Origin of the sequence: Pseudoxanthomonas sp. SE1 (assembly GCF_029542205.1) — a bacterium.
Lineage (GTDB): Bacteria > Pseudomonadota > Gammaproteobacteria > Xanthomonadales > Xanthomonadaceae > Pseudoxanthomonas_A.
In genome coordinates this window covers 4,174,759-4,229,371 of record NZ_CP113783.1, presented here as the reverse complement: position 1 = coordinate 4,229,371, position 54,613 = coordinate 4,174,759, and the positions used below count along the sequence as shown (strand labels likewise).

Here is a 54,613-nt window from a genome sequence, read left to right as displayed (position 1 = left end):
CAGGTGGAACAACTCGCGTGTGGGGTAGAACAGGCCATCCCGCGTTGCCGGGCGGCAGCACGGGGCGGAGTCAATGGGGTCAGCCAGACTACCACCGGCGCCCGGACCCGCCAACGATCCTGTGCATAAGATGTGGATGAAGCGCGCGAACGGCACCGTGTTCAGCCACTTGCGGAGGAGCATCGGGGAGAAAACACCGAGGGAGTTGACCGTAACCCGGCGGTTCCTATAGAATTTCCGGTTCTTTCCACCCGAACACGCCCGAGGGCCCCATGGCCACCAAGCGCACTTACCAACCCAGCAACCTGAAGCGCAAGCGCGACCATGGTTTTCGTGCCCGCATGAAGACCGCCGACGGCCGCAAGATCCTGGCCCGTCGTCGTGCCAAGGGCCGCAAGCGCCTGACCGCCTGATGGCTTGGCCGCACATCGCGGCCAATGCATCCATGCGTTCACTGCATCACCAGGAGCCCGCCCGGTCACGAGCGGGCTTCTTGCTGAGATGAGCACCACTTTCCCGCGCGCAGCGCGCGTCCGCGCGCGCGCCGACTATGCGCGCGTGTTCGACCAGGCGCGCCGCACCTCCGATCCGATGCTGAGCCTGCACTGGTTGCCGGGCGAGGGGTCCGCGCGCCTGGGGTTGGCGGTATCGCGCAAAGTCGATACGCGCGCCGTCATGCGCAACCGGATCAAGCGCCAGTTGCGCGAACACTTCCGTCGTCTGCGGGCGGACCTGCCCGGCGGCGACTATGTGGTGGTCGCCCGTGCGCCCGCTGCGAAGGCGGGTGCGGGCCAGCTGCGGGCGACGTTCGAACGCGTCCTCGTGCGCGCTGGCGCATTGCCGCCGCCGGCACCGGGCGGCACAATGCCGCCGGGCTTGAATTCCCCTTCGCCGCCACCCACTCCTTCTTCTTCGACCAAACCGGTTTCCGACGCCGGTTGAGACTGCCTGCCTGATGAACCAGACCCGTGTATTCCTGATCTTCGCCTGGCTCATGGTGGCGACCTTGTTGTGGATGCAGTGGGGCCAACAGAAGGCGGCCCCGGTGACACCCGCTGCGGCTCCGCTCGCGACGACCGCTCCCGCCGGCAGCACCGTGCCGACCGCGGCCCCCGGCACGAGCACGCCCTCCAATGCCAGCGGTACCGTGCCGACGGCCCCCACGGTGCCCACCATCCCCGCTGCGACGGCCGCCGCGGACACGAAGGCTGCACGGGTGACGGTATCCACCGACGTACTGCGCCTGGTCGTGGACGGCGGCAGCGTGCTGCAGGCGGACCTGCTGCATTACCCGCAGAGCAAGACGCCAGGCAGTGGACCGGTGCGCCTGCTCAGTGAAGACCCGCAACATTTCTACGTGGCCGAAAGCGGCTGGGTGAGCGGGCAGTCGAAAGCCCCCGACCACCATGCCTTCGTGCCCGAGACCGGCGCCGGCAACGTCGCCCTCGCTCAAGGCGCCGACAGCGTCAGCGTACCGTTCCTGTGGCAGGGTCCGGATGGCGTGAGCATCCGCCGCACCTATACCTTCAAGCGCGCCAGCTATGAGGTGGAAGTACGCGACGAGGTCGTCAACGCGGGCACCGGCACGTGGCAAGGCACGGTCTACCGCCAGCTGCTGCGCACGCCGCCGGAGGTCAAGAGCGGCATGACCAATCCGGAGTCCTTCAGCTTCAGCGGCGCCACCTGGTGGGATGGCGGTTATCAGCGGCGCAAGTTCAATGAAGACTATCTGGAAGACGGTCGCGTCGATGCGCAGGTGAAGGGCGGCTGGATCGCGATCCTGCAACACCACTTCTTCACCGCGTGGATTCCGCACACCGACGACACCACCACCATCTCGCTGGACAATCCCAATGCCGGCACGCGTGCATTGATCCGCGAGATGGGGCCGGGCGTGAATGTCGGCCCGGGCCAGCAGGCCACCACCACAGCGCGCCTGTGGGTAGGTCCGAAGCTGGTCGACAAGATCCATGCGATCAACGCGCCGGGCATCGATCGCGTGGTCGACTACAGCCAGTTCGCGATCCTCGCCCTGCTGGGCCAGGGCCTGTTCTGGGTGCTGAACTTCCTGCACGGCTTCATCGGCAACTGGGGCTGGTCGATCATCGGCCTGGTGATCCTGGTGAAGCTGGCGCTGTATCCGCTGTCGGCGGCGCAGTACAAGAGCTTCGCCAAGATGCGCAAGTTCCAGCCGCGCATCCAGCAGCTGAAGGAACGCTACGGCGACGACAAGCAGAAGTTCCAGGTCGCCATGATGGAGCTGTACAAGAAGGAGAAGATCAACCCGATGGGTGGCTGCCTGCCGATCCTCGTGCAGATGCCGGTGTTCCTGGCGCTGTACTGGGTGCTGGTGGAAACCGTCGAGCTGCGCCAGGCACCGTGGTTCGCCTGGATCCAGGACCTGACCGCGCGCGACCCCTACTTCATCCTGCCGGTGCTCAACATGCTGGTGATGTGGCTGACGCAGAAGCTGACGCCGGCGCCGGGCATGGACCCGATGCAGCAGAAGATGATGCAGTTCATGCCGCTGGTGTTCGGCGTGATGATGGCGTTCTTCCCGTCCGGCCTGGTGCTGTACTGGGTCACCAACGGTGCGCTGGGCCTGCTGCAGCAATGGTGGATGACCAAGCGCCACGGCGAGTCGGCCACGCCGCCGAAGGCCGCGACGGCGAAGTAACTGTCGCCCGCCGCCGTGCCACGAAGCCCGCCCTCCGGCGGGCTTCGTGTTTCCGCTACGCTGAAAGCTCACCCGCCGGCATTTCCCCATGAACAATGCACAGGACACCATCGTCGCCATTGCCAGCGCTCCGGGCGCAGGCGGTGTCGGCATCGTGCGTCTGTCCGGGCCTGCCGCGCAGGCCATCGCGAAGGACATGTGCGCGCGTACGCTGACCCCACGACACGCACACCACGTGCGCTTCCTCGATGAAGAACGCCACATCATCGACGACGGCATCGCACTGTCGTTTCCCGGCCCTGCCAGTTTCACTGGCGAGGATGTGGTCGAACTGCAGGCGCATGGCAGTCCGGTCGTGCTGCAGCAACTGGTCGCCCGCGCGTGCGCGCTGGGGGGCCGCATGGCGCGTCCAGGAGAATTCTCCGAGCGCGCCTTCCTCAACCACAAGCTCGATCTTGCTCAAGCGGAGGCGATCGCCGATCTGATTACCGCCGCGGATACCCGCGCGGCGCGTGCGGCGCGGCGTTCGCTCGACGGTGTGTTCTCCACGCGCGTGGACGGCGTCGGCCAGTCGCTGCTCGCCCTGCGCGTGCATGTGGAAGCCGCGATCGACTTCGCCGACGAACCGATCGACACGCTTGGAGGCGAGCAAGTGCGCGCCCGTCTGGCGGATACCCGCGATTCGCTTGCGGGTCTGATCGCCGATGCGGAGCGCGGGCGCAAGCTGCGCGACGGCATGCATGCCGTCATCGTCGGTCCGCCCAACGCCGGCAAGAGCTCGCTGCTCAACGCGCTGGCGGGCACCGACCGCGCCATCGTCACCGACGTCGCCGGCACCACGCGCGATACGTTGCGCGAGACCATCCGGCTGGATGGCCTGGAACTGCATCTGGTGGACACCGCCGGCCTCCGCGATGGTGGCGACGCGATCGAGCGCGAAGGCATGCGCCGCGCGCGCGCAGAGCTCATGCGTGCCGATGTCGCCCTGGCGGTGGTCGATGCGCGCGATCCCGATGCCGGCCGCGATGCGATCGCCGACAGCATTGCCGCCGTGCCCACGGTGCTCTGGATCCACAACAAGGCCGACCTGCTCGCCGAGGTGCCCCCGGACGACGACGCCAGCGTGCATGTCTCCGCCGCGACGGGCAGCGGCCTGGCGCACCTTCACGAGCGCCTGCGCGCGCTGGCCGGAGAGCCGGCTGCCGCGGCGGGCGATGGCGAGTTCTCGGCGCGAGCCCGCCATGTGGAAGCGCTGCACCGCGCCTCCCTGCATGCGGCGTGCGCGGCGGAGCAACTGCAGCACGAACAACTGGAACTGGCCGCCGAGGAACTGCGGCTGGCCCATGACGCGCTGGGCGAAATCACAGGCCGCCTGAGCGCGGACGACATGCTGGGCCACATCTTCTCCACGTTCTGCATCGGCAAGTGATGGCCTCCGCACGGGTCTGGCCAAAACTGTGACGCGCGTCAAGTGTAGATGATGATGAGGCGACGTACCCTGACCACCGGGTAGGGGTACCCGGAAGGCATCGCGCCGTTTCCCGCCTGACCAAGTGTCGGCGTGCGGCGACGGGCCCACGTTGACAACCAACGTCCGATCGCGCGTCCTATGCGGGTCGGGGCTGTGTCGCCATCATTAGAAACGCACTTGGGGGAGTAGAAACTGATGTCCTTGATCAAAACGACCGGGCGCCTGCGCTACATCGCGCCGTTGCTGTTGATCGTCGCGGTGGCGGCGTGCTCGAAGAAGGAAGAACCCGCGGCACCCGCCGCCGGCGCAGCGGCCACGCCCGCCGCACCGCCGCCGCCGGCCGTGTCCGCCGAGGTCCAGGCCATGGACGCAGATACCCTGCGTGATGCCGCCACCAAGGCGCTGCGCGAGAACCGGATCTACGCACCGGGTGGCGACAACGCGATGGAGTACTACCTCGCCCTGCGCGACAAACTGCCTAACGATCCCGGCGTCAGCAGTGCGCTGACCGACCTGATGCCGTACACGCTGATCGCCGCCGAACAGAGCATCGCGCGCGAAGAGTTCACGGAGGCGCAGCGCCTGTCCGCCATCATCGAGAAGGCCGACCCCAAGGCACCCGCGCTGCCGCGTCTGCAGCAGAGCATCGCCGCCGCGCAGCAGGCAGTGGCGCAACGCACGGTCACCGACGAAGCCAAGACCAAGGCCGACGAGGAAGCACGCCTGAGGGAGCAGCAGCGTCTCACCCAGCAGGCCGAGCAGCAGCGCGCCAACGAGGCCGCCGCGGCGCAGCAGTTGGCCCAGCAACAGGAAGCCGCCCGGGCTGAAGCCGCCCGCCAGGAAGCCGAACGCCAGGCCGCCGCCCAGCGTGAAGCCGCCGAACGCCAGGCTGCCGCGACCCGTGCCGCCGTTCCTGCCGCGGCCCCGGCGCAAACGCTGCGTGCGGTCAGCACGCCCGCGCCGCGCTATCCGCCCGAAGCCCTGCGCTCGGGCACCAGCGGTGAAGTACTGGTGGAACTCACCGTGGGCATCGATGGATCGGTGACCAACGCGCGCGTCGTGCGTGCCACGCCTGCACGCGTGTTCGACCGCGAAGCGCTCAATGCGGTGCGACGCTGGCGTTTCGAACCGCTGGATGCCCCGGTCACCACGCGCCGCACGATTGGTTTCAGCCCCGGTTGAAGCTCGCTTCGGCGACAGGCGAGAGAAGAGCCGGCCATGTGCCGGCTCTTTCTTTTTTGTGAAACGAATGGCAATGCGCAATGGATGGCGCGCGCGGCGCAGCGATCGAATGTGATGTGATTGCATGGAGTGGACAATCGCCTTCCAGGTGCTTAAGGTGCGCCGCCCGCATTGCGGGCGACACATCACACTCAAGGAAGGATTCCATGAAGCATCTACTTGTTCCCTGCGCACTGTTCTTTGCGACCCTGTCTGCCCCGACCATGGCCACCGAAGCCGGCCAGTGGTACGGCCGTATCGAGATCGGCCACAGCGACCTCAAGCTGAGCGTCGATGACCTCAGCGCCGACGACACCGACACCGCCTATGGCCTGCGTGTCGGCCACTACTTCCACCCCGGTTTCGCGGTGGAGGGTTTCTATTCCGTTCTCGGGGATCGCTCGCTGGAAGGCGTGTCGTTCGACGTGGACGCGGTTGGCGCGGGCGTCGTGGGCAAGAAGAACTTCGGTGGCGACAACACCGGCTTCTTCATCGCCGGGCGCGCGGGTGTACAGAGCGTCAACACTAAGCTCAGCGGGGATGGTTTCAGCTTGCGCGAACGGTCGACCAAACCCTACGTGGGCGTTGGTCTGGGCTACGACTTCGATCACCACAACGGTCTCAGCCTCAACTACGACTACAACAAGGCTGACCTGTTCAATGCCGATGTGAAGGCGCAGACGCTGACGCTGGGTTACGAATACCGCTTCTGAAGCAACCCAAGGCACGCTTGAAGAAAAACGGCCACCTGTAGGTGGCCGTTCTCGTTTGCGGCATCCGTGCAGTGGGGATCAACCGGCGACCGCCAGTTTCTCCTGGTGGTAACGACGCACGGCCGCGAACCACAACAGCGCCGCCACGCTGAACGCCGCGGCCACGTAGACCAGCCAGGTCTGCGCGCTGATGTACTCGTTGCGGATCACCTTGAGGAGCAGTTGGTTCTGCGCCAGGAAGGGCACGGCGAACTGCCACAACTGGCTCTTCAGCGGATTGGCCATCAGCGCGAACGTCGGGATCATCGGCAGCAGCATCAGCCACGTCATGTGGCTCTGCGCTTCCTTCATGCTCTTGGCTGACGCGGCGAGATAGGTCAGCAGGGAAGTACCGATGAACAGCATCGGCACCAGGATCAGCAACATCTTGCCGATCGCCAGGAACGACACATTCAATTGCCGCCCCAGCGTGCCGGCAAACTGCGCACTGAACTTGAAGGCGAGCAGGGTGAGCAGCAGCGTGGCCAGGCCGATCACGCACGCCGCCGCGATCTTGCCGCTGACCACCGCGCTGCGCGGCGCCGGCGTGGCCAGCAGCGGTTCCAGTGATTGCCGTTCGCGTTCGCCGGCGGTCGCGTCGAGGATCAGGTACGCACCGCCGATGAACGACGTCAGGATCAGCAGGTATGGCAGCAGCACCGACAGCAGCATGCCCTGCTTGGCTTCGGGCGTGGCCAGGTCCTGCATGCCGACGTTCACCGGTCGCGCCACCGAGGCATCGACACCGCGCGCGAGCAGGCGCAGGGCGCCGACCTGCTGGCTGTATGCGGAGAGCGCGGCATTGACGCGCTGGGTGGGAATGTCCGCGTCGCGCCGCGTGCTGTCGCGGATGATCTCCACCAGCGCGGGACGACCGTTGCGCCAGTCTTCCGCGTAGTCGGGACTGATGCGCAGTGCGACATCGATCTCCTGCGTGCGGATCGCGGTGTCGAGGTTGGCCGGTGCCTTGCCGGCGGTGATGCCGTTGGTCGCGAGGAAGTTCACCAGGTTCGGTGCGTGCTCACCGCCGACCATCGGAATCTCCAGCGTCTTGTCGACCTGGGTGCGGATGCGGTTCTCGGTCAGGTAGCCCATCCCCAGCATCAGTGCGGGATACAGCAGCGGGCCGAGAAACAGCGCCAGCGCCAGCGTGCGGCGGTCGCGAGAGAGGTCGCGCAGTTCCTTGCGCATCACGGTAAAGACAGTACGGAACATGTTCATGCCAGCAGGCCCTCCTCCGAACCGATCACTTTGACGAACGCATCCTCCAGGTTGTCCTCGCCTGCCTGTTCGCGCAGTTCGTCCGCGGTGCCGGCGGCGACCACGGTGCCTTTGGCGATGATGACGATGCGGTCGCAGAGCGCGGCGACCTCCTGCATGATGTGGCTGGAGAAGATCACGCAACGGCCTTCGTCGCGCAGCTGGCGAAGGAAGCCGCGCATCGCGCGCGTGGTCATCACGTCCAGGCCATTAGTGGGTTCGTCCAGGATGACGTTGCGCGGGTCATGCACCAGCGCGCGGGCGATGGCGGTCTTCGTCCGCTGGCCCTGGCTGAAGCCCTCGGTCTGGCGGTCGAGGATGTCGCCCATGTCCAGCGCGTCGGACAACGCCTTGGTGCGTTCGGCGATCTGCTTGGACGACAGCCCATGCAGTTCGCCGAAGTAGGCGATGTTCTCGCGCGCCGTCAGGCGCTTGTACACGCCACGCGCATCGGGCAGCACGCCCAGAGCGCGACGCACCGCGACGGGATCGCGTGCGGTGTCGATGCCATCCACCGTCACTTCGCCGCGGTCGGGCGTCATCAGGGTGTACAGCATGCGCATGGTGGTGGTCTTGCCGGCCCCGTTGGGACCGAGCAGGCCGGTGATCTGGCCGTCTTGGGCGGTGAAGCTGACGCCGTCCACGGCGGTGACCGTTCCGGTCTTGGTCTTGAAGGACTTGTGCAGGTCGTTGGCGATGATCATTCGGTCATGTCCATTGAAAGTGTCGGGCGCGCAGGGCGTGGCTCACGGCTCCCAGCCGTTGAAGCTGGTGAAGGGCGGCACGTAGTCCAGACTGTCCAGGCACTTCGCGTCCAGGTCCTTGGCGCTCGCCGTCTCCAGGAAGCGGCCGAGGAGCTTGGGCATGCAGCCGACGGCGAAGGTGCCGTGGCCCTGGCCTTTCAGCACCAGATGGCGGCCGTTCGACAGCGTGCGCAGCACCTGCTCGCCGTAGCGCGGTGGCGTGACCGGGTCCAGCTCGCCGGAAGCGATCAGCGTGGGGATGTCGGACGTCCACGCGGTGTGGAAATCCGCCGGCCGCTGGCCCGTGGGCCACGCACCGCACTGCGCCTTCAGCGTGTCGCCGAGCATGCTGCCGAGCACCGTGTCGGTGTCGGCGGGGTCGGCCTTCAGCAGGTCCGCATCCTCGGCGCAGATCACCGACAGCTGCATGCCATGCATGAACTGGTCGCCGACCTGCGTTTCCAGCAGCTTGGACAGCGACATCAACGAGCCGTAGCGGCCCTGTTGCGCTTCGTTCAAGACCAGCGGGAGCAACGCGGCGCCTTGCGGGTAGTAGGAGTACATGCGGGTGATGCCGGCCACGGTACCGGCGTTCACTTCGCCCGAGACCAGTTCGCCGGTGGAGGGATCGCGGTAGTCGGTGTTCACCGGCGTGGCCGCCAGGCGCGTCATCAGTGCGCGCAGTTGCCCACGCAGATCGTCGCCGAAGCGGTCCTTGCAGGCCGCATTCGCCTGGCAGCGCTGGAACTGCAGTGCCAGCGCCGCGTCCAGGTTGCGCGCGTGCTCGCTGCCCAGCACCAGCTCGTTCGGCACCACGCCGTCGATCACCACGGCGCGCGTGCTGTCGGGATGGCGCATGGCGTACTGCTGCGCCACCCGCGTGCCGTACGAGCCGCCGACCAGGTTGATCTTCGCCGCGCCCAGCGCCTTGCGCACGCTGTCCAGGTCGCGCACGGCGTCGGTGGTGGTGTAGAAGCGCGGATCGGCCTCGAGCGATGCGGCACAGGCGCGGGCGAACTCGACAGCCGACGCTTCGCTCATGTCCTCGGGATCGCCGTAGGCGTTGCGGCCTTCGTCATCCTTGCAGGACAGCGGGTTGGACTTGCCGGTTCCGCGCTGGTCCACCAGCACGATGTGGCGCGACTTGCGCACCTCGCGGAAGGCGCCGTCGATGGCCGGCCAGACCTGCACGGCCGACTGGCCCGGGCCGCCGGCGAGGAAGAACACCGGATCCTCGGTCGCCGCGCCCTCATTGGTGGCGGGCAGCCACGCGATGTTCAACGCGACCTTGCGGCCTTCGGGCTTGGCCGGATCTTCGGCCACGTCGTAGGTCGCGCATTGCGCTTCCACGGTGGTGGTCAGGTAGGGCGCGGTCAGGGTGCAGGGCTTGAAGGCGATGTCGCCGTAGTGGCGCACGGCCTGCTGGCCGGGGCTGGTGGCGGTGCCATTGCAGCCGGCCAGCAGCAGGGCAGCCAACGCGGGCGCGAGTGATCGATGAAGAAGTGCCATGTATCAGTTCCGTTGGAGGCGGGTCCCAGCATGCCATGACGATACGGCGGGACGGATGTGACCAACGGATTGCACCCGTCGCGCACGCGTCGTGCGTGCCGAGCGGTCGGACAGGCCCTATCGGGCCGTGCAGGCGGCCCTACTTGCTCGAGACATATTTTTCCCGGCGAATCTGGGGAATCGGCAGGCCGTGTCCCTTCAGCGCCTCGAAGCAGGCATCGACCATGTCGGGGTTGCCGCACAGATAGGCGATGTCACGCGCCGCATCCGGCGCGAACTCGGCCAGGTGCTGCTGCACATAGCCCTGGCGCACATCGGGGTGCGGGTCGGTGGGCAGCTCACGCGACAGGCAGGACACGAAGCGGAAGCCGGGATGCGTGTCGGCGAAGGCGCGGAACTCGTCGCCGTACAGCAACTCGGCTGGCGTGCGGGCGCCCTGCAGCAGCACGACCTCCACGCCGCGTTCGGCCATGAGTGCTTCCAGCTGGGGCAACATCGAGCGATACGGCGTCACGCCGGTGCCGGTGGCGATGAGCAGGTAGCGCGCATTGCGGTCGCCCGGCATCAGGCAGAAGCGGCCGAAAGGCCCGCTCGCATCCACGTGACCGCCTTCCGGCAGGCCTTCGAACAAGGCGGTCGCGGCACCCCCGGGCACATAACTGACCGCGATCTCCACCGCTTCGCCCGGGCCCATTGCGTGGTCGTGGATGGTCGCCAGCGAATAGCTGCGCTTGGTCGCGGTGCCGTCGGCGTAGGTGAAATGCACCTGGATGAACTGGCCGGGGATGAAATCCAGCGGCTGCCCGTCATCGCGGACGAAGCTGTAGTGGCCCACGCTGGGCGCCAGCATGCGGCGTCCGACGAGCTTCAAGGGGAAATGCACGATCGCCAAGGCGGCTGGAACACTGTGTGGCCCGGGGCGGCCCCGGCGGGACGCCTATAATAAGCGCTCGCTTCCCCCGGGCGCCTTCGTGGCGCCACAAGGTACCCCATGGCGTCTGCAACAACGGCTTCCGCGGCGGCTCCCGCGCTGGCCATCACCGACCTGCGCAAGGTCTACGACACGGGCGTGCAAGCCCTCAAGGGCGTGTCGCTGAGGGTCGAACCCGGCGATTTCTTCGCGCTGCTTGGTCCCAATGGCGCGGGCAAATCCACCCTCATCGGCATCGTCAGTTCGCTGGTCAACAAGAGCAGCGGGCAGGTCAGCGTGTTCGGCGTGGATCTGGACCAGGACCGCGACGGCGCGATGCGCCTGCTGGGCCTGGTGCCGCAGGAGATCAACTTCAACATGTTCGAGAAGCCGCTGGACATCTGCGTGAACTACGCAGGGTTCTACGGCATCCCGCGTGCCCAGGCGCTGGTGCGGGCCGAAGAGGAACTCAAGCGCGCGCAGTTGTGGGAAAAGGCCAACGTCATGAGCCGCACCCTGTCGGGCGGCATGAAGCGCCGGCTGATGATCGCCCGCGCCATGATGACGCGGCCCCGCCTGCTGATCCTGGACGAGCCCACCGCCGGCGTGGACATCGAGATCCGCCGCGGCATGTGGAAGACGCTGAAGGACATCAACGAGGCCGGCACCACGATCATCCTGACCACGCATTACCTGGAAGAGGCCGAGAGCCTCTGCCGCAACCTGGCCATCATCGACCGTGGCGTCATCGTCGAGCAGGGGCCGATGCGCGCGTTGCTGGCCAAGCTGGACGTGGAGGGCTTCCTGTTCGATATCGACGGCGAGCTGCCGGCGCAGTTGCCGGTGATCGAAGGCACCACGCTGTCCGCCACCGACAGCCATACACTGGACCTGGACATGCCGCGCGCGATGGACCTCAACCGCGTCTTCACGGCCCTGGGCGATGCAGGCATCCGCGTGCGTTCCATGCGCACGAAGAGCAACCGGCTGGAGGAGTTGTTCGTGCGCCTGACCGGCGACGAAGCCGCCGCCAAGCGGGAGCAGGCCGCATGAGCGCCGTCGATCCGCGGGAGACCGCCATGACCACGCCGCTGCAGAAGAACCTGGTCGCACTGGGCACCATCGTGCGCCGCGAAGTGAACCGCATCCTGCGCATCTGGGGCCAGACCCTGGTGCCGCCGGCCATCACCATGACGCTGTACTTCCTGATCTTCGGCGGCCTGATCGGCTCGCAGATCGGCCGCATGGGTGGCTACAGCTACATGGAGTTCATCGTGCCGGGCCTGGTGATGATGAGCATCATCCAGAACAGCTACGGCAACATCAGCTCCAGTTTCTTCGGCGCCAAGTTCGGCCGCCATGTGGAGGAGCTGCTGGTCAGCCCGATGCCGAACTGGGTGATCCTGCTGGGCTACGTGGCCGGCGCGGTGCTGCGCGGCCTGATGGTGGGCGCCATCGTGCTGGTCATCGCGATGTTCTTCACCAAGGTCCGCGTGCCACATCCTTTCGTCACCATCACCACGGTGCTGCTGGGTGCGACGATCTTCTCGCTGGCCGGTTTCGTCAACGCGGCGTACGCAAAGAAGTTCGACGACATCGCCATCGTGCCGACCTTCATCCTCACCCCGCTCACCTACCTGGGCGGCGTGTTCTATTCGGTGACCCTGCTGCCACCGTGGGCCGAAGCGCTCACCCATGCCAACCCGATCTTCTACATGGTCAACGCGTTCCGCTACGGCCTGCTAGGCACCAGCGACGTGCCGCTGTGGGTGGCGTATGCGCTGATGATCGGGTTCGTCGTCGCGCTGGCATCGCTGGGCCTGTGGCTGTTGAAGAAGGGCGTGGGGCTGAGGAGCTGATGCGCGTACTCGTTCTCGGAGCCGGCGGCACCGGTGGCTACTTCGGCGGCCGGTTGGCGCAGGCCGGCATCGACGCAACCTTCCTCGTCCGTCCCGCACGCGCGGCGCTGCTGCGCGAACAGGGCCTGCGTATCCGCAGCCCGCTGGGCGATGCCGATATCCCCGTGCAGGTGCTGACGGCGGACGAACTGGCCGGCGTCGCACCGTTCGACCTGATCCTGCTCAGCAGCAAGGCCTACGACCTGGACAGTGCGATGGATGCCATCGCGCCGGCGGTCGAGGCGGGCGCCCGCGTGCTGCCGCTGCTCAACGGCCTGCGCCATTACGAAGCCCTGGATGCGCGCTTCGGCTTCTCGAACGTCCTCGGTGGCCTCTGTTTCATCAGTGCCACGCTGGGTGCCGGTGGCGAGATCCTGCACCTGGGCAAGCCGGCCTCGATGACGTTCGGCGAACGCGAAGGCCAGCCGCCCGACGGGCGCCTGCAGGCGCTCGCCGCCGCATGCGCGCAGGCCAGCATCGATCACCTGCACGCACCGGACATCGCGCAGGCGCAGTGGGCGAAGTACAGCTTCCTTACCGCGCTCGCCGCCGGCACCTGCCTGATGCGCGCTTCGATCGGCACGATCGTGGCGGGCGAGGGCGGCGCGGACTTCATGGCGGCGCTGCATGGGGAATGCCTGGCGGTCGCCGCGGCCTCGGGCCAGCCGGTGCCCGCTGCAGCACAGGCGTCGGCACGCGAGACGCTGACCACGGCCGGTTCACCGATGAAGGCCTCGATGCTGCGCGACCTGGAAGCAGGCCAACGCGTCGAAGCCGCGCATATCGTCGGCGACATGGTCCACCGCGCGACGGCGCACGCCATCGCCACCCCCCATCTGCGGGCCGCGTGGGTGCACCTGCAGGCGTACGAGGCGCAGCGCGGGGCCTGAAACAGGGACCGGGGAAACCCCTCAGCCGGCGCCGGGCAACCGGAAGAATGCGCGCGCCGTCGCCGTCGTCGCCGCGGCGGTGACCTCGATCTCCTCGCCGCGGTCGCGTGCCAGTTCGGCGACGATGTGGGCCAGGTACATCGGTTCGTTGCGGCGGTGCGAGGGCTGCGGCTTCACCGTGCGAGGCAGCAGGTAGGGCGCGTCGGTCTCGATCATCAGCCGGTTCGCCGGGATGTTCTTCACCAGCTCGCGCAGGTGCAGGCCGCGGCGTTCGTCGCAGAGCCAGCCGGTGATGCCGATGTGCCAGTCCTGGTCCAGGCAGTCGAACAGTTCCTTCCTCGTGCCGGTGAAGCAGTGCACCACGGCCGGCCCGAGCCTGCCGTCGAAGTTCTTCATCATCGCCACGAAGTCGTCGTGCGCGTCGCGCTGGTGGAGGAACAGGGGCTTGCCGGTGTCCACCGCGATCTGCAGTTGGCGCTCGAACGCCCGGCGCTGCGCCGGCCGCGGCGAGAAATCGCGGAAGTAGTCCAGGCCGCATTCGCCCACGGCGACGACCTCCGGATGCGCATGCAGCGCGCGCATCTCGGCATCGCATTCGTCGGTGTACTCGGTGGCGTGGTGCGGGTGCACGCCCGCCGTGGCGAACAGCTCGCCCGGATGCGCCTGCGCCAAGCGCAGCGCCGTCGGCGAATGTTCGCGGCTGGCGCCGGTGACCACCTGCTGCACCACGCCGGCTTCGCGCGCGCGCTGGAGTACCGCGTTGCGGTCGTGGTCGAAGCTTTCGTGGGTGAGGTTGGCGCCGATGTCGATCAAGTCCATGCGCGCATTTTACCGTCCACCTGCCCACCTGTAGGAGCGCCCTCGGGCGCGATGCTCTTGGGTTGACCTCTGTCGAAGAGCATCGCGCCCGAGGGCGCTCCTACAGGGATGGGGTCCAAGCCTTATCCTTGCACCGCATGCCATCGCCCACCTTCCCCATCACCCCGCTGCTGTCGGACATCATCCGCAGCCTGTCCGACCATCCGCGTCTGGTGCTGGAAGCCCCGCCCGGTGCTGGCAAGACCACGCAGGTACCGCTGGCGCTGCTGGACGAGGCGTGGCTGCAGGGCCGAAAGATCGTGATGCTGGAACCGCGCCGCGTGGCGGCGCGCGCGGCGGCCGGGTTCATGGCGAAGCAGCGCGGCGAAGCCGTTGGCGAGACGGTCGGCTACCGCATCCGTTTCGAGAACAAGGTCGGGCCCAACACGCGGATCGAGGTGGTCACCGAAGGCATCCTGACCCGGATGATCCAGGACGACCCGATGCTGGAGAGCGTCGGCGCGATCCTGTTCGACGAATTCCACGAGCGACACCTGGCCGGCGACCTCGGCCTGGCGCTGGCGCTGGACGTACAGGCACAGCTGCGCGAGGACCTGCGCATCGTCGTCATGTCCGCCACGCTCGACGGCGAGAAGCTGGCGCGGTTCCTGGACGCGCCGCGGTTGAGCAGCGAAGGCCGCGGCTTCCCCGTCCAGGTCGCGCACTTCCCCGCGCGCCGCGACGAGGCCATCGACGTGCAGGCGCGCCGCGCCATCGAACAGGCTGTGCAGGCACATCCCGGCGACGTGCTGGTGTTCCTGCCGGGACAGCGCGAGATCGCGCGCGTGGCGACGATGTTGAGCCCTTCTCCCGCCGGGAGAGGGGTCGGGGAGAGGGGCAACGAAGGACGCAATGGTGTCGGCAACCCGGCTGCGCTCGCCCCTCATCCGCCCCCGGATCAGGTCCGGGGCAGGCTCTCCGGGCACCTTCTCCCGCGGGGAGAAGGGAAAGAAGACATCGTCGTCCTCGCCTTGCACGGCGAACTGCCGGTGGAGAAACAGTCCGAAGCACTGCAGCCGGATCCGCAGGGCCGCCGCCGCGTGGTGCTGGCGACCAACGTCGCCGAGTCGTCGGTGACGTTGCCCGGCGTGCGCGTGGTGGTCGACAGCGGACTGGCGCGCGAGCCTTCGTACGATCCGAACAGCGGCTTCTCGCGCCTGGAAGTGACGACCATCTCGCAGGCGTCCGCCGATCAGCGCGCCGGCCGCGCGGGCCGTGTGGCGGACGGATGGGCCTACCGTCTCTGGCCGCAGTCGCAGCGGCTGGATCCGCAGCGGCGGCCGGAGATCGCGCTGGTCGAACTGGGCGCGCTGGCATTGGAACTGGCGGCATGGGGCAGCGACGACCTGCGCTTCGTGGATGCGCCGCCGCCCGGTGCGATGAGCGCCGCGCGCGATCTGTTGCGCCGCCTCGGTGCACTGACGGCGACGAACGCGATCACGCCGCTTGGCAAGCGCATGCTCGCGCTGGGCACGCATCCGCGGCTCGCAGCAATGCTGCTGTCGGCAGGAGAGGGCGAGGACCGCGCACTCGCCTGCGACCTCGCTGCGCTGGTCGAAGCGCGCGACCCACTGCGCATGGGCGGCGACGCACTGGCTGCGCGTTGGCGTGCGCTGGCGGCGTTCCGCAGCGGCCGCGCGCCACAGGATGCGAACCGGTCGGGTCTCGCCGCGATCGAGGCCGCCGCGAAGCAATGGCGGCGCCGCGTCCGTGAATCATCTGCGCCGCCATCCTCGGTGGAAGCGCATCGCCTGGGCGACGTGCTGATGCACGCGTTCCCGGACCGCATCGGCTTCCAGCATCCACAGGACGCGCGCCGCTACCTGCTGGCGAACGGCCGCAGCGCGCGGCTGTTCGACGACAGTGCGCTCGTCGGTGAGCCGTGGATCGTGGTCAGCGAGTTGCGGCACGAAGCGCGCGATGCACTCGTGCAGCGCGCCGCGCCGCTGGACGAACGCCGCCTGCGGCGCGACTTCGCCGAACGCTTCGTCACCGAAGACACCGTCCGCTGGGATGCATCGCGGCGCGCATTGTCGGCGCAACGCGAATCGCGCTTCGACCAGATCGTGTTCGACGCGCGGCCCGCTGGCCGCGTGGATCCCGCGCTCGCCGCCACCGCACTGACCGATGCCGTGCGCGACCTCGGCCTGGACGCCTTGTCCTGGCCCGAATCGCTGCAGCAGTGGCGCGAACGCGTGCGCTGCCTGCGCGAGTGGATGCCGGACCTCGGTCTGCCCGATCTGTCGGACGATGCGCTGATGGCGACGCTCGACGCGTGGCTGAAGCCCGCCTTTGCAGGCAAGACGCGACTGGAGGCACTAGGTGAAGACGACCTGGCGAACGCGCTCAAGTCGGGCCTCGACTGGTCGCTGCGCCAGCGCGTCGACCAGCTGGCGCCAACGCGCATCACCGTGCCGTCGGGCATGGAGCGCCGCATCGAATATGCGCACGGCCAGCCCCCGGTGCTGGCGGTGAAGCTGCAGGAGCTGTTCGGCCTGGCCGACACGCCGCGCGTGGCCGATGGGCGCATTCCGGTGCTGTTGCATCTGCTGTCGCCCGGCGGCAAGCCGCTGCAGGTGACGTCCGACCTGCGCAACTTCTGGAACTCGACTTATGCCGAGGTGAAGAAGGAGATGAAGGGGCGGTATCCGAAGCATCCGTGGCCCGACGATCCCTGGAGCGCCCAGGCGACCCATCGGGCGAAGCCGCGCGGCACGTAGCGTGCGGCAGGCGCACGCTACGTTCAGCCGGCGGCCAGTGCCGGGCGACGGAACTAACACCGCGTAAACACCACCGGACGGACACTGGCGTCCTACCCACCTCTTTCAGGGAAGGCCCCATGAGCAAGCTGACCACCATCACCGACCGCGCGCTGGAACTGGCCAGCCAGGCCGGCACCAGCCTCAAGCACGCCGTGCCGAGCGCAGACAGGTTGCTGCAGACGGGTGCCGCACTCGGCGTTGCGAAGACCGGCGGCAGGGTGGCGGTGAACTTCGTGCGGCGCAACCCGGCGGTCGCCGTCGCCACCGGCATCGGCGTGGGCCTGCTTGCCTTGGTGGCCTATCGGAAGCGCAAGCGCGATCAGGCGAACGGTCCGATCGAAGGCAAGTCGCGCCGCGTGGAGGCACGCAAGGTCAACGGCTCCGCGAAGACTTCCACCGCACGCAAGACGGGCACGCCGCGCAAGCCGCGCAGCACCACCCGCTCCACCGAGAGCTGAAGTTGCGCTACGCCTGCGTCAGAGCGGGCGCCAGACACCGGGCGCAAGATCTCCCAGGTGCGTGTCGCCGATGGCGACGCGCACCAGCCGCAAGGTCGGCAGGCCGACGGCCGCCGTCATCCGTCTTACCTGGCGATTGCGTCCCTCCGTGATCGTCACCGACAGCCACGCATCCGGCACCGTCTTGCGGAAGCGCACCGGCGGATCGCGTTCCCACAGCGCCGGCGCCGGATGGAGCATTTCCACCTGTGCCGGCCGCGTCGGCCCATCGTTCAACACCACGCCACGGCGCAGCGCATCGAGCTGTTCGTCCGTGGGCGCGCCTTCGACCTGCACCCAGTAGGTCTTCGGCTGCTTGTGGCGCGGATCGGTCAACCGGTTCGCCAGCGTGCCGTCATCGGTGAGCAGCAACAGGCCTTCGCTGTCGTAGTCGAGCCGGCCCGCCGCGTACACGCGCGGTGGCAGGCCGAACTCGGCCAGCGTGCGCCGCGGCGGATCGCTGCGGTCGGTGAACTGGGACAGGACCCCATACGGCTTGTTCAACAGGACAATCACCGGGGTCCCCTAGGAAAACTTTGATCTAAGTATGTGCGTTTGAACAAAACGTTGAACGGCTTGTTGAACGCGATCAGCACGCGGGGCTTTCCGGAAGGAGGACAGGACGCATTGCAACGTCATCGGCATGCCGCGTCCAGCGCGATCACCATCAAGCCTCCGGTGGCGTCTCCGGGTCCGGCTCCGGGTCGGCCGCAGCCGTGGTCCTGGCTCTTCCGCGCGCCATCGCCTCGAACACGCCATCGCGGCGCACCCAGGCATGATGCAGCGCGGCGGCCATGTGCAGCAGGATCAAGGCGAACAGCGCATAGCCCACCCATCCATGCGCCTGCCGCAACAGGCTGTACAGCACGGGGTCGTGCGGCAGGATCGGCGGCAGCGCGAACGACGACGTCATGCGCACCGGATAGCCGCCGGCCGACAGCATCGCCCAGCCCAGCAGCGGCATCGCCAGCATGGCCGCGTACAGCGCGACGTGCGAGGCCCTGGCTGCGAGCGCCTGCATGCGCGGCAGTGAAGCGGGCAGCGGCGGTGACGGATGACGCCAGCGGTGCAGCAGCCGGATCACGGCCAACACCAGCAGCGCGATGCCCAGCGGCCGGTGCAGGTCGATCAGGACCGGCCGCAGCGACAGCGAGGCAACCATGCCCACGCCGACGAACAGCATCGCCAGGATCAGCAGCGCCATGCCCCAGTGCAACGCACGGGCGAACGCATCGAAGTGGCCGTGGCGGTTCACGGTTTCACCTCCTTGCCCTTCGAATCGGCAGGCTTGGCGATGTCGCCACGTGCGGTCTCGCGCTCGCGCCGGTTGAACGAGACGCTGTAGGCGGCGGCGCGCGCGGCCAGGATGGGGTCGTCGGACAGCGCGACGCCGTCCGGCACCACGGTGGGATCGTAGTTCACGTCCCGGCACGTGCCCGTGGCCTGCGCCTCGCTGCGCTCCAGCACCAGCGTGCCGGCGACGTGTCGTGGTCGAGACGCGGGCCAGGGCTGCGACGGATCATCCACCGGATCGCCGGCCGCCGCTTCGGTCACCACCAGGTCCCAGCGCAGCGGGCCCCGGGCCAGCCTGTCCCGAAGTTCGCGTTGCAGGTAGTCCGCTTCGGCCTGCTGGCGCGCCGTGTCGGCGAGCGGTTCGAACGCGGCCTGCGGCTGCATGGACCACCGCACGAACCGCGCGCGGCCCTGCGCATCGATGAAGCGGAAGGTGTTCACGCCGTTGTACTCGGTATTCGCCCAGCTGCTGGACCACGGCGCGGATTTCGCCCAGGTCTGGAAGCGGGCGGCTTCCGGATACTGTTCAAGGAAGGCCGCCATCTTCGCCGGATCCGGCTTGCCGGTGGCCGGATCGGGTCGCGAGGCCAGCATCTGTGCATGGAAGCCGGCCGGCGTGGCGACGGCGAAGAACGGGAAGCTGTTCATCGCCATCCGCCACTCCTGTCCGTCATCGGTCCGCAGCGACAACGCCAGACTGCGCACGCGCGCCTGTGCCTCGGGACCGAAAGGATCGCCGCCACCGATCGACAGGCGTCCCTGCACCGACGTCCGTGGCTGCCGGAATACCCGCGCACGCGACAGCGTGGCGGCCTCTGCGCTCGGCTCGAAGTAACCAGCCACGCAGACGCCCCTGCTGTGTGCGCGCCGGAAGCCGGGGAAGGGCTTGCCGTTCTCGATGTCATCCACCAGCCGCGGTGCGGTGAGTCGCCTGGCCGGTCCGATCCAACCCGCGACCCAGGCGAAGGCCAGCGACAGGCCCAGCACCAGGCAGGCGATGGTGGCCCAGGCGCGCCAGGGGCGGGGCAGCGGCGAGGGCGGTGATGGATCGTCGGGAAGGGGCGGCATTGACGGCGTCCTGTTCGTGGAGTGTCCGTGTGACGCGCGGGTGCCGGATTTATTCCCCGCGCCGGTCCGGTCCGTACCGATCACCCCGCGAACGGGAATAATCCAGACGTTGGTGCGTCCTACCTCCATTCCCGACATGACCGGCCCATGCCCGCCAGACCGCCCGCCCTGGATGACGAGACCCTGCACGCGCTGATCCCGCGCCTGCGCCGGTTCGCGCGCTCGCTGGCGTCCGATGCGGCGGCCGCCGATGATCTGGTCCAGACCACGCTGGAGCGCGCGCTGATGCGGGGCACCGACGTGCGTGATCCGGCGGCGTTGCAGGCCTGGCTGTTCTCGGTGCTGTACCGTGCCTTCGTCGACGAACATCGGCGCGCGGCACGCTGGAAGCGCATCGCGCGGCTGTTCTCGGCCGAGGACGATGCCTCGCCGCCCACGCCCGACCGGGTGTTCGATGCACGCAGCTCCTTGGCGGGTTTTGCCTGCCTCACGCCCGAGCAGCGAGCGCTGTTGATGCTGGTGAGCGTGGAAGGGCTGGCCTACCGCGAGGCCGCCGATGCGCTGGGCATCCCGGTGGGCACGGTGATGTCGAGGTTGTCGCGCGCGCGCCAGGCGCTGCGCGCGATGCAGGAGGAAACGCCGCCCACGCCTGCCCTGAAGGCCTTGCGATGACCATCAAGACCCTGCACGACGTACCCACGGACGACGAACTGCATGCCTACGTCGACGGCCGGCTCGATCCTGCGCGCCGCGCGGCCGTCGTCACCTGGCTGGAGGCGCATCCCGAGCGTGCGGCCGAGGTGGAAGGTTGGAAGCGCGACGCCGAACGCCTGCGCGCGCTGGCCGCCAATCCCGAGCATTGGGCGCCGAACGCGTCGCTGGCGCCCGCACAGGTCAGGCTCGGCCTGCGGGCCCGGCGCCGTCGGCACATGGGCATCGCCGCGTCGTGGATGTTTGCGTTCGTCATCGGAGGTGGCGTGGGTTGGCAGATGCGCGAGCTGCGCCCGTCGCCTTCGACCCTGCCCATGGCGGATGCGGTGGCCGCCTACCGCCAATTCGCCGAGGCCGATGCGCCGCCGATGGAATTCGATACGGCCCGGGCCGACGACCTGCAACGCTGGCTATCGCGTCACTTCGGCGAGGCCGGACGGGTGCCCGATCTCAGCCAGGCCGGTTACCGGTTGATGGGCGGTCGCCTGCTGTCCACCGAGCAGGGCGCCGCCGCGATGCTGGTCTACCAGGACGGGTCCGGCGCACGGGTGGGCTTCTATCTGCGCCCGCGCGGTCGGCTGGCGGGCGACGGCCAGCGCCGTGACGGCGACCTGCTGGCGCAGTACTGGTCGCACCGCGGCACCAGCTTCGCGCTGGTCAGTGACGCCGCCGATGCCGCTGCGCGGGCGCTGCCACGTCTGCTGGAGAACGGTTGACCGACGGTGCGGCCCCGGACGGGCCGCACCTGTCGCCACTCAACGCGGCTTCACGAACCGCAGCGTCATGCGGTCGCTTTCGCCGATCGCCTGGTACTTGGCGCGATCGGCTTCCGGGTGGTTGTTGGACGGTGGCAGGGTCCACACGCCGTTCGGGTGGTCCTTGGTGTCCTTCGGGTTGGCGTTGACCTCGCTCTTCGCGTCGAGGCGGAAGCCGGCGGCTTCGGCCAGCGCGATCACCTGCGCCTCACTGACGTAGCCACTCTTGTCGTCGGCCGCCACGTCCTGGTTCGCCCGGTGCTCCACCACGCCCAGCACGCCGCCGGGCTTGAGCGCGGCGAAGAAGCCCTTGAACATGCCTTCGGCCTGGTTGGCGCTGCGCCAGTTGTGCACGTTGCGGAAAGTCAGCACCACGTCGGCGGAGCCTGCGGTGCCGAACACCGGCGCGGCCGGGTCGTACTTCACCGTCGTGGCCTTGCCGTACTGCGCGGGACCCTCGGTGAACTTCTTCTGCAGGCCGTCGACGCTGCGCTGGTAGTAGTTGCGGCTCTTCTCGGCGACCGTGGCAGGGTCGACCACGGCGGCGACATACTGGCCATCGGCTTCCAGGTATGGCGCCAGGATCTCGGAGTACCAACCACCGCCGGGCGTGATCTCGACCACGGTCTTCGTCGGCGACACGCCGAAGAACGACAGCGTCTCTTTCGGGTGGCGGTAGACGTCGCGCGCCACGTTCTTCGGATCGCGCCAGTCGCCTTTCAGTGCGGCATCCAGTGCAGCGGCGTCGGCGGCAGGCAGCGCCTGCGCGGTGTCCGCGGGCTTGGCCGGCGATGCGGCCAACGATGGTTGCGATGCAGCAAGTGCGGCCACGAGCGCCAGGGACAGCGGAACAAAGCGGATCGTCATGCGTCAGCCCTCCATAAAGATGCGCGGAGCCTAGCACGCGGTCTGTTCACGGGGCATCGCGGCCACCGCATACCCTGCACGCTTCGTCGCATCCATGCGCCGTCGCTAGACTGCAAGGGTCACTGACACCGGAGATGCCACATGGACCACCACGGCGAAGACCGCAACACCCGCATCGTGCTGGCCGCGCGTCCGCAGGGCGAACCGACCGCAGACGACTTCCGCCTCGAATACGCGCCGCTGCCCGAGCCCTGCGAGGGCCAGGTACTGCTGCGCAACCGCTACCTGTCGCTGGATCCTTACATGCGAGGGCGCATGAATGCCGGTCGGTCGTACGCGAAGCCGGTCGAGATCGGCGAGGTGATGGACGGCGGCACGGTCTCTGAGGTCATCGATTCGCGTCATCCCGACCTCCATGTCGGCGACATGGTGCTGGCGCACGGCGGCTGGCAGACACATGCCGTTGCCGATGGACGGACGCTGAAGCGCAAGCTGGATGCGCATGTCGCGCCACTGACCACCGCGTTGGGCGTGCATGGCATGCCGGGATTCACCGCCTACGTCGGTCTGCACGAGATCGGCAAGCCGCAGCCCGGCGAAACCGTCGTGGTCGCCGCGGCCAGCGGACCGGTCGGCGCGACCGTGGGACAGATCGCGAAGCTGCAGGGCGCGCGTACCGTCGGCATCGCCGGTGGCGAAGCCAAGCGCGCCTACCTGCGCGATGAGCTCGGCTTCGATGTGGCGCTCGACCATCGCACGCCGGACTTCGCCGACCGGCTGCGCACCGCCTGTCCCGACGGCATCGATGTGTACTTCGAGAATGTCGGCGGCGCGGTCTTCGATGCGGTGGTGCCGCTGCTCAACGACTTCGCCCGCATCCCGGTCTGCGGACTGGTCGCGTACTACAACGACACCGCACTGCCGCCCGGCCCCGACCGCATGCCATGGCTGATGAGCCAGATCCTGACCCGCCACCTGACCGTGCGTGGCTTCATCCAGCACGACTTCATCGCGCTGTATCCACAGTTCCTGCGCGAGATGGGCGCATGGCTCGCCGAAGGCAAGATCCGCTACCGCGAGGACATCGTGGAAGGGCTGGAGAGTGCGCCACGTGCGCTGATCGGCCTGCTGCGCGGGGAGAACTTCGGCAAGGTGGTGGTGAAGCTCTGACAGAGTGCGCTCAGCGCGCGATGCGGTTCTCCACCTCGTGTCGCTGCATCATCTTCATGGCCGCCAGCAGGTAGCCGTACCACTCGGATTCGATGGCGTCGAGGGGCCCGATCAGTCGTTCGAAATCGTGTGTCGCGGCACCTTGCGCCAATAGCTGCTTGTAGGGTGCCGCGTATGCGCCTTCCCGCGCGTGGAAGAGGAAGTGGGACAGGCTCCAGTAGTGCAGGTAGTACAAGTTGACGTGTTGGTTGATGTCGGGGCCCGTGCCTTCCAGCAACTGTTGCAACGGAATGATGCGGCCCGCGGCGACGTCGGCAGGTAGATTGCCCGTCAACCCCATGCCGGACAGCCACCAGACTGGATGCGCATCCGGGTCGCTGCGGCCAGGTGTCAGGACGCCGTTCTCCATCCAGCCAGCGCCCAGATAGCTGGCGACGCCCTCATTGGCCCAGGCGGGCAGGCGCCATCCGGCGACTTCGGTATTCAGTTGGTGCGTGGCTTCGTGCAGCATCCAGTGGTAAGGGTTCGCCTTTCCGCCCCCGTAGTACGCGTAGCAGGCGGGGCGCAGATAGTAGGCTTCCGCCCACGGTCGGCTGCGGTTGTTGCGCGCAAACTCGTCCGCGTCGCGATAGAGCACCAGGGTCAGCGGCGTGGTCGACAGCACCACGTGGTCTGAGAACAGCGATAGGTAGGCGGCATGCAGGCTTTCCGCAGCGGCGGCGATCTCCCGGGTCTGTGCGGGCGTCGCCGTGCTGTGCACGCGGTAGTGAGCAGTCTCCAGGAGGCTCGCACCTTCCGGTATCGACGCCTTGGGTACGGGAGTGCGCCTCATGTGCGCAGCTTTCCATGTCATGACGCCGGCAATCGAAGCCACCAGCGCCAGCGATGTCGCGACAACTACGGCGCGGCGCTTCATGCGGAGGAGGGCACCGGCAGGCTGACATTCATCAGCGTGGGGTCGTCCGGATCCAACTTCACCTGAAAGCCCAGGCTCTCGCACATCGCCAGCATGGTGCGGTTCTCGCGCAACACCTGGCCTTCGATGAGTTTCAGGCCTTGCCACTGCGCGTACTCGATCATGATCTGCATCAACTTCCAGCCGATGCCGTGGCCCTTGAGGTCCGAGCGCACCAGGATGCCGTACTCACCCTTCTCGTAGTTCGCGTCGGCGTGCAGGCGCACTGCACCGAGCATCTCGTGCGTATCCGGATGCACCGCCACCAGTGCGATCGAGCGCGCGTAGTCGAGCTGGGTCAGGCGCGCGATGAATTCGTGGCTGAAGTGGCGCACGGACTGGAAGAAACGCAGGCGCAGGTCTTCGTCGGTCACGTGGGTGAAGAATTCGCGGAACATCGCGTCGTCTTCCGGCCGTACCGGGCGCACCAGCGCCGGTCGGCCGTCGGCGAGGTCGATGGTCCGCTCCCATTCCTTCGGATACGGAAAAATCGCGAAGCGCGGATGGCCGCGGCCCTTGTGCAGCGCGCGACCGCGCGCGAGCGCGATGCGCGCGTCCACGGCCACCACACCATCACGGTCGGCGAGCAGCGGATTGATGTCGAGCTGCTGGATCTCGGGGATGTCGGCGGCCAGTTGCGCCAGCTTCACCAGCACCAGCGCGACTGCACGCTCATCGGCGGCCGGGACATCGCGGTAAGCCTTCAGCACGCGCGAAACGCGGGTGCGCGCGATCAGTTCGTGCGCCAGGCGCAGGTCCAGCGGCGGCAGCGCGACGGCCTGGTCGTTGATGACTTCCACCGCGGTGCCCCCACGGCCGAACGCGATCACCGGCCCGAACACAGGATCGTCGGCGATCCCGGCGATCAGCTCGCGTGCTTTCGGTCGCAGGACTGTCGGCTGTACCAGCACGCCTTCGATGCGCGCGTCCGGCCGGCGTTCGCGCGCGCGCTGCAGGATGTTGGTCGTGGCTTCGCGCACGGCATTGGCGTTCGGCAGGTTGAGGCGGACGCCATCGACGTCCGACTTGTGTGGAATGTCGGGCGACAGGATCTTCACCGCCACCGTCGCACCTTCGGCCAGCAGCGGCGCTGCGATGCGGGCGGCATCCTCGGCGTCGGTGGCCCGCCACAGCGGCGCCATCGGGATGCCGTACGCCGCGAGCAGCTGCGTGGTGGCCAGGGGATCCAGCCAGGTCTGGCCGGCATCCAGCGCTGCATCGACCAGCGCGCGCGCAGTGACCATGTCGGGACTGAAATCCTCCGGCAGGCTGGGCGGCGTCTCCATCAGCGCGGCCTGCACCTCGCGGTGGCGGACCAGGTGCATGAAGCCGGCGACGGCGTCTGACTCGTTCGGATAGCGCGGCACCTGGGCGGCATCGAGGATGGCTTCCGCTTGCGGATCGTTGCCCAGCCAGACGGTGAAGACCGGTTTGCGCGCGCCGTGTGCCGGCCGCTGCGCCAGCACGTGGGTGACCGCATGCGCGGCTTCAGAGGATGAAGACAATACCGTCGGCACGTTGACGGCGAGCAGTGCATCGTTTTCCGGATCGGCAAGCAGCGCCTCGATCGTCGCGGCGTAGCGGTCGGCATCGATGTCGGTCAGCAGGTCGACCGGGTTGGTGCGCGACCAGCCCACCGGCAGGATGCGGTCGAGCGCATCGCGGGTGGCGTCCGACAGTGTCGCCAGCGTGCCGCCCTGTTCGTAAAGATGATCGACAGACAGGGCCCCCACGCCACCGCCATTGGTCAGGATCGCCAGGCGACGGCCGTGGAACGGACGCACCTGGCCCAGCGTGCGTGCGGCGGCGAACAGTTCGTGCAGCGAGCGCACGCGCAGCAGGCCGGCGCGACGGAATGCCGCGCCATACACCGCGTTCGGCCGTGCCAGGTTCTGCGTGTGCGTACTCCCGGCCGGCGTCACCTGTGCGCGGCCGCTGTGTCCGGATTTCACCACCACCACCGGCTTGGTGCGCGCAGCGGCACGTGCGGCCGACATGAACTTGCGCGCATCGCGGATGGCTTCCACGTACAGCAGGATCGCGCGCGTGCGGGTGTCGGTGGCGAAGTAGTCCAGCAGGTCGGCGAAATCCACGTCCAGCGCATCGCCCAGCGACACGACGGCGGAGAAACCGACCGGCTGGCTCATGCTCCATTCCACCAGGCCGCCGGAGATCGCACCCGACTGCGAAATCAGCGCGAGGTCGCCGGCCTTCGGAAAGCGGCTCGCGAGGCTGGCGTTCAGGCGCGCGTGCGGGGCGATCACGCCCAGGCAGTTCGGGCCGAGAACGCGCAGCCCCTTCTCGCGCGTGAGCGTTTCGAGCTGCGCCGCCGGGGAACCTGGGCCGCTGCCCATCGCGGCGGTCAGCACGACCACGGCGCCGGCTCCCTTTTCCGCCGCGTCCGCCGCCAGCTGCGGCACGGTGGCCGCCGGCGTGGCGATCACCACCAGGTCCGGTGTCCACGGCAGGTCGCGCAGATGCCGCACAGTCGCAACGCCGTCCATCGGTGTCGGGTGTCTGTTCACCAGCCCGATCTGGCCCTCGAAGCCACCGGCGCGCAGGTTCTCGATCACCGCACGACCGACCGATCGCGGCCGCGACTGGCTGCCCACCACCGCCACGGCACGCGGTCGGAAGATCGAATCGAGGCGGTAGGTGCTCATGGCAGGACAGCGTTCTCCGGATGCCGGCAAGGGTAGCGCGATGCGTATCGAGTCCGCATGCGCGTGGTCACGCCAGCTTCAACGCATCCGGATACGGCGCAGTATCCGGGTAGTGGCCGTCGGCGAGGTGCGACTGGAGGTCGCGCCACCAGGCGGGACGGAACAGGTCGCCATGCGCGGCCTTCAATGCTTTCGCCTGCAATTCGGGCAGGCCCAGGAATTGCGGGAAGCGCTCGGGGAACACGTCGCCCGCGTCCACGTGGAACCAGGGACTGTCCGCCATCTGTTCCTCGTACGTGGTCGGTTGCGGCCAGTCGCGGAACCGGCAATCGGTGAGCAGGCGGATTTCGTCGTAGTCGTAGAACACGACGCGGCCGTGGCGCGATACGCCGAAGTTCTTCAGCAGCATGTCGCCGGGGAAGATGTTGTTGCGCGCCATGTCCTTGATCGCCTGCCCATAGTCGAGCGCAGCGATGCGTGCCGCATCCGCCTTCTGCTCGCGCAGGTACAGATTCAGCGGCCGCAGGCGGCGCTGTACGTAGCACAGGTGGATGACCAGGTCGTCGCCGTCCTCGCTGATGCTCTGGCCGCAGCTCTCGCGCAGCTCCTGCAGCAGTTCAGGCGAGAAGCGCGCTCGCGGGAAGCGCAGGAAACGGAACGCCTGGGTATCCAGCAGCCGGCCGACGCGGTCCAGGTGGAACACCAAATCGTACTTGTCCTCCACGTCCTGCCGGCTCATCGCCTTCGGGTAGGCGAAGCGGTCGCGGATCACCTTGAACACCAGGGGATAGCTGGGCAAGGTGAACACGGCCATCACCATGCCGGGCGTGCCTTCGGCGTGCACCAGCCGCTCGTCCGGGAGCGCGGCGAAATGATGGAAGAACGTCCGGTAGCGCTCGGTCTTGCCCTGCTTGGCGCGGCCGAGCACCGTGTAGATCTCGTCGATCGGCTTGCCCGGCAACAGCGAACGCAGGAACACCACCGCGTCGCCGACCGTTGTCAGGTCGGCATGGAAATAGCTGCGCGAGGTGCCGAACAGGTGCGCCACGTCGCCGCGATGGGTCAGCACCGCTTCGGCCTTCAGCTGTCCGCCGTCGTTGATCAGGGCGATGACACAGGGCGAGAACCGGTGTTCGCCGAACACGCGGCCCACCAGATAGGCACGCCGTTCGCGGTAGAACACGGTGTCCAGCAGCTCGATGCCGCGCACCGGGTTCGCGCCCCAGTGCGCCAGATCATCCTGCAGGCGCACCGCGATCGCGGCGGCACAGCGGGTGCGGTGCGCGTAGGGAACGTCGAAACCGTAGTCCGCCAATACGCGTGCGAAGGTGTCGGTCGGCCGCTGCTCGGACACCGCGTAGCTGTGGCGCGCGACCGGGTGGGTGATGGCGTCGGTGGGTTCGACATCCAGCGCCACGAACTCAAGCGCCGGATCCACGCCGCGGATGCGCAGGAAGCGCCGGCTGAGCGTGTTGTAGAAGGTCTTGTAGAGCTCGCGGTCGATCTGTCCGGCGACCAACTTCTCGAACGCCGTGCGCGCGGCGATCCACAGCGTCCGGTCATGGGCCTGTCCCAGCAGTACCGATTGAAGCCGCAGCGCGCACTCGGCGATGCACTGGTCGTACAGTTCGATGCGTTCGACCGCATCGGCGCGGGCGCCCGCCCAGTCCATCGTCTCGAACCGGCCTTTCGCACGCTGCGTGATCTCCGCGAACCGCGCGTGGTAGTCCGCGAAGGCGTCGTGGATCAGGCGGGCGATGGCGTCGTCGTGGACCATGCGCGCGATGTTAGCCGCCGTCCGCTGGAGTCATCGCTCCACCGCGATGCCCGCCTGTTCCAGCAACCAGCCACGCACCTTGCGGAAGCCGGGATGCGCGAGGCTGCGCTCGGGATAGACCAGGTAGTGCGCGAAGTCCGCCTGCAGCCGTTTCTTCGTCAGCATCACCAGCCGCCCGGCTTTCACCAGCGGCTCGGCCAGCGTCCAGCGCGCCAGCGCCACGCCGACGCCCTGCGCTGCGGCCTGGTGCAACGTCTCGGTATCGTCGAACTGCGCCACGTAGCGCATGGGCGGTTGCCCGCCGAAGTGCTCGAACCAGTCCTTCCAGCGATTGGCAGGGTCGCCGAGCAGTGGCAGCTTCGCCATCTGGTCCGGTGCCGGCTTGCCGTGCTTCTTCACCAGTGCGGGACTGGCCACGGGCGTGATCCATTCGTGGAACAGGAACTCGGCGTGCACGTTCGGCCAACGGCCGCCCCCGAGGCGCAGCGCCAGGTCCACGGGTTCGCGCTCGAAATCGACCACGTGCGTGCTCGACTGTAGGTTGAGGCCGAGCTCCGGATGCGCGGCGAGGAAGGCCGGAAGGCGCGGCACCAGCCATGCGGTCGCCATCGACGGGATCAGGCTCAGCGTGACCGTGTGGTCGTTGCGCAAGGTCGCGCGACGCAGGGCATGGTCGATGGTGTCGAGCGGGCCCGAGATCGCATCGAACAGGCGCTGTCCGTCCGGCGTCAGTTCCACCCCGCGCGGACCGCGTGCGAGCAGCTTGTGGCCCAGCCGCTGTTCCAGCAATCGCATGCGGTGGCTAAGCGCGCTGACGGTCAGGTGCATCGCCTCGGCCGCACGCGTCAGGTTGCGCAGTCGCGCGGCGGTGACGAAGGCATCCACCTGGTCCAGCGGCAGCCGGCTCATCTTGAATCCACCTCAAGGCTGGGTTGCGGAGGTTTCGCTTTTTCAGTGCCGATGATGCGCCTAGCTTGGTAGTCCTTCAAGCCGGAAGCCGGCGCCACGGAGCAGTCCCATGCAAGACGAAACCAGGAAACAGTGGTGGCAACAGCTGGGTGGCATGAGCCAGGGCATGTTGTTCCTGCACGGCCATGTCGCCCACCCCGTCGCGTCTCCGCAGGCGCAGGAGCATCGCCTTCACCACGTGCACGATGTGGCTGGCAAGGTCCGGCACCGGCGTGCGCTCGAGCGATTGAGCGCGCGCCGGCTGCGCGCGATGACCTCGCTGTCATTGTTCCGCTGAGGGCACTCTCTATTGTGGGAGCGACGCAAGTCGCGATGGACCTCCGCGGAGGCCATTTCGCGACTTACGTCGCTCCCACACCGGTTCCGGCGTCCTGCGGGTTCATGCCTTCACGTAGACCCAGGCTTCGCGGCCGGACGTCAGGCGCACCTGCACGCGCTGGTAATCCTCGACCTCGTACCGGTCGGCGGCGGCGAGTTCTTCGGCGCTGATGCGGAAGACGGTGCCGGCCACTTCGTCGGTGGGATCGCCGCTGGGGCTGACGATGGGATGGAAGCGTTCACCGCTGGCCGCCAGCACGGCAGGGTCGGTGATCTCCACCATCGTCCGCGTGTAGCCGGGCATCGCATCGGGCTGGCCGTCCAGCCGGCGACCGAAGGACGACCGCTGCACGTTTTCCAGCTGCAACGTGCCGTACGAGAAAAGGAGGATGTTGCGGGTGTCTTCCATCGTGTCGCAACAGAGCTGCAGGAGGGGCTTTGGCCTCGACCACCGATCCAGCGTTGTTCCTGTCGGGGCTAAAGCCCCTCCTACAGTGGAGATCGCAGACTGGAAACACAACGCCCGGCAGAGGCCGGGCGTCGGATGCAGCGGTGAGGTGTTTGACGTCAGGCAGACAGCGTCGCGAGCGTGTCGTTGAAGGTCTTGCTGGGACGCATCGCGGCCGCGGTCTTCGCGAGGTCGGGGTGGTAGTAGCCGCCGATGTCCAGCGCCTTGCCCTGCGCGCCATTCAACTCGCCGAGGATCGTGGCTTCGTTGTCCGCCAGGGCCTTCGCCAGCGGTGCGAACGTCGCCTTCAACTCGGCGTTCTCGTCCTGCGCGGCCAGCGCCTGCGCCCAGTACAGGGCCAGATAGAAGTGGCTGCCGCGGTTGTCGAGTTCGCCGACCTTGCGCGCGGGCGAGCGGTTCTCGTCGAGGATGCGGCCGTTGGCCACGTCCAGCGCGTTGGCCAGCACCTTGGCGGGCGTGTTGAGGTAACGCTGGCCCAGGTGCTCCAGCGACGCCGCCAGCGCCAGGAATTCGCCCAGCGAATCCCAGCGCAGGTAGTCCTCTTCCAGGAACTGCTGCACGTGCTTCGGTGCCGAGCCGCCGGCACCGGTCTCGAACAGGCCGCCGCCGGCCATCAGCGGCACGATCGACAGCATCTTCGCGCTGGTGCCCAGTTCCATGATCGGGAACAGGTCGGTCAGGTAGTCGCGCAGCACGTTGCCGGTCACCGAGATGGTGTCCTCACCCTTGCGGATGCGCTCCAGCGACACCTTCATCGCGTCGACCGGCGGCAGGATGCGGATGTCCAGCGTGTCGATGGTGTAGTCCTTCAGGTACTGCTCGACCTTCGCGATCACCTGCGCGTCGTGCGCGCGGGCCTTGTCCAGCCAGAAGATCGCAGGCGTCTTGCTCAGGCGTGCGCGGCCCACGGCCAGCTTCACCCAGTCCTGGATCGGCGCGTCCTTGGTCTGGCACATGCGCCAGATGTCGCCGGCTTCCACCTTCTGCTCGAACACCACCTTGCCGGCGTCGTCGGTGACGCGCACAACGCCGTCGGCGGGGATTTGGAAGGTCTTGTCGTGGCTGCCGTACTCCTCGGCCTTCTGCGCCATCAGGCCGACGTTGGGCACGCTGCCCATGGTGGCCGGGTCGAACGCGCCGTTGGCGCGGCAGTCGTCGATGACGGCCTGGTAGATGCCGGCGTAGCAGCGGTCGGGGATGACGGCCTTGGTGTCCTGCAGCTTGCCCTCGGCATTCCACATCTTGCCGGAGTCGCGGATCATCGCCGGCATCGAGGCGTCGACGATCACGTCGCTCGGCACGTGCAGGTTGGTGATGCCCTTGTCGGAATTCACCATCGCCACGGCGGCGCTGTCGGCATAGACGGCCTGCAGGTCGGCCTTGATGGCTTCCTGCTGCTCGGCCGGCAGTGCGCCCAGGCGGCCATACAGGTCGCCGAGGCCGTTGTTGGCGTCGAAACCGATCTGCTCCAGCACGGCGGCATGCCTGGCCAGCGCGGTCTTGTAGAACTCGTTGACGACCACGCCGAACATGATGGGGTCGGAGACCTTCATCATCGTGGCCTTGAGGTGCAGCGAGAACAGCACACCCTTGGCCTTCGCATCGGCGATCTCGGCGGCGACGAACGCGGCCAGCGCCTTGCGGCTCATCGAGGCGGCATCGACGATCTCGCCAGCCTTCACCTTCACCTTGTCCTTCAGCACGGTGACCGTGCCGTCGGTGTCGACCAGTTCGATCTTCAACGCGCCATCGGCCGCCAGCGTGGCCGATTGTTCGCTGCCGAAGAAATCACCGGACGCCATGTGCGCGACATGCGACTTCGAATCGCGGCTCCACGCGCCCATGCGGTGCGGGTGCTTGCGGGCGAAGTTCTTGACCGACAGCGGCGCGCGGCGGTCGGAATTGCCTTCACGCAGCACCGGGTTCACCGCGCTGCCCTTGACCTTGTCGTAGCGCGCCTTGGCGTCCTTCTCCTTGTCGTCTTTCGGCTCGTCGGGGTAGTCCGGGAGCGGATAGCCCTGGGATTGAAGTTCCTTGATGGCGGCCTTCAGCTGCGGCACCGAGGCGCTGATGTTGGGCAGCTTGATGATGTTGGCTTCCGGCTGCGTCGCCAGCTGGCCCAGCTCGGCCAGGTCGTCGCTGATCTTCTGCGCATCGCTCAGGTATTCGGGGAACTGCGACAGGAGGCGGCCGGCCAGCGAGATGTCGCGGGTCTCCACGGCGATGCCGGCGGGCTTGGTGAACGCTTCGACGATCGGCAGCAGCGACTGGGTGGCGAGGAACGGGGCTTCATCGGTGAGGGTGTAGATGATGCGGGGCGTATCCGACATGGGGATCAGGACTCTCGACAAGGGGCGATGGGGAAATCAGCACGCCATTGTCGCGCGCCGCCGCACCCAGGGCAAAACGAGGGGGTATGGATGCCGGTGTCGCATGCCGCACCTGTCCCGGGACAGGCGGGAAAGCTCGGAGCGGTTGCGGCCGGAACGGTCCATCTGTCCAAACGCCACGCAAAAAAAGCGGGCGTGGATTCCTCCACGCCCGAGCTTGCCCCACACACGTGGGAGAGAGACTTGCCTTGCGGATTACTTGACTTCGATTTCCTGGGTCATGCCGACCGGCTGGCCATTCAAGGTCACGTCGACCTTGTACTTGCCGGCAGGCCAATCAGTGGCCTTGGTGAACTCGATGTTGGTGGTGCCAGCGTCTTCGGCCTTGACGGTCGTGGACTGCTTGCCGGCTTCCTGGCCGTCCTGGAAGGTCAGCTTGGCGTCAATGGTGGCGTCGGCCGGCGTGGCGGCATCGGTCTTGACCGACACGATGATCTTGTCCTTGACGCCGAACATGCCGACGGCGGCGACGGACTTGTCCGCAGCAATCGTGTTACCAACCGTCACACTGGTTGCGCTGACAGGCATGGGCGCGGGTATGGGCTCGGCGGGTGCAGGCGCCGGCTCAACGGCGGCCGGCGGCGCGACGACGGGTTCTTCTTTCTTCTTGCAGCCGACCAGGGCGACGGTGCCGACCAGCGCAGCGGCCAGTGCGTAAGAAATGCGGTTCTGCTTCATGGGTTCGATCCTTGTGGATGAAGTGGAGTGGCGATCAGGCGTCGGCAGGCTTCGGGGGCAGCTTGATGACCTGCCCGGGAAAGACGCGGTCCGGATCGTCGATGGTGTCGCGATTGGCTTCGAAGATCTGCTTCCACGCATTGGCGCTGCCGAGATGTTCCTTCGCGATCTTGGAGAGCGTGTCGCCCTTCTCGATCGTATAGGTCTGCTGACCCACGATCTCCTCGGTGCTCTCGACGCGCGCAGTAACGTCCGAGAAATCCGCTTTCTCGACGATCTGCTCGGTCGATGTCACCTTAGCGCTGACGTCTGAGAAGTCAGCCTTCTTTTCTGTGCTCATTGCAACCACCCTTCCTGGCGGGCTGTGGGATGAGCAAGCGTTGCACGTGCGTTGTTAAGAAACCATAGCGCGGGCGTGAAATGGGCTCTATTGTTACCTGAGTAACTTTACTGTCGTACGTCGCGCTTCATGAGCGGTGCATTCATGTCCGACGTTGCCCGCCACGGGTTGATGTCCAGGCCACCACGCCGTGTGTAGCGCGCTTCGACGGACAGTGACGAAGGCCGGCAGTGCGCCATCACGTCGTGGAAAATCCGTTCGACGCATTGTTCGTGGAATTCGGCGTGGTCGCGGAAGCTGACCAGATAGCGCAGCAGCTCGACACGGTCGACGCGCGGGCCGCGGTAACGGATCACCACCGTGGCCCAGTCGGGCTGGCCGGTGACGGGGCAGTTCGACTTCAGCAATCCGGACGACAGCACTTCCTCGACCTGTTCTTCCGGATCGGCGGCCAGGAACTCGGCACGCGGCGGGCCGTAATGGTCGATCTCCACGTCCAGCTCATCGATCGATTCACCCTCGGGTGCTTCCGCCATCGGTGGAAGGCCGAGCACCACGCCCACATCCGCGCCGGCGCGCGCCGACAGGTCCGTGGCGATGCGCTCCAGCACGGCGGCGTCGCTGTTGAAGCGGGTGCTGTTGAGCGAGTTGAGGTAGAGCTTGAGCGACTTGGATTCGATCAGGCACGGCGACGTGCACGGCACGGTCAGGGTGGCGGTCGCCACGCGCGGCTTGCCGCGGGCATCCAGCCAGCTCAGTTCATAGCCATGCCAGCGGTCGTGGCCGACGAAGGGCAGGGCATCGGCGGCGATGCCGATCTCGTCCCGCGCACCCTGGCGCGGGATGGGGAACAGCAGGGTGGGGTCGTAATGCGCGGGATACGCGACCTCGCGACCCAGCGAGGAATCCTGGGGGGTATTGTTCATGCCGCCATTTTACGGACGGGGCCTAAAGCCGGGGTGTATAAGGACGGCGTCTCCAGGAAGGACGCGACCATGCGATCACTGCTGTTGCCGTGCTTGTGCCTGCTGCTGTTTGCCTGTGCCAGCGGCCCCGTCATTGGCAGCGGTCCGCCCACGGATGCGCTGTCTGACGATGGCCTGGTCCGCCCACAAGGCGACGCGCCGGTGACGATGCGGGTGGGCCAGGTGCTCGAGATTGCCTTGATGGCCAATGCCAGCACGGGCTACCAGTGGGAATTCACCTCGGACGGTGCCCCGGTGCTGGCCCGGACCACCGGCCCGGCCACGCCGCCGCCGATGGATACCCAGCCGCCGATGCCGGGCGCACCGTCGCTGGCGCGTTGGTGGTTCCGCGCGGAGAAGCCGGGCGAGGTCACCGTGCGGATGGTTTATCGGCGTTCGTGGGAAACGGTGCCGCCGGTGGAGGTGGTGGAGTATGAGGTAAAGGTCGAATGACGCCGGCGGGTCATTGCAGCCTGCACGGACGACCGGGCAACAGGGAGGCGCCATGAGTGTTCCGCTCGGCGGGTCCGTGTCGCCGAGGTGTCCGCAGGACGGGAAGATCCTCGCGCATTTCGCGGGCGAGTACGACACGATTTACGTGGCGCTCTCGCCTTTCATCAGGCCGCGTTCGATGCTGCGGGATCGGTTCCGGCCAGACACCTATCCGGATCATCGGATGATCGTGGCGAACTGCGCGCCGGTCTGCTGGGCCGACGTCCAGCGGCTCGCGGGCTTCGAGTCGCTCGAGGAGATCGACATCGCGCTGAGGACCTCGCTCCTTGGACTGCGTCGCGATCTGTGTCGCGAGGATCTGGCGGAACGGCTGGTGTCTTGCCTTGCAAGAGAAGGACTCATCCCTCCGGCCGAAGGCCACCATCCGGAACTGATGTTTGCGATGGTGATGCAGATGTTCGCGGAGCTTGGTCATGACGCGGCTGTCGTCGCGGATGAATTCGGGGAAGGCGCCCGAATGCATCCGATCGGCGACCTGGTGGCTGGTTCCGTGCAGCTTCCCTCCCACTGCAGCATCCACACCCCGGACCGGCGCCTGCTATGGACGGCCCATTGGGATAGTCACTGCACGTTCCTGTGCGCTTCCAATGACATCCTTGAACATCTGAGTGTGGATACACGGCTGGAGGGCTTCCATTGCTCGCCGAAGACAGAGGTCTACTGGAGCGTCCATCCCCGGTGACGTTCCAAGCGACATGGCCTCGCCCGCGCAATCGGTGGCTTGGCTTCGCAGTCACCTGAGGGCAAAGTGACGCCTCCCCCAGAAAAGGCCAGGGAGGCCGCCATGAAACACTCCGCGCTCTTGCTTCTGCTGTCGATGGCGGCAGGTCCCATCTTTGCGCAGGATTCGCCCCCGGTCGTGGCTCCTTCGCCACCCGTATCGGCCGCCATTGCCGGGCCGGTGCCGGATCCCGTCTTCACCACCTGCATGACCACCCTGCGCGGCATTGCCGAAAAGCAGGGCGTCACGACGGCCAGCTTCGACACCTACACGAAAGACCTGGTCGCCGACATGAGCGTGCTGGACCTGCTGGATGCGCAGCCGGAGTTCACCACGCCGCTGTGGGATTACCTGGCCGCGCTGGTCGATGACCAGCGCGTGGCGGACGGGCAGGCGATGCTGACGACGCATGCGGAACTGCTGGGCCGCGTATCGCAGGCCTATGGCGTGGACCCTGCGACCGTCGTCGCCGTGTGGGGCGTGGAGAGCGACTACGGTCGCGTGTTCGGCAAACGCCCGCTGCTGGTGTCGCTTTCCACGCTGTCGTGCTTCGGCCGTCGCCAGGCGTTCTTCCGCGGCGAGTTCCTGACCACGCTGGAGTTGCTGCAGGCCGGCGACGTGCGGGCGGAGGGATTGAACGGATCGTGGGCCGGCGCCTTCGGCCATACGCAGTTCATGCCCAGCACATACGAACGCATCGCGGTCGACTTCGACGGCGATGGTCGTCGCAACCTGATCGACAGCATTCCCGATGCGCTGGCTTCTACCGCGAACTATCTGGTGAAGTCCGGATGGCGCACCGGCGAGCCGTGGGGGTATGAGGTGAGGCTGCCTGCCGGCTTCGACATCGCGCAGGCAGGACGCACGAGCCGCAAGCCCCTGACCCAGTGGGTGGCGCAGGGCTTGACCCGCATCGATGGCCAGCCGTTGCCGGCGGATGACCGCAATGCCGCAGTGCTGGTGCCGACGGGTGTCGCGGGTCCTGCGTTCGTGGTGTTCAAGAACTACGACGCGATCTATTCCTACAACGCAGCGGAAAGCTACGCGTTGGCCATCGCGCTGCTGGCCGACCGCCTGCGTGGCGGCACGGGCCTGGTCACGGCCTGGCCGACGGACGATCCCGGCCTGGGGCGTCCGGAACGCCGTGCGCTGCAAACCCTGCTGCTCGCGCGAGGCCACGCCATCGGTACCGCGGACGGCATGATCGGTACGCAGACGCGGCGCGCCATCGTCCTCGAACAGCAGCGCCTGGGCCTGCTGCCCGCAGACGGCCGGGCTGGCACGAAAATCCTCACCGCATTGAAGGCCGAAGGTCCTCCCGTTGCGCTGCCGGAGTCGCCCCGGCCATGAATGCGCTTCCCGATGGCGTGACCCGTGAGGCCTGGCAGGGCATCGACGTGCTGCGTGTGGAAACACCGTTCTCCGTCGCCCGCCTCAGTCTGCATGGCGCGCAGGTGCTGTCGTTCGTGCCAACAGGCTTCGATGACCTGCTCTGGGTATCACCCACCACCGCATTGCCGCCGAAAGCGATCCGGGGCGGTGTGCCTGTCTGCTGGCCGTACTTCGGCAGACAGGGACAGCCGGACGACGCCCCCCAACACGGCCACGCCCGCCTCTCGCGCTGGCCGCTGACCGACGCGCGTCGCGAAGCCGATGGCGGTGTCGTGCTGAAGCTCGCGTTGCCGCTGCGCGACGGCGTGCCGCTGGAACTGCAGATGTCCCTGCACATCGGGCGCGAGCTGCGGCAGAGCATCGACACGCTGCATCGTGGTGAAGCACCGTACCGGCTGACGCAGGCCCTGCATACCTACTTCCACGTCGCCGATGCGATGCAGGTGCGCGTCACCGGGCTCGACGGCCTGCGCTACGACGACAAGTACGACGGCGGCACGCACGTGCAGTCCGGCGACTGGTCGCTGCACGACCCGCGCGATCCTGGCCGCAGCGACCGCATCTATGCCGGCACCGGACACCGGTTCGACCTGCTCGACCCCGCAGGCGGTCGCCGCATCCGGCTCGACACCTTCGGCAGCCGCTCGCTGGTGGTGTGGAATCCGGGCGAGGCCGGCGCGCGCGGCATGGCCGATCTGCCCGACGCGGGATGGCGGAACTTTGTTTGCCTGGAAGCCGCGAATGCGAGCGACGATGCCATCGAACTGGAGCCCGGCCAGCGCCATCGGCTGAGCCATGTGATCTCGGCGGCCGTCCTGTAGAGCCCACCTGTGGGAGCGACGTCAGTCGCGATCGCACGCGTACCGGTGTGCACGGCGCCAAGGGTGCGGAAGTGCGTCCAGATCGCGAACATCGAACATCATGGACCGCCATGGTCTGCGATCGCGACTGACGTCGCTCCCACAAGAAGCCTCCACCACGGCTGGTGGCATGGCCTACACTTGCGCACCCTTCCGCCTGTCCCGGTCCCGTGAACGCCGAATCGCACGCACAACCCGGTCGTCGCGCCGCGCTGATCTTCATCTTCATCACCGTGCTGATCGACGTGCTGTCGTTCGGCGTGATCATTCCGGTTCTGCCGGGGCTGGTGCGCCAGTTCACGGGCGGTGACTTCGCGCAGGCCGCATGGTGGGTGGGCGTGTTCGGCATGCTGTTCGCGGCCATCCAGTTCGTCTGCACCCCGATCCAGGGAACACTGTCGGACCGCTTCGGCCGTCGGCCGGTGATCCTGCTGTCGTGCCTGGGGCTGGGCGTCGACTTCATCCTGATGGCACTCGCGCAGTCGTTGCCCTGGTTGCTGGTGGCGCGCATTTTCTCGGGGGTGTTCTCGGCCAGTTTCACCACGGCCAATGCCTACATCGCCGACATCACGCCGCCGGAAGGCCGCGCGAAGGCCTTCGGCATGATCGGCGCCGCATTCGGCGTCGGTTTCATCATCGGCCCGATCATCGGCGGCGAGCTGGGTGCCATCGACCTGCGCCTGCCGTTCTGGTTCGCGGCGGGCCTGGCGCTGCTGAACTTCCTGTACGGCTACTTCGTGCTGCCGGAATCGCTGCCGAAGGAGAAGCGGACCGCGACGTTCGACTGGGCGCATGCCAACCCGGTCGGATCGATGGTGTTGCTGAAGCGCTATCCGCAGGTGTTCGGGCTGGCCGCCGTGGTGCTGATCGCCAACCTCGCGCACTACGTCTATCCGAGCGTGTTCGTGCTGTTCGCCGAGTACCAGTATCGCTGGAGCGAGCGCCAGGTCAGCTGGGTATTGGCCGCGGTCGGCGTGTTCAGCGTGATCGTACAGGCGGGTCTGGTCGGCCGTGTGGTACCGAAGTTCGGCGAGCGCCGCACGCTGCTGTTCGGTCTGGCCTGCGGCGTGGTCGGTTTCTTCATCTACGGGACGGCGGACGTCGGCTGGATGTTCCTGATCGGACTGCCGATCAGCGCGCTGTGGGGCCTCGCGGGTCCGGCCACGCAGGCGCTGATCACGCAGCAGGTGGGCGCCGACGTGCAGGGCCGCATCCAGGGGGCGTTGATGAGCCTGGTGAGCCTGGCCGGCATCGTGGGTCCGATGATGTTCGCCGGCACCTTCGCGCTGTTCATCGGCAAGCAGGCGCCGATGCATCTGCCCGGCGCTCCGTGGCTGCTGGCGGCGCTGCTGCTGGCCATCGGCTGGCTGGTGGGCTGGCGTTTCGCGCGGCCTCCCTCGGCCCAGGCACGTTAAGAAGAAGGCCGCCCTCGGGCGGCCTTCTTCATGGTGGGCAGACGATGTCGATCAATCGTTCTCGACGTGGATGACCTCGCCGGTGTTGGCGGCCAGGTGGATCTCGACATCGTTGCCGTCGGCCCGCTCGGCCTCGGCCTTCCAGACGCCGTCGTCGAAGCCGACATCGTGGATCTTCGAGTAACCGGCGGCGGCCAGCTTGGCCTTGATGTCGTTCTCGCTCAGGTTCGACACCAGCTTCTCCGCCACGATGTCGCCGCTGGCCGGATTGATGCGCACATCGACGCGGTCACCGTTGGCGCTGGTGGCATCGGTCTCCCACTGGCCGTCCTCGAAATCGAGGTCGTCGATGTTGGTGTAGCCCTTCTCGGTCAGCAGCGCGCGTACCTGCGGCTCCTTCAGCGCGTCCTTGCCGGCCGTGGGCGCGGGCGCCTGCGCGAAGGCGGTGCCGGAAAGGGCGGCAAGCGCGGCCAGGGTCAACAGGTGCTGGCGGTAGCGGGTGGTGTGCATGGGATTCTCCTGCAAGGGTGTAGCGGCGATCCTGCCCACGCCCACATCACCCCCGGGTGAATCCGACGGCTTCAAACTGAATAGTCCACGCCGCTTTCACCTGCATGAGCGGCACGCGAACACGGGCGCTCGCTATGCGCGCCGCCACACCAGCAGCGCGGCCACGCCGGCGAGCAGTCCCCAGAAAGCCGATCCGATACCTGCCAGCGACAATCCGGATGCGGTCACCAGAAACGTGACCAGCGCCGGCTCGCGATCGGATTCCTCGCGCAGCGCGGCGGCAAGGCTGTTGCCGATGGTGCCCAACAGCGCGATGCCGGCGATCGCCAGGATCAGTTCCTTCGGGAACGCGGCGAACAGCGCGGCCACCGTCGCACCGAACAGGCCGACGACGACGTAGAACACCCCGGCCGCGATGGCCGCCACGTAACGCCGGGAGGCATCCTCGTGCGCTTCGCGGCCCATGCAGATCGCGGCGGTGATCGCGGCGAGGTTCAACGCGAACGCGCCGAACGGCGCCAGCAGCAGGTTGGCGACACCGGTCCAGCCGATCACGGGCGAGATCGGGATCGCATACCCGGACGCACGGATCACCGCCACGCCCGGTACGTTCTGCGAGGCCATGGTCACGATGAACAACGGGAGCGCGATGCCGACCACTGCGGCCAACGAGAAGGTGGGCGCGATGAAGATCGGCTTCGCCAGTTCCAGCGAAAGCCCATCCACACGCAGCAATCCGAGCCCGGCCGCGAAGGCGATGCCGACGAGCAAGGTCAGGATCACCGCATAGCGCGGCAGCAGGCGGCGCGCGAGCAGGTAGACGACGAACATCGTCAGCACCATGCCCAGTTGCGTCTTCATCGCGCCAAACGCCTCCAGGCCGAAGCGCAGCAGCACGCCGGCCAACATGCCCGACGCCAGCGACACCGGGATGCGGCTGATCATCCGTTCGAAGAAACCCGAAAAGCCGCAGGCCGCGATCAACAGCGCCGACAGCAGGAACGCACCGATCGCATCCGACAGCGGCAACCCGGCCGCGCTGCTGATCAGCATGGCGGCCCCCGGCGTGGACCACGCAGTCACCACCGGCATGCGGTAGCGCAGCGACAAGCCGATGCAGGTCAGTCCCATGCCCAGGCCCAGCGCCCACATCCAGGAACTGATCTCGGCCGGCGAGGCGCCCAGCGATTGGGCCGCCTGGAATACGATGACGGCGGAGCTGGCGAAGCCGACCAGCACGGTGACGAAGCCGGCGGCGATGGCGGAGAGGGACAGGTCTTTCAGCAGGTGGCGGGGTGGGTGGGGGTCCATGGAGCCGTTTCTCTTGTGGGAGCGACGTAAGTCGCGAACGCCTTCTCAACCAACTTCGATCGTCATTCCCATGATGGCCAACAGGCATGCCTCGACAGGCCTCGCGCCTTCGCGACTTACGTCGCTCCCACAACAGCGAGGCGGCGCTTGGTTACCGCCTCACACCATCGCCTGGCCACGGCCAGCGACGTCGTGCACACGGCCTCGTCGGTTACGGTGGTGACGGCGCGCTCCAGCAGCTGGATGTCGGCCTCGTGCTGGCGCGCGACATGCGGGTTCTCGAAGAAGATCACGCGCTGGCAGCGGTGTTCCAGCACGCGATCGGCGATCTGCGCGTCGCCGCCCAGCGGGCCGCTCTGGAAGCGCTCCACCCACGGCGTATCGGTTGGCCAACCGCGGCTCCACGCCAGTTCATTGAGTTGCTGGCCGGTGGTGCCGGTGGCCATGCGGTGGGCGAAACGCGACAGCACGTCGAAATGATCGCCGACGAACGCGACCATCTGCGGTTTCATCGCATCGTGCGCGATCAGGGCCAGCGTCTGCGTTTCCAGTGCATGGAAGCGGTCCGCCCCGCGGTCCGGTGCGAAACCGGCGTGGATGCGCTCCATCTCGACCCAGTCGCGTGCCGACGCCACGGTGGAAAGGAACGGCTTGCCGTGGATGACGCACTGCCGCTTCAGCGCCACGGCTTCGGGGAAGATCGAGGACGGATCCACGGGATCGATGAAGTAGATCGCGCCATCGAGATTCCGTTCCGCGCCTTCCAGCCCGACGACTTCCGCCACCAGCTTCATCAACCCGCCATCGCGGCCGTAGGGATAGCGCCTGAGTCCGTCGTAGCCGCGCAGCATGCCGGCAGCCGCAATCGCATCGTGCGTGCGTCCGACGGCATGCAGGCCCAACTGCAGTTCGCGGATGCCGGATTCGCTGGCGCGCAGCCAGCGGAACAGCGCGGCGTCCTCGGTGTGGTGATGCAGGCGGTTGGCGGCAAGGCCGAGGCGCATGGGCGGATCGTGTGGAAGGTGAGCGGCGAGTCTAGCGTAGGGCGGGCTCAAGCCCGCCACGGTGGTCGCCACGCATGAGCGAGCGGTGCGCGGCTCCGCGACACGGTGGGCTTGAGCCCACCCTATGTCAGCAGCAGCGTCGCGATGCTGCCCGCCGCGTCGCGCCCCTCGGCCACTGCCGTGACCACCAGGTCCGCGCCACGCACTGCATCGCCGCCGGCGAACAGCTTCGGGTTCGTGGTCTGGAAGGCGAGGCGGTCGCCGCCGCCGACCACGATGCGCCCGTTCGGCGTGCCTTCCACACCCTGTTCGGCCAGCCATGCGGGCACGCTGGGCGAGAAGCCGAACGCGATGATCACCACGTCGGCCTCCAGCACCGACTCGCTGCCTTCGATCGGCACTGCGCTCTGGCGCCCGCGTTCGTCCGGCTCGCCGAGTTTCGTTTCGACGACCTGCACGCCGGCCACCGTGCCGTCGTCGCCGGCCACGACGCCCAGCGGCTGGCGGTTGAACAAAAAGCGCACGCCTTCTTCGCGCGCATTCGCGACTTCGCGCGCGGAGCCGGGCATGTTCGCTTCATCGCGGCGATAGGCGCAGGTGACCTTGGCCGCACCCAGGCGGATGGCACTGCGCACGCAATCCATGCCGGTGTCGCCGCCGCCCAGCACCACCACGCGCTTGCCGTGCAGGTCGGGCAACGCCAGCTTGTCTTCCCAGCCCGCGATCGGGCGACCCCACGGATCGCCGCCACCGACGATGCGGCCGTTCTGCACCAGGAAGGGCAGGGCAGGCAGCACGCCTTCAAGATCCTGTCCCGGCAACCCGCCGTCGGTGTAGCGATAGGCGCCGGTACCGAGGAAGACGGCGTCGTACTCGTCCAGCAACTGCGCCAGGGTCACGTCGCGACCCACGTCCACGCCCAGGCGGAACTCGACGCCCATGCCCTCCAGCACCTCGCGCCGCTGCGCGATGACGCTCTTGTCCAGCTTGAAGCTGGGAATGCCGAACTGCAGCAGGCCGCCGATCTGCTCGTAGCGGTCGTACACCACGGCCTGGATGCCGGCGCGCGCGAGGCGGTCGGCGCAGCCCAGCCCCGCCGGCCCGGCACCGATCACGGCCACGCGCTTGCCGGTCGGCTTCACGTCGCTCAGGTCCGGGCGCCAGCCGTTCGCCAGCGCGGTATCGACGATGTACTTCTCCGCTGCGCCGATGGTGACCGCGCCGAATTCCTCCAGCGTGCAGCTGCCCTCGCACAGGCGGTCCTGCGGGCAGACGCGGCCACAGACTTCAGGCAGCGGATTGGTGGAATGGCACAGCTCGGCGGCTTCCTCGATGCGGTTTTCCTGCAGCAGCTGCAGCCACTGCGGGATGGCGTTGTGCACCGGGCATTTCCAGCTGCAGTACGGATTGCCGCAATCCAGGCAACGGCCGGCCTGGTACTGGGCTTCCTCCTTGCCGAACTTGCCGTACAGCTCGCCCCAGTCGCCGGACGTGCGCAGCTCCAGCGGAATGCGCTGCGGCATCGTCCGCGGCAGGTCGAGGAACTGGAATACCTGCTTCTTGCTCATGGGGCGTGCCTCTGCCCCCTCCCCCGTTCACGGGGGAGGGTTGGGGTGGGGGGACAACCGGCGCCGGGACGGTGGTGATGCCGTGTTCGCGTCGAGTGTCTGCTTCGTGCGGGATGCAGGCGGCCGAGCGTCCTGGCTTCGGTCTGCCCCCATCCCAGCCTTCCCCCGCACGCGGGGGAAGGGGCGAGTCCCGGGCACCGGCGCGCACTCATGCCGCGCGCCTCAAGGTCTCGTTCAACGAATCGATGCTCGCGGCCTTCGGCTTCACCAGCCAGAACTTGCCCACGTAGTCGCGGAACTCGTCCAGGATCTGCTGCGCCCAGATGCTGCCGGTCAGTTCGCGATGGCGGCTGATCAGCGTGTGCAGGTGCTGGCGGTGGCTTTCGAAGCCTTCCGGGCTGATGCGGTGGATGTCGATGAGTTCGTGGTTGTAGCGGTCGACGAAATCGCGGTCCAGGTCGAGCACGTAGGCCAGGCCCCCGGTGAAGCCGGCGCCGAAGTTCAGGCCCACCTTGCCGAGCACCAGCACGATGCCGTCGGTCATGTACTCGCAGCAGTGGTCGCCCGCGCCTTCGATCACCGCCAGCGCGCCGGAGTTGCGCACGCCGAATCGCTCGCCGGCACGTCCGGCTGCGAACAGCTCGCCGCCGGTGGCGCCGTACAGGCAGGTGTTACCGATGATCGGCGTGTTGCGTGCCTCGAACCGCGCGCCGCGCGGCGGACGCACGACCAGCCGGCCGCCGGCCATGCCCTTGCCCACGTAGTCGTTGGCTTCGCCTTCCAGCTCCATCAGCAGGCCGCCGGCGTTGAATGCGCCGAAGCTCTGGCCGGCACTGCCGCGGAAGCGCAGGTTCAACGGTGCGTCGGCCATGCCGTGGTTGCCATGTACGCGCGCGATGGTGCCGGACAGGCGCGTGCCGATGCTGCGGTCGGTGTTGTGGATCAGGAAGCGATGGTCGCCGCCGCTCTTCCTGCGGATCGGTTCGGCGAGCAGGCCGTCCAACTGGGTGGCCAGGCTGTCCGGCGACTCGTACAGACGCTGCGCAGCGCAGGTGCTGCTGTCGACCTTTGCGCCCTTCAACAGGCGCGACAGGTCGATGTTGACGCCTTCCCGCGGCGACACCTCGATCTGCTGCAGCAGGTCGGTGCGACCGACGATCTCGTCCAGCGAGCGCGCGCCCAGGTACGACAGCCACTGCCGCACTTCCTCGGACAGCAGGCGGAAGAAGTTCTCCACGCGCTCGGGCAGGCCTGTGAAGTACTGCGTGCGCAGGCGCTCGTCCTGCGTGGCCACGCCGGTGGCGCAGTTGTTGAGGTGGCAGATGCGCAGGTACTTGCAACCCAGCACGATCATCGGGCCGGTGCCGAAGCCGAAGCTGTCGGCGCCCAGCAGCGCCGCCTTGACCACGTCCAGGCCGGTCTTCAGGCCGCCGTCGGTCTGCAGCACGGTGCGGTCGCGCAGCTGGTTCACCACCAGCGCGTGGTGCGCTTCGGCGACGCCGAGTTCCCATGGCACGCCGGCATACCGGATCGAGCTCACCGGGCTGGCGCCGGTGCCGCCGTCATGGCCGGAGATGGTGATCAGGTCCGCGCCCGCCTTCACCACGCCCGCGGCAATGGTGCCCACGCCTGCGTGCGACACCAGCTTCACCGACACCAGCGCGGTCGGGTTGACCTGCTTGAGGTCGAAGATCAGCTGCGCGAGGTCTTCGATCGAATAGATGTCGTGGTGCGGCGGTGGCGAGATCAGGCCGATGCCGGGCTTGGCGTAGCGGAGCCGCGCGATCAGCTCGTTGACCTTGTGGCCGGGCAGCTGGCCGCCTTCGCCGGGCTTGGCGCCCTGTGCGACCTTGATCTGCAGCACTTCGGCATTGACCAGGTACTCCGGCGTCACGCCGAAGCGGCCGGAAGCGACCTGCTTGATCTTGCTGCGCTTCTCGGTGCCGTAGCGCGCGGGGTCTTCGCCGCCCTCACCGGAGTTGCTGCGGCCGCCGAGGCGGTTCATCGCGATGGCGAGCGCCTCGTGCGCCTCGGGCGACAGTGCGCCGAGCGAGATCGCCGCGGTGTCGAAGCGGCGCAGCAGGTCGGAGGCGTCGGCCACCTCGGTCAGCGGCGTCGGTGTGTCGGCCTTCTTCAACTGCAGCAGGTCGCGCAGCGCCGAGGGCGGCCGCGAGTTCACCGCGTCGGCATAGGCGTGCCAGTCGCGCGCTTCACCGGTGCGCGTCGCGCGCTGCAGCGTCATCACCACGTCCGGGTTGTACATGTGGTACTCGCCGCCGTGCACGTACTTCAGCAGGCCACCGACTTCGGGCGACTCGCGGTCGTTCCAGGCGCGCGCTTCCAGCTGGCGGGCTTCCAGGTCGAGCCGTTCGAAGCCGACGCCGCCGATGCGCGACGGCGTTTCGGCGAAGCAGAGGTCGACGACCTCCGGATCCAGCCCGACGATCTCGAACAGCTGCGCGCCGCGGTAGCTGCTGATGGTGCAGATGCCCATCTTCGAGATGATCTTGGACAGGCCCTTGTAGATGCCCTTGCGGTAGCTGCGGCCGATTTGCGCCTGCTCGCCGCCTTTCTTGATCTGCAGGATGCCGCGCCGGCCCAGGTCGAACAGCGTCTGGTAGGCGAGGTACGGATACACGGCGGTGGCGCCCACGCCGATCAGGCAGGCGATGTGGTGCGGGTCGCGCGCAGTGCCGGTTTCGACGATCAGGTTGACGTCGCAGCGCAGGCCTTCGCGGCACAGGTGGTGGTGCACCGCGCCGGTGGCGAGCAGGGCGTGCACCATCGGCCGGCCCTGCTGCGGGCGGCGGTCGCTCAGCACCACCATCACCATGCCCTCGCGTGCGGCCTGCGCCACCTCGGCGCTGATGCGCTCGATGGCGGCCTTCATGCCTTCCGCGGGGTCGTACGACAGGTCGATGTAGCGGTGCTTCTGGTCGTACGGCGCCATCTTCACGATCTGCCGCAGCTTGCGCTGGGACAGCACCGGCGAATTGAGGATGATGTGGTGCACAGTTTCCGGCCCGGCGTGGAAGATGTTGGTCTCCCGTCCCAGCTGGGTGGTCAGCGACATCACGCAGTCTTCGCGCAGGGGATCGATCGGCGGGTTGGTGACCTGCGCGAACGCCTGGCGGAAGTAGTCGTACAGCGGACGCGTCTGTCGGCTCAGCACGGCCATCGGCGTGTCGTCGCCCATCGAGCCGGTGGCTTCCTGCTCGGTCTCCGCCAGCGGGCGGAGCACGCCTTCGACTTCCTCCGACGTCAGCTGGAACAGCTTGTGGTAGCCGCGCAGCGTCTTCTCGTCGAACGGCGCATCGGTCAGCGACGGATCGATCAGCTCGGTCTGCAGGTAGGTGACGCCCTGGTGCAGCCATTGCTTGTACGGCGCGCGACCGCGGTTGATGCGGTCCACCGCCTCGCTGTCCAGCAGGTCGCCACGCTTGAGGTCGATGGCCATCATCTCGCCCGGGCCGAGCTTGCCCTTGCGGGTCACGCGCTCGGCCGGCACTTCCCACACGCCGGCTTCGCTGGCGACGATGAAGTGGCGGTCGCTGGTCAGCATCCAGCGCGCGGGGCGCAGGCCGTTGCGGTCGAGCGTGCATGCGGCGTAGCGCGCGTCCATCGAGACGATGCCGGCCGGACCGTCCCACGGTTCGGTGTTGAGGCCGTAGAACTCGTAGAACGCGGCCAGGTCGGCGTCCTTGAATTCCAGCGACTGCGTGGCCGGCGGCACCAGGATGCGCAGCGCCTGGATCAGCTCCATGCCACCGGCGACGAGCAGTTCCAGCATGTTGTCCAGGCTCTGCGAATCGGAGCCGTGCATCGAGATGACCGGATCGAACTCGGCGATGTCGAAGCGCGGCGTCTTCCACACCTTGCTGCGCGCCTGCGCCCAGCGGCGGTTGCCCTCGATGGTGTTGATCTCGCCGTTGTGCGCCAGCAGGCGGAACGGGTGCGCCAGCGGCCAGCGCGGCAGCGTGTTGGTCGAGAAGCGCTGGTGGAAGACCACCGCGCTGCTGGCCAGCTCGGCGCGCTGCAGGTCGGGGTAGAAGGTCGACAGCTTGTCGGGCAGCACCATGCCCTTGTAGCCGATCGCATGCGGCGACAGCGTCACCACATAGAAATCCGGCACGGAAGTACGCAGCTGCTGTTCGCTGCGGCGACGGGCGAGGAACAACGCCAGCGTGAAGTCGTCGTCGCCCTGCTCGGCGCCCGCGTCGACATACAGCTGTTCGATGCGCGGCAGCGTGTCCTTGGCCAGTTGCCCGCACACCGCGTCGTTGGTCGGCGGCACGCGCCAGCCTTTCACCGCCACGCCGGTGCGGAACAGTTCGGCTTCCAGCGTGGCGCGGCACTGCGCGGCGAGCGCGTCGTCGTGCGGCAGGAAGACCAGGCCGGAAGCGAAGCGCTCGCCCAGCGCGATGCTGGATTCAGCGGCCAGCGCGCGCAGGAAAGCATCCGGTTTGCGGATCAGCAGGCCGCAGCCATCGCCGGTCAGCCCGTCGGCGGCGACGCCGCCGCGATGGGTCATGCGCGAGAGCGCGGCAATGGCGGTATCGACGAGCGCGCGCGAGGGCTGGTCGTCGAGTTGCGCGATCATGCCGAAGCCGCAGGCGTCGCGTTCGTCGTTCGGGTCGTAAAGACCCTGGTCAAAGCCGCCTTGGCGATTGCGAGGGGCCATGTCTTGCCTCAAACCGGAGTGACGGCGACACCGTGCCCTGCCCGCGCAGCGGCACTTCGAAATGTCACCGGAAATCCGACTAGACCATAGATGTTGCGACGCCGCAACAACACCTTTTGAGCGCCACTTGTTGGTTGCAACGGCAACTTTTTGTGGGCGCATGGGTTAACTTTCCGGCATCGCGGTGCACGGCGTCCGACGCCCCGAAGCCGGGGTCGCCAGGAATGTCCCTGTCCGCTTCGCTGCGGCGAGGAGAACAGGAGGAAGAGAGCGCTGCGACCATGTTCACGCATGCACCAAGGCAGATGAGGTAATACGTCACTCCGCACGGCCGGACCGTCCGGCCTGTACGCGACAAGGAGGTTCCACGTGTCAGTGTGCAAGCAGGACCGAAATGCCGCCGCCAGGGCCGCAGCGCTGACCCTATTATTGTTGCCGCTGCTGGCAGCCTGCCAGACCGCAGGACCGGTCGGCCGCATCGTCGCGCCGTCGAAGGTGGAGCCATCCGATCCGCCGCTGAATCCCTATCCGGCGCACGTCGTCCGACTGTATGGCCGTGCGCCAGAGACGCTCGACTTCCGTTTCCGCGTCGCTTTCCTGTCCACCAATCGCGAAGGCGGCTGCTGGAATCATGCTGGCTTCTGGGAGGGAGGCGGTGAAAAGGCGTTCTCCTACGACATCTACCCGGTTCGCAAGGGGGAGACGTGGGAAGCGGATCTGGTGGTGGACCGCTACCTGCCGGGGCGATGTGGATGGAACATCGATGCAGGCACGCTGATCATCGTAAAGCCTGCCGAGCTTGAGTGGACCCACAAGGGGCTGCTTGGCGGCGGACAACTGGTTGTTGGTGATATCAGGGGCAAGGACGACACAGCGCCGCGCTGCGAGCCTGGCCATCCCCGATGTACGGAGGAGCGCAGCAGGCGCCTGAGCAATGCAGATGAGACTATCCCGGTGGAGGTTCGGTGCCATCGCATTCCGCCAGATAAGCGTATCGGCGACACGCTTTTCATTTGCAACGACTTTCCCGAGCACAAGACTACGCACTTATGGAGACAAGGCGTCACGCGAGTCAGAATAGATCTGTATGACCTGGGTCAGGAATGACCTCGCGTGCATCAAACAAGCGGTGTCAGCAAGGAGCTATGCCATGGATGATCTTGAAATTCCTGATACCCCCGCCGAATGGACACGTGGCGTGGATTACCGAAAAGAGTTGGTCATGGCGCGCTTCAGTCGCGCAAGCTACCTGGACCAATCGGGCATCAACAGTGCTGATAAGCGCATCAACCCGGATTACGAGCAGCTCTTCGCCGAGTCACTCGGATCGCAGAGATGGAGGCTGCTACACAGCGGAGACCATAATTCCACCAGCGGCTTGGTGATCCATGCCTTCGCCAACGACGCCGAGAAGCACATCGTCATCGCCGTCCGCGGCAGCGACGATCCGCTGGACTGGAAGGGCCCAAACATCGCCGTGGCCCGCGATGGCGAGCTGCCCGACCTGATGGGAGCGCCGGCGCCGGCCACTGATCGCACGCGGGCGCAGATGGCCCGCCTGCAGGAGGCGGTGCTGCCAGGCGATGCCTGGGATCCGCAGTTCCAGCAGGCGCTCGACTTCGCCAAGGGCGTGCAGGACACCTATGGCCGCCAGGGCTACCGGATAGAGGTGACCGGCCACTCGGCAGGCGGTGCGCATGCGCAGGTGCTCAGCCATACCTTCGGCTGGGGCGGACGCACCTTTGACGCGCCCGGGGCCGCCAACATCGTGGCGTCGGACGGGTATCGGCAGTGGCTTGGCGAGCACCGGATGACGCCGATGCAGGCTCCGGACTTCCGGGCGGATGCGTTCGATGGCGGCTTCCTCAACTACACCGTCAACAACAGCGTGGTGTCGCACAAGACCGGCCCCCATATCGGCGAAGCGCAGTCGATATCCAGCCTGGAGGGGCGAGAAGGTTTCGGATCACACGCGCGCTATGTCGCCGGCCTGGTCGGCGGAGGCATCAACGAAACGCCGCTGGCCGGCCAGGCCTTCAAGGCCAGCGGTCTTGGGCGGTTGGCCAATCTGGTCGGCCCGATCGCACATGGCAGTCAGCACGGCGTGGATGCGCTGGATCGACATGACATGAGCCGCATCGTGGGGGTGTTCGAGGAAGCGGTGCGCCGGCAGGAGCAGGGTGAACGGCAACCGCTGCCCATCTTCGGCGAGCGTGCGTTGCCTCCCGAGCCTCCGTTGGCGAGCCATGAAGCACGGCAGCCGGCGCATGAAGCAACGTTTCCGGCGACTGGCCATGCGCTGTTGGCCGGAAGCGGCCGCGAGGCACTGGCGCGCATGCTCGAAGCGGCGTCGAGGGGTGATGCAGATGCTTGCCGCGCTGCGATGGAGCGCCTGCATGCTTCGCCGGAAGCCGAAGCCTGGTTGAAGAATGGCCAGGAGCGCCTGCTCGCGCAGAACGGGATCGGGCCTTCGCACGAAGGACCAGGCGCCACATCCGTTGGCGAATTACACGGCAGGACGGAACACGGTCTGGCCAGGTGAGGCGTAAGCCGGGGCGTAAAAGAAACGCCGTCCGCGAAAGACGGACGGCGTAGGTTTGTCTGGCAATGCGTGCGACGTCAGCCGCAGTTGACCGACGTCGCCGCGCCCTTGTCGTCGAGGATGATGTTCAGGCGGTCCGGATTGAAGTCCATCGTCGCCGCGTCGCCCGGCTTCAGGGCCCGCACGGAATCCGACTTGCTGTCCGTCTTCGCCTGCTCGATGTCCTTCTCGCTGGGCGTCTTGCCGATGATCCACTGCGCCTGGGTGTCGTCGCAGGTGCCGGCGAGTTCGGTCGGTGCCGGTTGCGCGGGCGGTGGCGTGGCGGCCTCGCTGGCGGCGGCCTGGGCCTGCTCCGCGGCGGCGGTCTGCTCATCCGTATCGGGCGCTGAACACGCGGCCAGCGAGAGGGTCAGCAACAGGGCGGGGATCGCCGTTCGGATCATGCGGAACTCCGGAAGGATGGGTCTGAAGGAAAGATTACGTATCTCACATTCGAGAGTCGTTAACCGATCACGGGACGGCGGCGCTCCAGCCACCACAGCAGACCGGCCGCGAGCAGGAAGCCGAGGAACCACGGCCACGCGGCCCCACGCGACCCCTGCGTTGCCAGCGCGGGGGCGACCTGACCCGTCGAGGGTCTTGCCGCCAGGCGCACGGTCTGTTCGCGCACGGCCATGGCATGCAGGGAGGGTGCGTCCCCTGCCGCACGCACGTGGAAGGGTGCAGCCGCTTCGCCCGACGTCAGCTGATGCCAGCCCGCCATGCGGGGCCAGAAACCACCGCAGCGGGCCGTGCCGGTGACCGGATCGCGCGGCACGCGGGTGAGGGTTCCATCCGGCGCGGTCACCTGCGCCCCGTCGTTGAGGCCACAGAGCGCCACGCGCTGCGAGATACGGGCGTCGTCGGGTACCGCCAGAGCAGCGACCGTCGTCGTGCGCGCGAGCGTGCCCAGTGCCTGCGACCACAACGCGCCATGGGCGTCGGCATGTCCGGACAGCGCCAGCCTGTAGGTATCGATCGGCGTCCACGCCGCGATGCGCCCGCGGCCCGCCGCGCGCCACCAGGCGACCGCGGTGCCGTCCGCGTCGCGCAGCAGCGCGATCGCCTCCGGCGACGACGTCCGCAGTGCCCGCCGCGTCAGCGTCGGCAGTCCCGCCGGCACGGCATCCGCATCGACCGGCGCCTCCGTGGTGCCCGCGCCGCGGCGCGCGCGCCAGGCGTCGTCATCGGGTGCCGGACGTGGCAGGTGGAATTCGGTGTCGTCGTTGCCGGCCAGCGACAGGCCGAGCAGGCGTTGCACACCTGGCGCCAGCGCGCCATCGGCACGCACCAGCACGCCCAGGCCGTCGCGGATGGCCGCGATGAGCGCCGCGCGCTGGCCGTCGCCGAGCGCCGCAGCGCTGCGTGCATCCAGCAGCACCACGTCGAACCGACGCAGCGTATCGGCCGTCATCGGCAGCGGTGTATCGCCCAGCTGCAGGCCGCCGCCCAGGCTGACCTGCAGATGCAGCGGAATGCCGGCATCGGTGGCCCAGCGGCGCAGGTACTTCCACTCCGCATTGGGCGCTCCCGCCAGTGCCCACACGCGCGGCGCAGGCGTGGGCTGCGTCCATACCGGCACGGTCGCGGTGTCGACGACGGCACGCTTCGCATCGAGCACCTCGATGCGGAACTGCGCCGGACCCGGCAGGCGCGCCAGGCCGCCCAGGCGGAAGCCGCCCTGCGCATCCGGCGTCGTCGTACTGATGCGCTGGCCGGCCGGATCGCGCAGCACGACCGTCGCCTGCGGCAGGTCGTGCACGCGACCGCTGACGACGAAGGGGGTGCCGGGTGCGACTGGCGCGGCCGGTGCCAGCTGCATGATGCCGCGCGGTAGCGGCGCAGCGGCGAACGTCACTGCGCGGTCGCCGAGCGCATCGCGGTCGCGTGCTTCCAGGCCTGCACCGACGATGTGCAGCGCCTGCGCTTCCGGATGACGACGGAGCGCGGTGCCGAGGTCGGGCACGCGCTCCGCATCGACATTGGCTGGCGCTTCCGGCAACACGACGCGCGGCTGGCCCTGCAGCGTCGCGGGCAGGGCGACATCGTCCGCCCGCGACGTCATCACCACCAGCGAGCCCGTGGCGACGGTCTGTCGCGGAGGCAACAGGGTGAAGTAGAGCAGCAGCGCACCGACCGGCTGCAGCAGGCACAGCAACACGAAGCGCGTCGGCGGACCTCGGCGGTCGTGCGGTGCGCTGCGACGCCACCGTGCGAGGCGCAGCCACGCCATCATCACGGCGAGCGTCAGCAGTACGGCGAGCAACAGCGGCAGGGTGGCGGACAGATTCATCGCGGCGGCTCCTGCTGCAAGGCATCCAGGTAATGACGCCCTGTCTCATCCGCCCCATCGCGCCGCGGCACCTGCGCAGGGGGTTGCGCCGAGACCGACCACAAGAGCGCTCGCAGGCGCTGCCGGCAGGGCGCGCAGGCCGGATCGCCGCGCACTTCGTCGATGGCGGCGAACAGGTCGAGCGCATCCGGCACGCGCGCCTCGTTGCTGCGCAGCCATGCCTGCAATGCATCAAGGTTGGCGGCATCCACGGGCACGCGGTCGTTCGCCAGCGCAGACCAGGCTCGCGTTGGTGCCGGCGCATCGTCTTCCTGCGGGCGGGCGAGTGGTCCGAGCGCGCGCGGCGCGATGCCCGTGCGGTCGCCACCGAGCCGGCGCGTCTCGTCGATCGGTGGCAGTTCCGGCCCCACCCGCGCCAGGTAGATGCGCGTGGCCTGCTGCACCTGCTTGATGTACTCCAGCGCCTTGTAGGCGAACGGCAGCGCCCGGTCCGGGTGGCCCTGGCGCAGGTGCAGTTCCGATTGCCACATCTGGTCCAGCGCCTTCTTCAGGGTGGCGCGTGTCTCCGGATCGAGCAGCGTCGCGGCTTCGGCATGGTCGTGGGTGTGGCCGTAGGCTTCCAGCACGTCGGCTTCGCGGCCGAAGCTGGCGCCGGTCGCGCTGGTGGCCTCGCCATGACCATGGCCGTCGTCGGCCTGCGCGGATTCGCCGGCATGGTCGTGGCCGTCGTCGTCCGTGTGGCCGTCCTCCGCATCGTTGGTCGGCGGCGGTTGCGGCTCGCCTTCGGCTTCCTCGCCGAGGAACTGGCCGTAGCGCAGGCGCAGGATGCGCTGGTCCACGCCGATCGCGTCGGAGCGTTGGACGAAGCGCTCCGCCGGCAGGCTGCGCTTCTGCTTCTGCAAGGCCTCTGCGTCGATGATGATCTGGC

Annotated in this window: 47 protein-coding genes and 2 pseudogenes (1 of these 49 cut by a window edge); 23 read left to right on the top strand and 26 right to left on the bottom strand. The window is 67.6% G+C overall.

The features are described 5' to 3' along the window. The first annotated feature begins 272 nt into the window (after nucleotides 1-272). The 6 genes from rpmH (at nucleotide 273) to OY559_RS19710 (ending at nucleotide 6,082) form a co-directional block, all read left to right on the top strand. Nucleotides 273-413, top strand: coding sequence for a 50S ribosomal protein L34 (gene rpmH, locus OY559_RS19735; protein WP_013536759.1), 141 nt, complete (start codon nucleotides 273-275; stop codon nucleotides 411-413). Nucleotides 414-501: 88 nt separating this feature from the next. Further along, a complete protein-coding gene (rnpA, locus tag OY559_RS19730) occupies nucleotides 502-942 on the top strand; it encodes a ribonuclease P protein component (protein WP_277728003.1) in 441 nt (146 codons plus the stop codon). 13 nt (nucleotides 943-955) lie between these two features. Next, nucleotides 956-2,677: a membrane protein insertase YidC gene (gene yidC / locus OY559_RS19725; RefSeq protein ID WP_277728002.1), complete on the top strand. Its 1,722-nt coding sequence runs from the start codon at nucleotides 956-958 to the stop codon at nucleotides 2,675-2,677. An 88-nt stretch (nucleotides 2,678-2,765) separates the two neighbouring features. Further along, nucleotides 2,766-4,106, top strand: a complete 1,341-nt coding sequence (gene mnmE, locus OY559_RS19720; RefSeq protein ID WP_277728001.1) for a tRNA uridine-5-carboxymethylaminomethyl(34) synthesis GTPase MnmE — start codon at nucleotides 2,766-2,768, stop codon at nucleotides 4,104-4,106. 237 nt (nucleotides 4,107-4,343) lie between these two features. Beyond that, nucleotides 4,344-5,330 (top strand): energy transducer TonB, encoded by a 987-nt coding sequence (locus OY559_RS19715; protein WP_277728000.1) that lies wholly within the window; start codon nucleotides 4,344-4,346, stop codon nucleotides 5,328-5,330. 206 nt (nucleotides 5,331-5,536) lie between these two features. Then, nucleotides 5,537-6,082, top strand: a complete 546-nt coding sequence (locus OY559_RS19710) for a porin family protein (RefSeq protein WP_277727998.1) — start codon at nucleotides 5,537-5,539, stop codon at nucleotides 6,080-6,082. 78 nt (nucleotides 6,083-6,160) lie between these two features. Here OY559_RS19710 and OY559_RS19705 read toward each other — a convergent pair whose 3' ends face one another. The 4 genes from OY559_RS19705 to OY559_RS19690 all read right to left on the bottom strand — a co-directional run bounded on the left by OY559_RS19705 (nucleotide 6,161) and on the right by OY559_RS19690 (nucleotide 10,483). Beyond that, nucleotides 6,161-7,342: an ABC transporter permease gene (locus tag OY559_RS19705; protein ID WP_277727997.1), complete on the bottom strand. Its 1,182-nt coding sequence runs from the start codon at nucleotides 7,340-7,342 to the stop codon at nucleotides 6,161-6,163. Beyond that, complete coding sequence (locus OY559_RS19700) at nucleotides 7,339-8,085, bottom strand: ABC transporter ATP-binding protein (RefSeq protein ID WP_277727996.1); 747 nt, start codon at nucleotides 8,083-8,085, stop codon at nucleotides 7,339-7,341. Before OY559_RS19700 ends, OY559_RS19705 begins: the two co-directional genes overlap by 4 nt. A gap of 42 nt (nucleotides 8,086-8,127) precedes the next feature. Then, nucleotides 8,128-9,633: an alpha/beta hydrolase gene (locus tag OY559_RS19695; protein ID WP_277727995.1), complete on the bottom strand. Its 1,506-nt coding sequence runs from the start codon at nucleotides 9,631-9,633 to the stop codon at nucleotides 8,128-8,130. Nucleotides 9,634-9,772: 139 nt separating this feature from the next. Then, a complete protein-coding gene (locus tag OY559_RS19690; RefSeq protein ID WP_277730071.1) occupies nucleotides 9,773-10,483 on the bottom strand; it encodes an FAD-binding oxidoreductase in 711 nt (236 codons plus the stop codon). Between the two features lie 141 nt (nucleotides 10,484-10,624). Here OY559_RS19690 and OY559_RS19685 point away from each other — a divergent pair, with 141 nt between their 5' ends. Genes OY559_RS19685 through panE form a run of 3 tightly spaced genes read left to right on the top strand, consistent with a single transcriptional unit; the run spans nucleotide 10,625 to nucleotide 13,331 of the window. Next, a complete protein-coding gene (locus OY559_RS19685) occupies nucleotides 10,625-11,596 on the top strand; it encodes an ABC transporter ATP-binding protein (protein WP_277727994.1) in 972 nt (323 codons plus the stop codon). Beyond that, the gene (locus OY559_RS19680; protein ID WP_277727993.1) at nucleotides 11,593-12,402 is read left to right on the top strand and encodes an ABC transporter permease; all 810 of its coding nucleotides are present in this window, start codon (nucleotides 11,593-11,595) and stop codon (nucleotides 12,400-12,402) included. The genes OY559_RS19685 and OY559_RS19680 overlap by 4 nt, the downstream gene beginning before the upstream one ends. Further along, a complete protein-coding gene (gene panE, locus OY559_RS19675) occupies nucleotides 12,402-13,331 on the top strand; it encodes a 2-dehydropantoate 2-reductase (protein ID WP_277727992.1) in 930 nt (309 codons plus the stop codon). The genes OY559_RS19680 and panE overlap by 1 nt, the downstream gene beginning before the upstream one ends. Nucleotides 13,332-13,352: 21 nt before the next feature. Here panE and OY559_RS19670 read toward each other — a convergent pair whose 3' ends face one another. Beyond that, nucleotides 13,353-14,150 (bottom strand): TatD family hydrolase, encoded by a 798-nt coding sequence (locus tag OY559_RS19670; protein WP_277727991.1) that lies wholly within the window; start codon nucleotides 14,148-14,150, stop codon nucleotides 13,353-13,355. A gap of 137 nt (nucleotides 14,151-14,287) precedes the next feature. On the opposite strand from OY559_RS19670, the pseudogene OY559_RS19765 reads away from it, so the two are divergent. From OY559_RS19765 to OY559_RS19660, 3 genes and pseudogenes are all read left to right on the top strand, one after another. Further along, nucleotides 14,288-14,977: pseudogene (locus OY559_RS19765) on the top strand (DEAD/DEAH box helicase); the annotation flags it as partial. A 174-nt stretch (nucleotides 14,978-15,151) separates the two neighbouring features. After that, nucleotides 15,152-16,909 (top strand): annotated as a pseudogene (gene hrpB, locus OY559_RS19665) (ATP-dependent helicase HrpB); the annotation flags it as partial. A gap of 119 nt (nucleotides 16,910-17,028) precedes the next feature. Then, a complete protein-coding gene (locus OY559_RS19660) occupies nucleotides 17,029-17,409 on the top strand; it encodes a hypothetical protein (RefSeq protein ID WP_277727989.1) in 381 nt (126 codons plus the stop codon). 18 nt (nucleotides 17,410-17,427) lie between these two features. On the opposite strand, the gene OY559_RS19655 is transcribed toward OY559_RS19660, so the two are convergent. The 3 genes from OY559_RS19655 to OY559_RS19645 all read right to left on the bottom strand — a co-directional run bounded on the left by OY559_RS19655 (nucleotide 17,428) and on the right by OY559_RS19645 (nucleotide 19,809). Further along, entirely contained in the window at nucleotides 17,428-17,964 is a 537-nt protein-coding gene (locus OY559_RS19655) for a pseudouridine synthase (RefSeq protein ID WP_277727988.1), read from the bottom strand. 151 nt (nucleotides 17,965-18,115) lie between these two features. Continuing rightward, a complete protein-coding gene (locus tag OY559_RS19650; protein WP_277727986.1) occupies nucleotides 18,116-18,703 on the bottom strand; it encodes a cytochrome b in 588 nt (195 codons plus the stop codon). Continuing rightward, nucleotides 18,700-19,809: a catalase family peroxidase gene (locus OY559_RS19645; RefSeq protein ID WP_277727985.1), complete on the bottom strand. Its 1,110-nt coding sequence runs from the start codon at nucleotides 19,807-19,809 to the stop codon at nucleotides 18,700-18,702. Before OY559_RS19645 ends, OY559_RS19650 begins: the two co-directional genes overlap by 4 nt. Before the next feature lie 147 nt (nucleotides 19,810-19,956). Between OY559_RS19645 and OY559_RS19640 the strand changes: the two genes are divergently transcribed. Continuing rightward, entirely contained in the window at nucleotides 19,957-20,481 is a 525-nt protein-coding gene (locus tag OY559_RS19640) for a sigma-70 family RNA polymerase sigma factor (RefSeq protein ID WP_277727984.1), read from the top strand. 11 nt (nucleotides 20,482-20,492) lie between these two features. Further along, nucleotides 20,493-21,236 carry an anti-sigma factor family protein gene (locus OY559_RS19635; RefSeq protein ID WP_343228785.1) on the top strand — a complete coding sequence of 248 codons (744 nt, stop codon included), beginning with the start codon at nucleotides 20,493-20,495 and terminating at the stop codon, nucleotides 21,234-21,236. A 39-nt stretch (nucleotides 21,237-21,275) separates the two neighbouring features. On the opposite strand, the gene OY559_RS19630 is transcribed toward OY559_RS19635, so the two are convergent. Continuing rightward, the gene (locus OY559_RS19630; RefSeq protein WP_277727982.1) at nucleotides 21,276-22,142 is read right to left on the bottom strand and encodes a class I SAM-dependent methyltransferase; all 867 of its coding nucleotides are present in this window, start codon (nucleotides 22,140-22,142) and stop codon (nucleotides 21,276-21,278) included. A 141-nt stretch (nucleotides 22,143-22,283) separates the two neighbouring features. On the opposite strand from OY559_RS19630, the gene OY559_RS19625 reads away from it, so the two are divergent. Beyond that, a complete protein-coding gene (locus OY559_RS19625; RefSeq protein WP_277727981.1) occupies nucleotides 22,284-23,312 on the top strand; it encodes an NADPH-dependent curcumin/dihydrocurcumin reductase in 1,029 nt (342 codons plus the stop codon). A gap of 10 nt (nucleotides 23,313-23,322) precedes the next feature. On the opposite strand, the gene OY559_RS19620 is transcribed toward OY559_RS19625, so the two are convergent. The 4 genes from OY559_RS19620 to OY559_RS19605 all read right to left on the bottom strand — a co-directional run bounded on the left by OY559_RS19620 (nucleotide 23,323) and on the right by OY559_RS19605 (nucleotide 29,616). Then, entirely contained in the window at nucleotides 23,323-24,228 is a 906-nt protein-coding gene (locus tag OY559_RS19620; protein ID WP_277727980.1) for a hypothetical protein, read from the bottom strand. Beyond that, nucleotides 24,225-26,930: a bifunctional acetate--CoA ligase family protein/GNAT family N-acetyltransferase gene (locus tag OY559_RS19615; protein WP_277727979.1), complete on the bottom strand. Its 2,706-nt coding sequence runs from the start codon at nucleotides 26,928-26,930 to the stop codon at nucleotides 24,225-24,227. The genes OY559_RS19620 and OY559_RS19615 overlap by 4 nt, the downstream gene beginning before the upstream one ends. Nucleotides 26,931-26,997: 67 nt before the next feature. Further along, on the bottom strand, nucleotides 26,998-28,707 hold the full coding sequence (aceK, locus tag OY559_RS19610) for a bifunctional isocitrate dehydrogenase kinase/phosphatase (protein ID WP_277727978.1): 1,710 nt from the start codon (nucleotides 28,705-28,707) through the stop codon (nucleotides 26,998-27,000). Between the two features lie 30 nt (nucleotides 28,708-28,737). After that, complete coding sequence (locus OY559_RS19605; protein WP_277727977.1) at nucleotides 28,738-29,616, bottom strand: LysR substrate-binding domain-containing protein; 879 nt, start codon at nucleotides 29,614-29,616, stop codon at nucleotides 28,738-28,740. A 109-nt stretch (nucleotides 29,617-29,725) separates the two neighbouring features. Between OY559_RS19605 and OY559_RS19600 the strand changes: the two genes are divergently transcribed. Beyond that, complete coding sequence (locus OY559_RS19600) at nucleotides 29,726-29,953, top strand: hypothetical protein (RefSeq protein WP_277727975.1); 228 nt, start codon at nucleotides 29,726-29,728, stop codon at nucleotides 29,951-29,953. A 102-nt stretch (nucleotides 29,954-30,055) separates the two neighbouring features. Here the strand turns inward: OY559_RS19600 and OY559_RS19595 are convergent, their stop codons facing one another. The 5 genes from OY559_RS19595 to queF all read right to left on the bottom strand — a co-directional run bounded on the left by OY559_RS19595 (nucleotide 30,056) and on the right by queF (nucleotide 34,797). After that, nucleotides 30,056-30,403 carry a gamma-glutamylcyclotransferase family protein gene (locus OY559_RS19595; protein WP_277727973.1) on the bottom strand — a complete coding sequence of 116 codons (348 nt, stop codon included), beginning with the start codon at nucleotides 30,401-30,403 and terminating at the stop codon, nucleotides 30,056-30,058. Nucleotides 30,404-30,561: 158 nt separating this feature from the next. Continuing rightward, nucleotides 30,562-32,793, bottom strand: a complete 2,232-nt coding sequence (locus tag OY559_RS19590) for an NADP-dependent isocitrate dehydrogenase (protein WP_277727971.1) — start codon at nucleotides 32,791-32,793, stop codon at nucleotides 30,562-30,564. A gap of 255 nt (nucleotides 32,794-33,048) precedes the next feature. Then, nucleotides 33,049-33,531, bottom strand: a complete 483-nt coding sequence (locus tag OY559_RS19585; protein ID WP_277727970.1) for a hypothetical protein — start codon at nucleotides 33,529-33,531, stop codon at nucleotides 33,049-33,051. A gap of 34 nt (nucleotides 33,532-33,565) precedes the next feature. Beyond that, a complete protein-coding gene (locus OY559_RS19580; protein ID WP_277727968.1) occupies nucleotides 33,566-33,871 on the bottom strand; it encodes a LysM peptidoglycan-binding domain-containing protein in 306 nt (101 codons plus the stop codon). Nucleotides 33,872-33,978: 107 nt separating this feature from the next. Further along, nucleotides 33,979-34,797 (bottom strand): NADPH-dependent 7-cyano-7-deazaguanine reductase QueF, encoded by an 819-nt coding sequence (gene queF, locus OY559_RS19575; RefSeq protein ID WP_277727967.1) that lies wholly within the window; start codon nucleotides 34,795-34,797, stop codon nucleotides 33,979-33,981. 69 nt (nucleotides 34,798-34,866) lie between these two features. Here queF and OY559_RS19570 point away from each other — a divergent pair, with 69 nt between their 5' ends. From OY559_RS19570 to OY559_RS19550, 5 genes are all read left to right on the top strand, one after another. Further along, nucleotides 34,867-35,289, top strand: coding sequence for a protease inhibitor I42 family protein (locus OY559_RS19570; RefSeq protein ID WP_277727966.1), 423 nt, complete (start codon nucleotides 34,867-34,869; stop codon nucleotides 35,287-35,289). Nucleotides 35,290-35,341: 52 nt separating this feature from the next. Further along, nucleotides 35,342-36,031: a DUF2711 family protein gene (locus OY559_RS19565; protein WP_277727965.1), complete on the top strand. Its 690-nt coding sequence runs from the start codon at nucleotides 35,342-35,344 to the stop codon at nucleotides 36,029-36,031. 135 nt (nucleotides 36,032-36,166) lie between these two features. Continuing rightward, complete coding sequence (locus OY559_RS19560; RefSeq protein WP_277730070.1) at nucleotides 36,167-37,420, top strand: lytic murein transglycosylase; 1,254 nt, start codon at nucleotides 36,167-36,169, stop codon at nucleotides 37,418-37,420. Beyond that, nucleotides 37,417-38,283: a D-hexose-6-phosphate mutarotase gene (locus OY559_RS19555; RefSeq protein ID WP_277727963.1), complete on the top strand. Its 867-nt coding sequence runs from the start codon at nucleotides 37,417-37,419 to the stop codon at nucleotides 38,281-38,283. The genes OY559_RS19560 and OY559_RS19555 overlap by 4 nt, the downstream gene beginning before the upstream one ends. Nucleotides 38,284-38,492: 209 nt before the next feature. After that, a complete protein-coding gene (locus tag OY559_RS19550; RefSeq protein WP_277727962.1) occupies nucleotides 38,493-39,737 on the top strand; it encodes a TCR/Tet family MFS transporter in 1,245 nt (414 codons plus the stop codon). A 51-nt stretch (nucleotides 39,738-39,788) separates the two neighbouring features. Here the strand turns inward: OY559_RS19550 and OY559_RS19545 are convergent, their stop codons facing one another. From OY559_RS19545 to gltB, 5 genes are all read right to left on the bottom strand, one after another. Continuing rightward, nucleotides 39,789-40,247, bottom strand: coding sequence for a PepSY domain-containing protein (locus tag OY559_RS19545; protein WP_277727961.1), 459 nt, complete (start codon nucleotides 40,245-40,247; stop codon nucleotides 39,789-39,791). Nucleotides 40,248-40,379: 132 nt separating this feature from the next. Then, nucleotides 40,380-41,558 (bottom strand): benzoate/H(+) symporter BenE family transporter, encoded by a 1,179-nt coding sequence (locus OY559_RS19540; protein ID WP_277727960.1) that lies wholly within the window; start codon nucleotides 41,556-41,558, stop codon nucleotides 40,380-40,382. Between the two features lie 116 nt (nucleotides 41,559-41,674). After that, nucleotides 41,675-42,562 carry a methylglyoxal synthase gene (locus tag OY559_RS19535; protein WP_277727959.1) on the bottom strand — a complete coding sequence of 296 codons (888 nt, stop codon included), beginning with the start codon at nucleotides 42,560-42,562 and terminating at the stop codon, nucleotides 41,675-41,677. A 122-nt stretch (nucleotides 42,563-42,684) separates the two neighbouring features. Continuing rightward, nucleotides 42,685-44,130: a glutamate synthase small subunit GltD family protein gene (locus OY559_RS19530; protein WP_277727958.1), complete on the bottom strand. Its 1,446-nt coding sequence runs from the start codon at nucleotides 44,128-44,130 to the stop codon at nucleotides 42,685-42,687. A gap of 208 nt (nucleotides 44,131-44,338) precedes the next feature. Beyond that, nucleotides 44,339-48,811, bottom strand: coding sequence for a glutamate synthase large subunit (gene gltB, locus OY559_RS19525; RefSeq protein WP_277727956.1), 4,473 nt, complete (start codon nucleotides 48,809-48,811; stop codon nucleotides 44,339-44,341). Between the two features lie 369 nt (nucleotides 48,812-49,180). Here gltB and OY559_RS19520 point away from each other — a divergent pair, with 369 nt between their 5' ends. Together OY559_RS19520 and OY559_RS19515 are read left to right on the top strand one after the other, a co-directional pair. Next, nucleotides 49,181-49,918, top strand: coding sequence for a hypothetical protein (locus tag OY559_RS19520; protein WP_277727955.1), 738 nt, complete (start codon nucleotides 49,181-49,183; stop codon nucleotides 49,916-49,918). Between the two features lie 43 nt (nucleotides 49,919-49,961). Continuing rightward, nucleotides 49,962-51,353 (top strand): alpha/beta hydrolase family protein, encoded by a 1,392-nt coding sequence (locus tag OY559_RS19515; RefSeq protein ID WP_277727954.1) that lies wholly within the window; start codon nucleotides 49,962-49,964, stop codon nucleotides 51,351-51,353. Nucleotides 51,354-51,430: 77 nt separating this feature from the next. Here OY559_RS19515 and OY559_RS19510 read toward each other — a convergent pair whose 3' ends face one another. The 3 genes in view from OY559_RS19510 to OY559_RS19500 are tightly spaced (at most 59 nt apart) and all read right to left on the bottom strand, a layout consistent with a single transcriptional unit that may run on beyond the window. Continuing rightward, nucleotides 51,431-51,796: an I78 family peptidase inhibitor gene (locus tag OY559_RS19510; protein ID WP_277727953.1), complete on the bottom strand. Its 366-nt coding sequence runs from the start codon at nucleotides 51,794-51,796 to the stop codon at nucleotides 51,431-51,433. A gap of 59 nt (nucleotides 51,797-51,855) precedes the next feature. After that, nucleotides 51,856-53,685 carry a carboxypeptidase-like regulatory domain-containing protein gene (locus OY559_RS19505; RefSeq protein ID WP_277727951.1) on the bottom strand — a complete coding sequence of 610 codons (1,830 nt, stop codon included), beginning with the start codon at nucleotides 53,683-53,685 and terminating at the stop codon, nucleotides 51,856-51,858. Further along, nucleotides 53,682-54,613, bottom strand: the end of a protein-coding gene (locus OY559_RS19500; protein ID WP_277727950.1) for a hypothetical protein. The gene runs 1,243 nt beyond the window's last position; the window shows 932 of its 2,175 coding nt (coding positions 1,244-2,175); its start codon lies off the right edge, out of view; it ends in the stop codon at nucleotides 53,682-53,684. Before OY559_RS19500 ends, OY559_RS19505 begins: the two co-directional genes overlap by 4 nt.

Excerpts from the sequence above, each read along its gene's own strand:
- OY559_RS19670 (WP_277727991.1), bottom strand. The coding sequence starts at position 14,150 with ATGGACTTGATCGACATCGGCGCCAACCTCACCCACGAAAGCTTCGAC.
- rnpA (WP_277728003.1), top strand. The coding sequence starts at position 502 with ATGAGCACCACTTTCCCGCGCGCAGCGCGCGTCCGCGCGCGCGCCGAC.
- aceK (WP_277727978.1), bottom strand. The coding sequence starts at position 28,707 with ATGGTCCACGACGACGCCATCGCCCGCCTGATCCACGACGCCTTCGCG.
- OY559_RS19505 (WP_277727951.1), bottom strand. The coding sequence starts at position 53,685 with ATGAATCTGTCCGCCACCCTGCCGCTGTTGCTCGCCGTACTGCTGACG.
- OY559_RS19710 (WP_277727998.1), top strand. The coding sequence starts at position 5,537 with ATGAAGCATCTACTTGTTCCCTGCGCACTGTTCTTTGCGACCCTGTCT.
- OY559_RS19680 (WP_277727993.1), top strand. The coding sequence starts at position 11,593 with ATGAGCGCCGTCGATCCGCGGGAGACCGCCATGACCACGCCGCTGCAG.
- panE (WP_277727992.1), top strand. The coding sequence starts at position 12,402 with ATGCGCGTACTCGTTCTCGGAGCCGGCGGCACCGGTGGCTACTTCGGC.
- queF (WP_277727967.1), bottom strand. The coding sequence starts at position 34,797 with ATGAACAATACCCCCCAGGATTCCTCGCTGGGTCGCGAGGTCGCGTAT.
- OY559_RS19625 (WP_277727981.1), top strand. The coding sequence starts at position 22,284 with ATGGACCACCACGGCGAAGACCGCAACACCCGCATCGTGCTGGCCGCG.
- OY559_RS19685 (WP_277727994.1), top strand. The coding sequence starts at position 10,625 with ATGGCGTCTGCAACAACGGCTTCCGCGGCGGCTCCCGCGCTGGCCATC.
- OY559_RS19555 (WP_277727963.1), top strand. The coding sequence starts at position 37,417 with ATGAATGCGCTTCCCGATGGCGTGACCCGTGAGGCCTGGCAGGGCATC.
- OY559_RS19640 (WP_277727984.1), top strand. The coding sequence starts at position 19,957 with ATGCCCGCCAGACCGCCCGCCCTGGATGACGAGACCCTGCACGCGCTG.
- OY559_RS19660 (WP_277727989.1), top strand. The coding sequence starts at position 17,029 with ATGAGCAAGCTGACCACCATCACCGACCGCGCGCTGGAACTGGCCAGC.
- OY559_RS19615 (WP_277727979.1), bottom strand. The coding sequence starts at position 26,930 with ATGAGCACCTACCGCCTCGATTCGATCTTCCGACCGCGTGCCGTGGCG.
- OY559_RS19620 (WP_277727980.1), bottom strand. The coding sequence starts at position 24,228 with ATGAAGCGCCGCGCCGTAGTTGTCGCGACATCGCTGGCGCTGGTGGCT.
- gltB (WP_277727956.1), bottom strand. The coding sequence starts at position 48,811 with ATGGCCCCTCGCAATCGCCAAGGCGGCTTTGACCAGGGTCTTTACGAC.
- OY559_RS19540 (WP_277727960.1), bottom strand. The coding sequence starts at position 41,558 with ATGGACCCCCACCCACCCCGCCACCTGCTGAAAGACCTGTCCCTCTCC.
- OY559_RS19600 (WP_277727975.1), top strand. The coding sequence starts at position 29,726 with ATGCAAGACGAAACCAGGAAACAGTGGTGGCAACAGCTGGGTGGCATG.
- OY559_RS19530 (WP_277727958.1), bottom strand. The coding sequence starts at position 44,130 with ATGAGCAAGAAGCAGGTATTCCAGTTCCTCGACCTGCCGCGGACGATG.
- OY559_RS19690 (WP_277730071.1), bottom strand. The coding sequence starts at position 10,483 with ATGCTGGCGCCCAGCGTGGGCCACTACAGCTTCGTCCGCGATGACGGG.
- OY559_RS19565 (WP_277727965.1), top strand. The coding sequence starts at position 35,342 with ATGAGTGTTCCGCTCGGCGGGTCCGTGTCGCCGAGGTGTCCGCAGGAC.
- OY559_RS19580 (WP_277727968.1), bottom strand. The coding sequence starts at position 33,871 with ATGAGCACAGAAAAGAAGGCTGACTTCTCAGACGTCAGCGCTAAGGTG.
- OY559_RS19585 (WP_277727970.1), bottom strand. The coding sequence starts at position 33,531 with ATGAAGCAGAACCGCATTTCTTACGCACTGGCCGCTGCGCTGGTCGGC.
- OY559_RS19560 (WP_277730070.1), top strand. The coding sequence starts at position 36,167 with ATGGCGGCAGGTCCCATCTTTGCGCAGGATTCGCCCCCGGTCGTGGCT.
- OY559_RS19510 (WP_277727953.1), bottom strand. The coding sequence starts at position 51,796 with ATGATCCGAACGGCGATCCCCGCCCTGTTGCTGACCCTCTCGCTGGCC.
- OY559_RS19630 (WP_277727982.1), bottom strand. The coding sequence starts at position 22,142 with ATGACGATCCGCTTTGTTCCGCTGTCCCTGGCGCTCGTGGCCGCACTT.
- OY559_RS19515 (WP_277727954.1), top strand. The coding sequence starts at position 49,962 with ATGGATGATCTTGAAATTCCTGATACCCCCGCCGAATGGACACGTGGC.
- mnmE (WP_277728001.1), top strand. The coding sequence starts at position 2,766 with ATGAACAATGCACAGGACACCATCGTCGCCATTGCCAGCGCTCCGGGC.
- OY559_RS19715 (WP_277728000.1), top strand. The coding sequence starts at position 4,344 with ATGTCCTTGATCAAAACGACCGGGCGCCTGCGCTACATCGCGCCGTTG.
- OY559_RS19700 (WP_277727996.1), bottom strand. The coding sequence starts at position 8,085 with ATGATCATCGCCAACGACCTGCACAAGTCCTTCAAGACCAAGACCGGA.
- OY559_RS19645 (WP_277727985.1), bottom strand. The coding sequence starts at position 19,809 with ATGCCGCCCCTTCCCGACGATCCATCACCGCCCTCGCCGCTGCCCCGC.
- OY559_RS19705 (WP_277727997.1), bottom strand. The coding sequence starts at position 7,342 with ATGAACATGTTCCGTACTGTCTTTACCGTGATGCGCAAGGAACTGCGC.
- OY559_RS19535 (WP_277727959.1), bottom strand. The coding sequence starts at position 42,562 with ATGCGCCTCGGCCTTGCCGCCAACCGCCTGCATCACCACACCGAGGAC.
- rpmH (WP_013536759.1), top strand. The coding sequence starts at position 273 with ATGGCCACCAAGCGCACTTACCAACCCAGCAACCTGAAGCGCAAGCGC.
- yidC (WP_277728002.1), top strand. The coding sequence starts at position 956 with ATGAACCAGACCCGTGTATTCCTGATCTTCGCCTGGCTCATGGTGGCG.
- OY559_RS19545 (WP_277727961.1), bottom strand. The coding sequence starts at position 40,247 with ATGCACACCACCCGCTACCGCCAGCACCTGTTGACCCTGGCCGCGCTT.
- OY559_RS19595 (WP_277727973.1), bottom strand. The coding sequence starts at position 30,403 with ATGGAAGACACCCGCAACATCCTCCTTTTCTCGTACGGCACGTTGCAG.
- OY559_RS19570 (WP_277727966.1), top strand. The coding sequence starts at position 34,867 with ATGCGATCACTGCTGTTGCCGTGCTTGTGCCTGCTGCTGTTTGCCTGT.
- OY559_RS19590 (WP_277727971.1), bottom strand. The coding sequence starts at position 32,793 with ATGTCGGATACGCCCCGCATCATCTACACCCTCACCGATGAAGCCCCG.
- OY559_RS19605 (WP_277727977.1), bottom strand. The coding sequence starts at position 29,616 with ATGAGCCGGCTGCCGCTGGACCAGGTGGATGCCTTCGTCACCGCCGCG.
- OY559_RS19695 (WP_277727995.1), bottom strand. The coding sequence starts at position 9,633 with ATGGCACTTCTTCATCGATCACTCGCGCCCGCGTTGGCTGCCCTGCTG.